The organism is Paractinoplanes brasiliensis (assembly GCF_004362215.1).
In the GTDB taxonomy this organism is placed as follows: Bacteria; Actinomycetota; Actinomycetes; order Mycobacteriales; family Micromonosporaceae; genus Actinoplanes; species Actinoplanes brasiliensis.
This window is the reverse complement of the sequence record NZ_SNWR01000002.1, coordinates 229,424-284,312: the sequence shown is the minus strand read 5'-3', so window position 1 is coordinate 284,312 and position 54,889 is coordinate 229,424. Positions and strand designations below refer to the sequence as shown.

The 54,889-nt window shown below is 70.6% G+C and carries 60 protein-coding genes and 2 pseudogenes (2 of these 62 cut by a window edge); 21 read left to right on the top strand and 41 right to left on the bottom strand.

The features are described 5' to 3' along the window. Positions 1-344 carry the 5' portion of a DEAD/DEAH box helicase gene (locus C8E87_RS33330; RefSeq protein WP_133877427.1) on the bottom strand. Its footprint begins 2,410 nt before the window's first position, so 344 of the gene's 2,754 nt are visible here — the first part of the coding sequence; its start codon is at positions 342-344; its stop codon lies off the left edge, out of view. 87 nt (positions 345-431) lie between these two features. Here C8E87_RS33330 and C8E87_RS33325 point away from each other — a divergent pair, with 87 nt between their 5' ends. Then, the gene (locus C8E87_RS33325; RefSeq protein ID WP_239080147.1) at positions 432-1,172 is read left to right on the top strand and encodes an HAD family hydrolase; all 741 of its coding nucleotides are present in this window, start codon (positions 432-434) and stop codon (positions 1,170-1,172) included. 5 nt (positions 1,173-1,177) lie between these two features. Here C8E87_RS33325 and C8E87_RS33320 read toward each other — a convergent pair whose 3' ends face one another. From C8E87_RS33320 to C8E87_RS33285, 8 genes are all read right to left on the bottom strand, one after another. After that, a complete protein-coding gene (locus C8E87_RS33320) occupies positions 1,178-2,815 on the bottom strand; it encodes an alkaline phosphatase D family protein (RefSeq protein WP_133877425.1) in 1,638 nt (545 codons plus the stop codon). A 69-nt stretch (positions 2,816-2,884) separates the two neighbouring features. After that, positions 2,885-3,094, bottom strand: a complete 210-nt coding sequence (locus C8E87_RS33315; RefSeq protein ID WP_133877424.1) for a hypothetical protein — start codon at positions 3,092-3,094, stop codon at positions 2,885-2,887. Between the two features lie 43 nt (positions 3,095-3,137). Next, a complete protein-coding gene (locus C8E87_RS33310; protein WP_133877423.1) occupies positions 3,138-4,037 on the bottom strand; it encodes a YegS/Rv2252/BmrU family lipid kinase in 900 nt (299 codons plus the stop codon). 30 nt (positions 4,038-4,067) lie between these two features. Continuing rightward, positions 4,068-5,030: a twin-arginine translocase subunit TatC gene (tatC, locus tag C8E87_RS33305; protein WP_133877422.1), complete on the bottom strand. Its 963-nt coding sequence runs from the start codon at positions 5,028-5,030 to the stop codon at positions 4,068-4,070. 14 nt (positions 5,031-5,044) lie between these two features. Beyond that, positions 5,045-5,377: a Sec-independent protein translocase subunit TatA gene (tatA, locus tag C8E87_RS33300; RefSeq protein WP_133877421.1), complete on the bottom strand. Its 333-nt coding sequence runs from the start codon at positions 5,375-5,377 to the stop codon at positions 5,045-5,047. A gap of 135 nt (positions 5,378-5,512) precedes the next feature. Next, a complete protein-coding gene (locus C8E87_RS33295) occupies positions 5,513-5,758 on the bottom strand; it encodes a hypothetical protein (protein ID WP_133879103.1) in 246 nt (81 codons plus the stop codon). Positions 5,759-5,773: 15 nt separating this feature from the next. Continuing rightward, on the bottom strand, positions 5,774-6,736 hold the full coding sequence (locus C8E87_RS33290) for a helix-turn-helix transcriptional regulator (RefSeq protein WP_133877420.1): 963 nt from the start codon (positions 6,734-6,736) through the stop codon (positions 5,774-5,776). Then, positions 6,733-7,713: a helix-turn-helix transcriptional regulator gene (locus C8E87_RS33285; protein WP_133877419.1), complete on the bottom strand. Its 981-nt coding sequence runs from the start codon at positions 7,711-7,713 to the stop codon at positions 6,733-6,735. Before C8E87_RS33285 ends, C8E87_RS33290 begins: the two co-directional genes overlap by 4 nt. 381 nt (positions 7,714-8,094) lie before the next feature. Between C8E87_RS33285 and C8E87_RS33280 the strand changes: the two genes are divergently transcribed. Then, positions 8,095-9,174 carry a DUF3866 family protein gene (locus C8E87_RS33280; RefSeq protein WP_133877418.1) on the top strand — a complete coding sequence of 360 codons (1,080 nt, stop codon included), beginning with the start codon at positions 8,095-8,097 and terminating at the stop codon, positions 9,172-9,174. On the opposite strand, the gene C8E87_RS33275 is transcribed toward C8E87_RS33280, so the two are convergent. After that, positions 9,163-9,825: an O-methyltransferase gene (locus C8E87_RS33275; RefSeq protein ID WP_133877417.1), complete on the bottom strand. Its 663-nt coding sequence runs from the start codon at positions 9,823-9,825 to the stop codon at positions 9,163-9,165. The genes C8E87_RS33280 and C8E87_RS33275 overlap by 12 nt on opposite strands. A 62-nt stretch (positions 9,826-9,887) precedes the next feature. On the opposite strand from C8E87_RS33275, the gene C8E87_RS33270 reads away from it, so the two are divergent. After that, complete coding sequence (locus C8E87_RS33270; RefSeq protein ID WP_239080148.1) at positions 9,888-11,159, top strand: MFS transporter; 1,272 nt, start codon at positions 9,888-9,890, stop codon at positions 11,157-11,159. Between the two features lie 207 nt (positions 11,160-11,366). Here the strand turns inward: C8E87_RS33270 and C8E87_RS43975 are convergent, their stop codons facing one another. From C8E87_RS43975 to C8E87_RS45920, 5 genes are all read right to left on the bottom strand, one after another. Further along, entirely contained in the window at positions 11,367-11,540 is a 174-nt protein-coding gene (locus C8E87_RS43975; RefSeq protein WP_166661369.1) for a hypothetical protein, read from the bottom strand. Between the two features lie 64 nt (positions 11,541-11,604). After that, on the bottom strand, positions 11,605-12,963 hold the full coding sequence (pafA, locus tag C8E87_RS33265; RefSeq protein WP_133877416.1) for a Pup--protein ligase: 1,359 nt from the start codon (positions 12,961-12,963) through the stop codon (positions 11,605-11,607). Between the two features lie 222 nt (positions 12,964-13,185). After that, a complete protein-coding gene (prcA, locus tag C8E87_RS33260) occupies positions 13,186-14,043 on the bottom strand; it encodes a proteasome subunit alpha (protein ID WP_133877415.1) in 858 nt (285 codons plus the stop codon). A gap of 53 nt (positions 14,044-14,096) precedes the next feature. Further along, entirely contained in the window at positions 14,097-14,936 is an 840-nt protein-coding gene (gene prcB, locus C8E87_RS33255) for a proteasome subunit beta (protein ID WP_133877414.1), read from the bottom strand. After that, positions 14,855-15,118, bottom strand: coding sequence for an endonuclease VII domain-containing protein (locus C8E87_RS45920; protein ID WP_239080156.1), 264 nt, complete (start codon positions 15,116-15,118; stop codon positions 14,855-14,857). Before C8E87_RS45920 ends, prcB begins: the two co-directional genes overlap by 82 nt. Here C8E87_RS45920 and C8E87_RS45915 point away from each other — a divergent pair. After that, positions 15,050-15,376, top strand: coding sequence for a hypothetical protein (locus C8E87_RS45915; RefSeq protein WP_239080161.1), 327 nt, complete (start codon positions 15,050-15,052; stop codon positions 15,374-15,376). The genes C8E87_RS45920 and C8E87_RS45915 overlap by 69 nt on opposite strands. Before the next feature lie 186 nt (positions 15,377-15,562). Here the strand turns inward: C8E87_RS45915 and C8E87_RS33245 are convergent, their stop codons facing one another. The 7 genes from C8E87_RS33245 to C8E87_RS33215 form a co-directional block, all read right to left on the bottom strand. Further along, a complete protein-coding gene (locus C8E87_RS33245) occupies positions 15,563-15,778 on the bottom strand; it encodes a ubiquitin-like protein Pup (RefSeq protein ID WP_133877412.1) in 216 nt (71 codons plus the stop codon). A gap of 98 nt (positions 15,779-15,876) precedes the next feature. Beyond that, a complete protein-coding gene (gene dop / locus C8E87_RS33240; protein ID WP_133877411.1) occupies positions 15,877-17,394 on the bottom strand; it encodes a depupylase/deamidase Dop in 1,518 nt (505 codons plus the stop codon). Positions 17,395-17,441: 47 nt separating this feature from the next. After that, the gene (locus C8E87_RS33235) at positions 17,442-18,689 is read right to left on the bottom strand and encodes an acyltransferase family protein (protein ID WP_133877410.1); all 1,248 of its coding nucleotides are present in this window, start codon (positions 18,687-18,689) and stop codon (positions 17,442-17,444) included. A 59-nt stretch (positions 18,690-18,748) separates the two neighbouring features. Further along, positions 18,749-20,530, bottom strand: a complete 1,782-nt coding sequence (gene arc, locus C8E87_RS33230; RefSeq protein ID WP_133877409.1) for a proteasome ATPase — start codon at positions 20,528-20,530, stop codon at positions 18,749-18,751. Positions 20,531-20,890: 360 nt separating this feature from the next. Next, positions 20,891-21,481, bottom strand: a complete 591-nt coding sequence (locus C8E87_RS33225; protein ID WP_166661368.1) for a hypothetical protein — start codon at positions 21,479-21,481, stop codon at positions 20,891-20,893. Positions 21,482-21,574: 93 nt separating this feature from the next. Then, on the bottom strand, positions 21,575-22,537 hold the full coding sequence (locus C8E87_RS33220; protein WP_275409058.1) for a tRNA (adenine-N1)-methyltransferase: 963 nt from the start codon (positions 22,535-22,537) through the stop codon (positions 21,575-21,577). Continuing rightward, complete coding sequence (locus C8E87_RS33215) at positions 22,537-23,613, bottom strand: site-2 protease family protein (protein ID WP_239080157.1); 1,077 nt, start codon at positions 23,611-23,613, stop codon at positions 22,537-22,539. Before C8E87_RS33215 ends, C8E87_RS33220 begins: the two co-directional genes overlap by 1 nt. A 187-nt stretch (positions 23,614-23,800) precedes the next feature. Between C8E87_RS33215 and C8E87_RS33210 the strand changes: the two genes are divergently transcribed. Continuing rightward, positions 23,801-24,850 carry a RecB family exonuclease gene (locus tag C8E87_RS33210; RefSeq protein ID WP_133877408.1) on the top strand — a complete coding sequence of 350 codons (1,050 nt, stop codon included), beginning with the start codon at positions 23,801-23,803 and terminating at the stop codon, positions 24,848-24,850. A 212-nt stretch (positions 24,851-25,062) separates the two neighbouring features. After that, positions 25,063-25,764: a LuxR C-terminal-related transcriptional regulator gene (locus C8E87_RS33205; protein ID WP_275409059.1), complete on the top strand. Its 702-nt coding sequence runs from the start codon at positions 25,063-25,065 to the stop codon at positions 25,762-25,764. Between the two features lie 183 nt (positions 25,765-25,947). Here C8E87_RS33205 and C8E87_RS43970 read toward each other — a convergent pair whose 3' ends face one another. From C8E87_RS43970 to C8E87_RS33195, 3 genes are all read right to left on the bottom strand, one after another. Then, positions 25,948-26,088 carry a hypothetical protein gene (locus tag C8E87_RS43970; RefSeq protein WP_166661366.1) on the bottom strand — a complete coding sequence of 47 codons (141 nt, stop codon included), beginning with the start codon at positions 26,086-26,088 and terminating at the stop codon, positions 25,948-25,950. Continuing rightward, a complete protein-coding gene (locus tag C8E87_RS33200) occupies positions 26,088-26,891 on the bottom strand; it encodes a DUF4097 family beta strand repeat-containing protein (protein ID WP_133877407.1) in 804 nt (267 codons plus the stop codon). The genes C8E87_RS43970 and C8E87_RS33200 overlap by 1 nt, the downstream gene beginning before the upstream one ends. Positions 26,892-26,976: 85 nt before the next feature. After that, positions 26,977-27,504: a hypothetical protein gene (locus C8E87_RS33195; RefSeq protein WP_239080149.1), complete on the bottom strand. Its 528-nt coding sequence runs from the start codon at positions 27,502-27,504 to the stop codon at positions 26,977-26,979. Positions 27,505-27,726: 222 nt separating this feature from the next. Between C8E87_RS33195 and C8E87_RS33190 the strand changes: the two genes are divergently transcribed. Beyond that, on the top strand, positions 27,727-28,479 hold the full coding sequence (locus C8E87_RS33190) for an ABC transporter ATP-binding protein (protein ID WP_133877406.1): 753 nt from the start codon (positions 27,727-27,729) through the stop codon (positions 28,477-28,479). Then, positions 28,479-31,007: an ABC transporter permease gene (locus C8E87_RS33185; RefSeq protein ID WP_133877405.1), complete on the top strand. Its 2,529-nt coding sequence runs from the start codon at positions 28,479-28,481 to the stop codon at positions 31,005-31,007. Before C8E87_RS33190 ends, C8E87_RS33185 begins: the two co-directional genes overlap by 1 nt. 329 nt (positions 31,008-31,336) lie before the next feature. Here the strand turns inward: C8E87_RS33185 and C8E87_RS45910 are convergent, their stop codons facing one another. Beyond that, positions 31,337-31,999 (bottom strand): HAD family hydrolase, encoded by a 663-nt coding sequence (locus tag C8E87_RS45910; protein ID WP_166661479.1) that lies wholly within the window; start codon positions 31,997-31,999, stop codon positions 31,337-31,339. A 255-nt stretch (positions 32,000-32,254) separates the two neighbouring features. Continuing rightward, positions 32,255-33,313: pseudogene (locus C8E87_RS45905) on the bottom strand (RNA-guided endonuclease InsQ/TnpB family protein); the annotation flags it as partial. Positions 33,314-33,437: 124 nt separating this feature from the next. Between C8E87_RS45905 and C8E87_RS33175 the strand changes: the two are divergent. Continuing rightward, positions 33,438-34,196, top strand: a complete 759-nt coding sequence (locus C8E87_RS33175; RefSeq protein WP_133877403.1) for a YqjF family protein — start codon at positions 33,438-33,440, stop codon at positions 34,194-34,196. A 42-nt stretch (positions 34,197-34,238) separates the two neighbouring features. Continuing rightward, positions 34,239-34,508, top strand: a complete 270-nt coding sequence (locus C8E87_RS33170; protein WP_133877402.1) for a YggT family protein — start codon at positions 34,239-34,241, stop codon at positions 34,506-34,508. A 227-nt stretch (positions 34,509-34,735) separates the two neighbouring features. Here C8E87_RS33170 and C8E87_RS33165 read toward each other — a convergent pair whose 3' ends face one another. The 3 genes from C8E87_RS33165 to C8E87_RS33155 form a co-directional block, all read right to left on the bottom strand. Further along, entirely contained in the window at positions 34,736-35,455 is a 720-nt protein-coding gene (locus C8E87_RS33165) for an SDR family oxidoreductase (RefSeq protein ID WP_133877401.1), read from the bottom strand. Positions 35,456-35,471: 16 nt separating this feature from the next. Further along, positions 35,472-36,392, bottom strand: coding sequence for an AraC family transcriptional regulator (locus tag C8E87_RS33160; RefSeq protein ID WP_133877400.1), 921 nt, complete (start codon positions 36,390-36,392; stop codon positions 35,472-35,474). Between the two features lie 150 nt (positions 36,393-36,542). Further along, a complete protein-coding gene (locus C8E87_RS33155; RefSeq protein WP_133877399.1) occupies positions 36,543-37,106 on the bottom strand; it encodes a phosphoribosyltransferase in 564 nt (187 codons plus the stop codon). Positions 37,107-37,267: 161 nt separating this feature from the next. Here C8E87_RS33155 and C8E87_RS33150 point away from each other — a divergent pair, with 161 nt between their 5' ends. Then, the gene (locus C8E87_RS33150) at positions 37,268-38,095 is read left to right on the top strand and encodes a CDP-alcohol phosphatidyltransferase family protein (protein ID WP_133877398.1); all 828 of its coding nucleotides are present in this window, start codon (positions 37,268-37,270) and stop codon (positions 38,093-38,095) included. Between the two features lie 170 nt (positions 38,096-38,265). On the opposite strand, the gene C8E87_RS33145 is transcribed toward C8E87_RS33150, so the two are convergent. Continuing rightward, positions 38,266-38,742 carry a GNAT family N-acetyltransferase gene (locus tag C8E87_RS33145; RefSeq protein WP_166661365.1) on the bottom strand — a complete coding sequence of 159 codons (477 nt, stop codon included), beginning with the start codon at positions 38,740-38,742 and terminating at the stop codon, positions 38,266-38,268. 48 nt (positions 38,743-38,790) lie between these two features. Here C8E87_RS33145 and C8E87_RS33140 point away from each other — a divergent pair, with 48 nt between their 5' ends. The 3 genes from C8E87_RS33140 to C8E87_RS33130 all read left to right on the top strand — a co-directional run bounded on the left by C8E87_RS33140 (position 38,791) and on the right by C8E87_RS33130 (position 41,307). Further along, on the top strand, positions 38,791-39,342 hold the full coding sequence (locus C8E87_RS33140) for a hypothetical protein (RefSeq protein ID WP_133877396.1): 552 nt from the start codon (positions 38,791-38,793) through the stop codon (positions 39,340-39,342). 137 nt (positions 39,343-39,479) lie between these two features. Further along, complete coding sequence (locus C8E87_RS33135) at positions 39,480-40,349, top strand: PAC2 family protein (RefSeq protein WP_133877395.1); 870 nt, start codon at positions 39,480-39,482, stop codon at positions 40,347-40,349. Positions 40,350-40,512: 163 nt separating this feature from the next. After that, the gene (locus C8E87_RS33130; protein ID WP_133877394.1) at positions 40,513-41,307 is read left to right on the top strand and encodes a GntR family transcriptional regulator; all 795 of its coding nucleotides are present in this window, start codon (positions 40,513-40,515) and stop codon (positions 41,305-41,307) included. An 89-nt stretch (positions 41,308-41,396) separates the two neighbouring features. On the opposite strand, the gene C8E87_RS33125 is transcribed toward C8E87_RS33130, so the two are convergent. The 6 genes from C8E87_RS33125 to C8E87_RS33100 all read right to left on the bottom strand — a co-directional run bounded on the left by C8E87_RS33125 (position 41,397) and on the right by C8E87_RS33100 (position 46,381). Continuing rightward, positions 41,397-41,672, bottom strand: a complete 276-nt coding sequence (locus tag C8E87_RS33125) for a hypothetical protein (RefSeq protein ID WP_133877393.1) — start codon at positions 41,670-41,672, stop codon at positions 41,397-41,399. A gap of 161 nt (positions 41,673-41,833) precedes the next feature. Beyond that, positions 41,834-43,072: a cysteine--1-D-myo-inosityl 2-amino-2-deoxy-alpha-D-glucopyranoside ligase gene (gene mshC / locus C8E87_RS33120; RefSeq protein WP_133877392.1), complete on the bottom strand. Its 1,239-nt coding sequence runs from the start codon at positions 43,070-43,072 to the stop codon at positions 41,834-41,836. 58 nt (positions 43,073-43,130) lie between these two features. Beyond that, a complete protein-coding gene (locus C8E87_RS33115) occupies positions 43,131-43,946 on the bottom strand; it encodes an SCO1664 family protein (protein ID WP_133877391.1) in 816 nt (271 codons plus the stop codon). After that, positions 43,943-44,536 carry a DUF3090 domain-containing protein gene (locus C8E87_RS33110; RefSeq protein WP_133877390.1) on the bottom strand — a complete coding sequence of 198 codons (594 nt, stop codon included), beginning with the start codon at positions 44,534-44,536 and terminating at the stop codon, positions 43,943-43,945. The genes C8E87_RS33115 and C8E87_RS33110 overlap by 4 nt, the downstream gene beginning before the upstream one ends. Before the next feature lie 109 nt (positions 44,537-44,645). Beyond that, positions 44,646-45,329, bottom strand: a complete 684-nt coding sequence (locus C8E87_RS33105) for a histidine phosphatase family protein (RefSeq protein ID WP_133877389.1) — start codon at positions 45,327-45,329, stop codon at positions 44,646-44,648. After that, positions 45,329-46,381, bottom strand: a complete 1,053-nt coding sequence (locus C8E87_RS33100) for an LLM class F420-dependent oxidoreductase (protein WP_133877388.1) — start codon at positions 46,379-46,381, stop codon at positions 45,329-45,331. The genes C8E87_RS33105 and C8E87_RS33100 overlap by 1 nt, the downstream gene beginning before the upstream one ends. Positions 46,382-46,511: 130 nt before the next feature. Between C8E87_RS33100 and C8E87_RS33095 the strand changes: the two genes are divergently transcribed. The 3 genes from C8E87_RS33095 to C8E87_RS47020 are packed head-to-tail and all read left to right on the top strand — an operon-like array spanning position 46,512 to position 49,400. Beyond that, positions 46,512-47,507, top strand: coding sequence for an aldo/keto reductase (locus C8E87_RS33095; protein WP_133877387.1), 996 nt, complete (start codon positions 46,512-46,514; stop codon positions 47,505-47,507). Position 47,508: 1 nt separating this feature from the next. Then, complete coding sequence (locus C8E87_RS33090) at positions 47,509-48,594, top strand: sensor histidine kinase (RefSeq protein ID WP_133877386.1); 1,086 nt, start codon at positions 47,509-47,511, stop codon at positions 48,592-48,594. After that, positions 48,531-49,400, top strand: a complete 870-nt coding sequence (locus C8E87_RS47020) for a response regulator (protein ID WP_239080150.1) — start codon at positions 48,531-48,533, stop codon at positions 49,398-49,400. The genes C8E87_RS33090 and C8E87_RS47020 overlap by 64 nt, the downstream gene beginning before the upstream one ends. A gap of 45 nt (positions 49,401-49,445) precedes the next feature. Here C8E87_RS47020 and C8E87_RS33080 read toward each other — a convergent pair whose 3' ends face one another. After that, complete coding sequence (locus tag C8E87_RS33080) at positions 49,446-49,655, bottom strand: DUF397 domain-containing protein (RefSeq protein ID WP_133877385.1); 210 nt, start codon at positions 49,653-49,655, stop codon at positions 49,446-49,448. Further along, complete coding sequence (locus C8E87_RS33075; RefSeq protein WP_133877384.1) at positions 49,648-50,544, bottom strand: helix-turn-helix domain-containing protein; 897 nt, start codon at positions 50,542-50,544, stop codon at positions 49,648-49,650. The genes C8E87_RS33080 and C8E87_RS33075 overlap by 8 nt, the downstream gene beginning before the upstream one ends. Positions 50,545-50,584: 40 nt before the next feature. Between C8E87_RS33075 and C8E87_RS43955 the strand changes: the two genes are divergently transcribed. Both C8E87_RS43955 and C8E87_RS33070 read left to right on the top strand, forming a co-directional pair. Beyond that, a complete protein-coding gene (locus tag C8E87_RS43955) occupies positions 50,585-50,980 on the top strand; it encodes a hypothetical protein (protein ID WP_166661364.1) in 396 nt (131 codons plus the stop codon). 125 nt (positions 50,981-51,105) lie between these two features. Then, entirely contained in the window at positions 51,106-51,297 is a 192-nt protein-coding gene (locus C8E87_RS33070; protein WP_133877383.1) for a DUF5703 family protein, read from the top strand. 36 nt (positions 51,298-51,333) lie between these two features. On the opposite strand, the pseudogene C8E87_RS33065 reads toward C8E87_RS33070, so the two are convergent. Together C8E87_RS33065 and C8E87_RS33060 are read right to left on the bottom strand one after the other, a co-directional pair. Beyond that, a pseudogene (locus tag C8E87_RS33065) lies at positions 51,334-52,013 on the bottom strand (hypothetical protein). 21 nt (positions 52,014-52,034) lie between these two features. Beyond that, entirely contained in the window at positions 52,035-53,342 is a 1,308-nt protein-coding gene (locus tag C8E87_RS33060; RefSeq protein WP_133877382.1) for a M20/M25/M40 family metallo-hydrolase, read from the bottom strand. 64 nt (positions 53,343-53,406) lie between these two features. Between C8E87_RS33060 and C8E87_RS33055 the strand changes: the two genes are divergently transcribed. Continuing rightward, positions 53,407-53,985, top strand: a complete 579-nt coding sequence (locus C8E87_RS33055; protein ID WP_239080160.1) for a hemerythrin domain-containing protein — start codon at positions 53,407-53,409, stop codon at positions 53,983-53,985. 100 nt (positions 53,986-54,085) lie between these two features. Then, positions 54,086-54,889 carry the 5' portion of a LysR family transcriptional regulator gene (locus C8E87_RS33050; RefSeq protein ID WP_133877380.1) on the top strand. 186 nt of this gene lie beyond the right edge of the window, so the window shows 804 of its 990 coding nt (coding positions 1-804); it begins with the start codon at positions 54,086-54,088; its stop codon lies beyond the right edge, outside the window.

The window sequence follows — 54,889 nt, the reverse complement described above, 5'->3', positions numbered from 1 at the left end:
GCGTTGTCGCCGGTCAGCAGGCCGACCTTGTCGGGGCCGTAGCGCTCGACCAGGTCGTGGTATTTCTGGTTGGACAGCGCCTTGATCGGCGTGGTGTAGAAGCACTTGCGCTCGCCGGCGCGCAGCGCGAGATGCACGGCGAACTCGCCGACCACGGTCTTGCCGGCGCCGGTGGGGGCGCACACGAGCACGCCGCTGCCCCGTTCGAGGGATTCGCAGGCGGCGCGCTGGAAGTCGTCGAGGTCGAAGCCGACGTCGAGCATGAAATCCTCGAGCGCCGGAAACTCGGCCACGCGGGTCGCCCGCCGCCTGGACTCCGCATACCGTTCGGCCGGACTCGTCATGAACACCAGGCTAGTTCGTGGGTGTGACAAGACGGAGCACGGGCGGTTGCGTCCCGCCCTGTGTTGCGTGGTGGGTATGGTGCTCCCGTGCCGGATGTCGTATCGACCGATCACCCTCCCCATCGGCCGCGCCGTCAGGTCGACGCCGTGCTGTTCGACTTCCACGGCACGTTGGCGCAGGTGGAAGACCCTGTGACGTGGGTCGTGGCGGCCGCGCTGGCGTGCGGTCGCGAGCTCGACCGGGGCAAGGCGACGGTGCTGGCCGACAGATTGGTCACAGCCGGGCGGGCCGGGGGGCCGCTGCCCCATCGGGTGCCGCCCCACCTGGCCGAGCACTGGGCCGACCGTGATCTTTACGCGCACAGTCACCGCGCCGCGTACACGGGTCTGGCCTCGACCGTCGCGACCGACGTGGAAGGCCTCGCCGACGCCCTCTACGAGCGTCTGACCCACCCGGACGGCTGGCTCCCCTACGCCGACACCGAGTCCACGCTGCGCACGCTGCACGAGGCCGGCATCAAGGTGGCGGTGGTCAGCAACATCGGCTTCGACATCCGGCCCCTGTTCGACACGTGGGGCCTGAGTTCCTTGATCGACGCGTACGCCCTGAGTTACGAGATCGGACGCACCAAGCCCGATCCCGCGATCTTCCTGCGAGCGTGCGGGATGCTGGGCGCCGACCCCGAGCGCACCTTGATGGTCGGCGACACGCCCGCCGACGCCGGGGCCGTGGCCGCCGGGTGTGCCGCGCTGGTCCTGCCCGCGGCGGAGCCGGGCCGCCCCAACGGTCTCGGGGCGACCCTGGCCCTGGTTGGCTGCGCCGTTTAGCCCGTTCAGGGGCGTGACGTCTCCTGCTCGACGGTGTCCGGGACGCCGCCGGCCGACCGGAGCGTGACCGCCGGGTTGTCGGCCGTCTGGTGCAGACCGGGCACGCGGTCCTCGACGACGAACGTGGCGCGCGTGTGCACCGGCGCTCCCGGCCTGGTCACGTACGGCACGACGCGGAAGTCGGCGGTGAGGCTGCCCGGCGTGATCCGGGTACGGACGTAGCCTCTCTGGTTGTTGTAGAAGCGCAGGTGCGGGTTCCAGGCCGCCCACGGGTGCTGCCCCGTGGCGACATCCGCGCCGTCGCCGGTCGAGGTGATCGACGAGCAGACCAGCTCGGCGCCGACGGTCTTGGAGGTCGGGTCGGCGTAGTCGAGCTTGAGCTCGTCGGCCCAGTGGGCGTGCACGTCGCCGGTGAGCACGACCGGGTTGCGTACCCCGGCGTCGACCCAGCCCCGGGTGATCCGGTCCCGTGACGCCGCGTAGCCGTCCCAGGAGTCCATGCTGGTGACGACTTGGGGGCCCGAGTTGTTGTCGCGCTGACCGAAGAACACCTGCTGGCCCAGGATGTCCCAGCGCGCCGACGAGCGCCGGAAGCCGTCGAGCAGCCATTTCTCCTGACGCTCGCCGGTGATCGAGCGGGCCGGGTCGTACGCGTCGGCGCACTCCTTGTAGCCGTCGCCGCAGGCCTGGTCGTCGCGGAACTGACGGGTGTCGAGCATGTGGAAGGTGGCCAGCCGGCCCCAGTGCAGCCGCCGGTACAGCTGCATGCCTGCGCCGAGCGGGACCGAGGTGCGGCGCAGCGGCATGTTCTCGTAGTACGCCTGGAACGCGGCCGCCCGCCGGGCCGCGAAGTCCGGGTCGGGCTGCTCGGGCACGTCGGCGGCCCAGTTGTTCTCGATCTCGTGGTCGTCGAAGACCACTGCCCAGGGCGCGGCGGCGTGGGCGGCCTGCAGGTCGGCGTCGGTCTTGTACTGCGCGTGCCGCTGCCGGTAGTTGGCCAACGTGACCGTTTCGGGGCCGGCGTGGTCGCGGGGGTTGCCGCCGGGGATCGTGTACGTGCCGGGCTGGTACTCGTACTGGTAGTCGCCGAGGTGCAGCACGATGTCGGGCTCGTCGGCGGCCAGGTGGCGATAGGCCGTGAAGTAGCCGTGCTCGTACTGGGAGCAGGACGCGAACGCCATGACGAGGCTGCCGCCGGTGGCCCCCAGCGGCGGGGCGGTGCGGGTGCGGCCGGCCGGGGAGACGTAGCGCTCGGCGCGGAACCGGTAGAAGTACTCGCGCCCGGGCAGCAGGTGGTGCAGTTCCACGTGTACCGCGTGGGCCGACTCGGGCCGGGCAGCGGCAACACCCCGCCGTACGACCTTGCGGAAGCGCTCGTCGGCCGCCAGCTCCCACTCGACGGGCACCACACGGGCCGGCATGCCACCGAGCCCGTCGTCGGCCAAGGGGGTCGGGGCGAGGCGGGTCCACAGCACGAAACCGTCGGGTTCCGGGTCGCCCGAGGCGACGCCGAGCGTGAACGGGTCGGAGCGCAGCGGGCCCCGGTACGGTGCGGCCGCGGCGGCGAGCGGCCAGGTGGTCGCGGCGCCGGCAACACCGGCGGCGGCCGAGCTGAGCAGGAGCGTACGTCGGGAAAGGGCCATGCAGGAAGCCTGATCGGAATAGATGGACCTGGATTTATTGGCGGATTGCGCCGGGGAGAAACGCTGGTGTCAGGCGTACGAGTCGAGGTTGACGCCCTGACGCCGGCCGGGGGCGGGCTCGGCCGCGGCCTTGACCTCGGGCCTGGGGGTCTCGGCCAGGGCCGGCTTGACGGGCTCGGGCCTGCCGGACCCGGCCGCGGCGTCGGCCATGCTCCTGAGGTTGGAGCGGGCCGTGTCGTAGGCGGAGGAGACCATCGAGCCCAGCGAGTTGATCTGCATGTCCTCCACGATCGGCCGGATGCGCGGGAACCGATGGAGATTGTCACCGGAGCAACCGAACCGCACCCGGCACACAGGTCAACTCGAGGTCGAGGGGGCCGAGGCGCTCCCCGTCCGCGTAGGCCACGATGCCGTCGCAGCGCAACCGCACGTGCCGGGCGCGGAAGACGGTGACCCGGGGGTCGGTGACATGGGTGCCGCGCCGCAGCCGCGGTTTGAGCCGGGCCAAAGCCGCCCTTCCGAAGGGCGCCGCGACCACCACGTCGAGCAGCCCGTCGGCGGGGTCGGCGTCGGGCAGGATCCGCATGCCGCCGCCGTAGCTGGCACAGTTGCCGACGGCGACCAGCATGCCCTCGAAGCTGTGGTCCTCGCCGTCGAGCTCCAGCTCGTACTTGCGGGGCTTGAGGCGGGCCAGCTCGAGCAGGATCGCCAGGTCGTACCGCCGCGGCCCGCGCGGCCGGCGCATCAGGTTGGCCCGCTCGTTGACCAGGGCGTCGAACCCCCCGGCAAGCACAGCCCCGAACCACCGCACGGCGCCGTCGCTCCACCCGGCCCGAGCCAGGTCGATCGCCGTGTGCCGGCCCTCGGCCAGCGCACCGGCGACGAGATCGGCTGCCTCGAGCGCACCGGCGGGCATGCCCACGCCGGCGGCGAAGTCGTTGCCCGTGCCGGCCGGAACCACCCCGAAGCCGACGGGGCGCCCCGCCACGGCCTGCAACGCCCGGTGGACGGTCCCGTCGCCGCCGACCGCCACCACAGCGGCCGCTCCCCCGGCCACGGCGGCGTGGCAGGCCGTCTCGGCCTCGGAGCCGCTGTGGGCCTCCAGCAGGCGGACCGGGCGGCCGGTGGCGCTCAGGCGCTGCAGGACCCCGGTCAGCAGATCGCGGTGCCGGCCCCGCCCCGCCGAGGGGTTGGCCAGCACCGCGATGTCGTCGCTCGTCACAGCCGGGCAGCATAGCGCCCGATCAGTGACCTAGGTCATGTCGTCGAAGCGGCCTTCCAGCGGGCGGGGCTTCGCGACGGGGGTGGGCGCGTCGATCGGGGTGGGCGCCTCGATCGGGTCGGAGGCGCCGACCGGCACGCGTTCGTCCTCCAGCGGCGAGATCTCGTCGTCGGAAAGGCCGGCGTAGATCTCTTTGCCACGGCCCTTGCGCTTGTCGTTGATCGCGGCCACGCCGGTGGCGATCAGGTAGAGCACGACCATGCACAGGGCCAGCAGCGTCATGCCGAACGGGCCCGGGTCGGGGGTGGCGATCGCGGCGAACGCGAACGACAGGAACACCACGATCCGCCACCAGCTGAGCAGCCGTTTCGCGCTGACCACGCCGGTGAAGTTGAGCATCAGCAGGATCAGCGGGAACTCGAACGCCGCCCCGAAGATCAGGATCATGTTCGTGACGAACCCGATGTACGACGAGACCTCGAGTTTCGTGGCCTCGCCGAGGACGCCGGACTCCATGATGAACGCCAGGCTGTGCCCGACCACCAGGTAGGCCAGCACGGCGCCGCCGATGAACAGCGGGGACGCGATCGCGACGAAGACGTACGCCCACTTGCGCTCGTGGCGGTGCAGGCCGGGCGCGACGAACGCCCAGAGCTGATAGAGCCAGACCGGCGCGCCGACGATGATGCCGACCCACAGCGCGATCTTGAGGCGGAGGATGAGCTGGTCGGCGACGCCGAGAACGATCCAGTCGCAGTACTGGGTGCCGTCGGCGCGTACGGACTGCGACGACGGCAGCGTGCAGTACGGCTGCTCCAGCAGGTTGAACACCCACTTGGAGAGGATGAAGCCGACGATCAGGCCGGCGACCAGGCCGAGCGACGCGATGAACAGCCGGTTGCGCAGTTCCCGGACGTGGTCGAGCAGGGTCATGGAGCCGTCGGAGGCCTGCTGGAACTTACTGGGCCCCTGACGGCCAAGGGCGAGCTTCATGACCGGCGGTCAGCTCAGCGGTCGTTGGTGCGCTGCTGCACCGGGTCGACGTACGGCTGCTGCTGGTAGCCCTGGGGCGGGGGCGCCTGCTGGTAACCCTGCGGCGGCGGGGCCTGCTGGTAACCGCCGGGCTGCTGCACCTCACCCTGCAGCGGCTGACGCGAGTACTGCGGCTCGGCCTTCTCGGCGACGTCGTTGTTGTCGTCGACCAGACCCTTGGTCTCGGCCTTGATGATCCGCAGCGACCGGCCGAGCGAGCGGGCCGCGTCAGGAAGCCGCTTCGCGCCGAACAGCAGCACGAGGACGACCACAAAAACGATGATGTGCCATGGCTTGAGGGCGCCCATGGGTGAACTCCAGTCGGTCGGATCAGGTGTGCGGGGTCCATCGTACGTGTCAATTCTGGTGATGCGGCCCACGGACCCTCGCGGTTTTGCCGGCACCCCGTGAATCCCTGGACAACGGGGAAGGAACGCCGCAGGTCACCCCTTGTCGCGCGAGGGCGACAGGGCCGCGATGTGCTCCTGCGCCAGCTCGGCGCGCTGCTGCACGGCGAGCACCGTCACCTGCAGCTCCGCCGCGGATTCCTGCAGCTTGGCCGCCTCGGCCTGGCGCTTCCGCAGCCGCAGGGCCGCACGCCCCAGCCCGTCGAGACGGCCGGCCAGCCGTACGCCCACCGCCAGCAGGATGATCAGGGCGACCACGACCACGGCGATCCAGATCCACATCAGCACCGGGCCACCCTACCGGCCGGGGGTGCTGTACTGGTCGAGCGCGGCCGTGGCCTGTTCGCGGATGCGGGTGAGCAGCTCCGGCGGGCCCAGCACGGTGACGTCGGGCCCGAGGCCGAGCAGCAGGCGCTGCGCCCAGCCCAGGTCGGTGACCCGCATGGTCACGATCCACTCGTCGCCGCCGGAGCGGTGCACCTCCTCGACCGGGTAGTACTCGGTGATCCAGCGGCTGCGCCGGCCCACCCGCAGCGTCACCAGCGGCAGGTCGGGGGTGGGGTGGAAGACGCCGCCGGTGAGGTCGTGCGGCTCGGCGCCGGCCGGTGGCCGGGACGGCTCGGCGAGCTCGGTGAAGTCGTCGATCCGGTCGATCCGGAACAGCCGGGTGGCCTCGGCGCGCCGGCACCAGGCCTCCAGGTACGCCTTGCCGCCCACCATCAGCACCCGCATCGGGTCGACCACGCGGTCGGTGGTCTCGTCGCGGGCCGCCGTGTAGTAGGTCATCCGCAGCGCGTGGCCGCTCTCGACCGCGGCCCGTACCTTGTCGACCCGTTTGGCGTTGGCGGGCAGGCGGACGGCCACGGGCGCGTCGGCCAGGTCCCCCGCCGCGTTCTCGATCTTGGCCAGGGCGCGCTCGATGACGTCGCGGTGTCCCGTGCCCGGCGTCTCGGCCAGCATCCGCAACGCCACGACCAGGGCCAGCGCCTCGTCCTGGGTGAGGCGCAGCGGGCGGTCGATGCCGGCGTCGTGGCTGATCGTGACCCGGTCGCCGTCGAGCGCCATGTCGATGAGGTCGCCGGGGCCGTAGCCGGGCAGCCCGCACACCCACAGCAGCTCCAGGTCCTCGCGCAGCTGGCGCTCGCTGACCCCGAGGTCGGCCGCGGCCTCGGCGACCAGGATGCCGGGCCGGGCCAGCAGGTACGGCACCAGGTTGAGCAGCCGGCCCAGGCGGTCGGCGGACTGGCGGGGGCCGGTCATGCCGCCACCTCGTGCCGGGTGACGACCTCTTTGAGCAGCTGGATCACGGCGTCGCGGACCTCGGGCGGGCCGTCGGCGCGCACGTCCGGCCCGTAGCCGACGATCGTGGCGGCCAGCCGCTCGGCGTCGGCGTACGGGATGGTCAGCCGGTCGCCGTCCGGCCCGGCCACGGCCTCGGTGGCCCAGCGGCGCAGCCCGGCGGCCCGCCCCGGCCGCACGGTGACGGTGGCCCGGCCGGTGTGCGGCACCGGCCCCGACCAGCGGGCGACGTGGTTGATCAGGTCCTCGTTGTCGGGCGGCGTGAACGCGTCCGGGCGGCCGATCGGCTTCACGGCGCCGACGATGCGCGACAGCCGGAAGCAGCGGGTGGCGGCCCGGTCACGGTCGTGCCCGACCACATACCACCGGCCCTGCCAGCAGACCACGCCCCACGGCTCGAGCTTGCGGACCGCCGGGTCGTCGACCTCGGGCACGCGGTAGCTGAACGTGACCGCCCGCCGCTCGCGGGCCGCGCTGGTGAGCGGGCCGAACGCGGGGTCGACGGTGACGACCGGCTCGACGCCGAGCGTGGCCTGCGGGTCGACCTCGACCCCGGCCGCGCGCAGCTTGGCCAGCCCGGAGGAGGCGGCCGCGGCCAGCCCGGCGTGCTGCCAGAGGCGGGCGGCGATGCCCACGGCGGCGGCCTCGTCGGGTTCGAGGATGATGGCGGGCAGCGCGTACTCGCGGTGCGCGATGCGGTAGCCCGGCTCCTGGTCGAAGACGCTGGCCGTGCCGGTCTCGAGCGGGACCCCCAGGTCACGCAGCTCGGCCTTGTCGCGTTCGAACTTGCGCTGGAACGCCTCGTGGTCGCGCGGGTCCTCCGGATCGTGCTCGTAACCGGGGACCGTCGCGGCGATCTGCGCGGCGGTCAGGAACCGCCGCGTGGACAGCAGGCAGATTACCAAATTCACCAGGCGCTCGGTGCGGGTCCGCGACACGATTGGCAACGCTAGCAGGGTGGACGCGACAGTGACGTATGCGCTACGCCGGTACGGCTTCCCGGCGGTCCCCGTGCGGGAAGCATGCCGGCGTGACCACCCCGCAGACCCCCGACGACCAGGTCCCGGCCGGGCCGGCCGCCACGTTGCCGCTCGACCTGACCGATTCGCCACAACAGTCCGAACCACCGGAGGACGAGAGTGTCGGCATCGTCGTCGCCGCCGGCCTGGCCAGCCTGGCCACGACCGCCGGTTCCTGCTGCCCCTCCGCGCCCGCGGGCCTGTTTCCCCGCTCTCCGGTACGTCCTCCTCGACCCCGGCCCGCGGACGGGCGGGCCGCAACCACGCCGACGGCGGGGCCGGCCTATAGGGTTGGCGGCCATGGTGCGGTGGCGGTCCGGGACGGTCCAGGCGGTTCGGCGGCGGTGGCACGGCGCGGTCGAGCTCGACGTGGTCACCGGCGACGGCCCGCTGCGCGCGCTGGCGTACCCCGACCAGGTCGGCGACCCGGTCGTCGGCGACCGGGTCCTGCTCAACGTGGGCGCGCTGGTCATGGGGCTCGGCACGGGTGGGTACGCGCTGGTCGTCGCGCTGCCCGACCGGCTGCCGCCCGACCCGCCCGACGACGCCACCACCCGTGACTCGGGGCATCTGGTCAAGGCCCGCTACACGCCGCTGCAGGTCATCCGGCTCGGCGTCGACGAGGAGGCCTCGCTCCACCGGGCGGTGATGGCCGCGGCCGAATCGCTCGACGGCATGCCCGTGGTCACCGCCGACCTGCACTCCGCGCTGCCCGCCGTCCTCGCGGGCATCCACGCCGACAGGTCACGGGCCCGGGTCGCGTACGTGATGACGGACGGCGGGGCGCTGCCCGCATGGTTCTCGCGCACCCTCGACGGCCTGCGCCCCCACCTGGCGGGCACGGTCACGACCGGCCAGGCGTACGGGGGTGACCTGGAGGCGAGCACCGTGCACACCGGCCTGCTCGCCGCGCGGCACGTGCTGCACGCCGACGTCACGATCGTCGCGCAGGGCCCGGGCAACCTGGGCACCGGCACCATCTGGGGGTTCTCCGGGGTGGCGCTGGGCGAGGCGGTGAACGCGATCGGCGTCCTGGGCGGGCGGCCGGTGGGCTCGCTGCGCATCTCCACCGGTGACGGGCGGCCGCGGCACCGTGGCGTGTCGCATCACAGCCTCACCGCGTACGGGAAGGTGGCCCTGACTCCCGCCGACCTGCCGGTGCCGGACGGCCTGGAGCCCGCCCTGGCAGCGGAGATCGACGCCGCGCTGGCGCCGCTGGCCGCACGGCATCGCCTCCCCCGCGTCAGCATCGGCGGGCTCGACGCGGCGCTGCGGTCGAGCCCGGTGCCCCTGTCGACGATGGGCCGCAAACTCGACGAGGACTACGCCTACTTCCTCGCTGCCGCGGCGGCGGGCCGGTTCGCGGCCTCACTGATCTGAGGTCAACCCCTTCTTGCGTACGAGGGTCACGCCGTCGCGTACGGGCAGCATCACCGACTCGACGCGGTCGTCGCGCACGATGCGGTCGTTGAGGCCGGCCACCGCCCGGTCGCTGTCGTCGGACGGGTCGAGGACACGCCCGTCGCGCAGCACGTTGTCGATCACGATCAGGCCGCCCGGGCGCATCCGCGGGACCAGTTCCTCGTAGTAGGCCGGGTAGCCGGTCTTGTCGGCGTCGACGAACGCGAAGTCGATCACGGGTTCGGGACCGAACGCGCGGACCGTGTCGATGGCCGGGCCGAGCGTGAGGTCGATGAGCGCGTCGACACCCGCCCGGGCCCAGTAGCGGCGGGCCACGGCGGTGAACTCCTCGGACACGTCGCAGGCGAGCAGGCGGCCGTCCTTGGGCAGGCCCCGCGCGATGCAGATCGACGAGTACCCGGTGAAGACGCCGATCTCGACGGCCAGCCGGGCCCCGGTGAGCCGCACCAGCATGGTGAGCAGCTCGCCCTCGTCGTGCGAGATCTGCATGCCGGCCTGCGCGGGCAGCGTGGACCGGGTCTCGGCGGCCAGGTCCCGCAGCACCTCGTCGGCCGGGGTGCAGTGCCCGAGCAGGTAGTCGCTGACGGCCGGATTGATGATGTCGGTCATGCCGACCACCGTCACACCCCGGACCCCTCGCAAGCAATATATAAGCAGATTATGCTTCTCGGGTGCGATCCACTCTCCTGAAGCAGCCCAAGGCGGTCTTCGCGGTCGCCTTCGCCTGCGTCGTCAGCTTCATGGGCATCGGCCTGGTCGACCCGATCCTGCCCGCCCTCTCCGAACAGCTGCACGCCTCCCCGAGCCAGGTCAGCCTGCTGTTCACCAGCTACCTGGTGGTCACCGCGATCGCGATGCTCGGCGTCAACTGGGTGTCCAGCCGCATCGGCCCCAAACGCACCCTCATCACCGGTCTCGCCGTCATCGTCGTGTTCAGCGCGCTGGCCGGGCTGTCCGGCTCGATCGGCGGCATCGTCGGCTTCCGCGCCGGCTGGGGTCTGGGCAACGCCATGTTCATCGCCACCTCCCTGGCCGTCATCGTGGCCTCCGCCTCCGGCGGCTTCGCGGGCGCGATCGTGCTCTACGAAGCCGCCCTGGGCCTGGGCATCGCGGCCGGCCCGCTGATCGGCGGCCTGCTCGGCGACATCAGCTGGCGGGGCCCGTTCTTCGGGGTCGCGGCCCTGATGTCCATCGCGCTCGTCGCCACGGTCGTCCTGCTCGACAAGACACCCCCGCCACCGCGCAAGGTCGCCCTGCCGGAGCCGCTGCTCGCCCTGCGGCACCGCCCGCTGCTCACCATGTGCGTCGCGGCGCTGTTCTACAACTGGGGCTTCTTCACGATGCTGGGCTACGCGCCCTACCCGATGGAACTGTCCGCCATCCAGCTCGGCTTCGTGTTCTTCGGGTGGGGCCTGCTCGTCGCCGTCTTCTCCATCGTGGGAGCGCCGTGGCTGCAGTCCCGCTTCGGCACCGCCCCTTCCCTGTACGGCGCCCTCGGCTCGTTCGCCGTGCTGCTGCTCCTGATCGGCGTGTTCACCGACGTACGGTGGGCCCTGATCGCCTGCGTCGTGCTCAGCGGCGTCACGGTCGGCATCAACAACACGCTGACCACGCAGGCGGTCATGCTGGTGTCCCCGGTCGAACGGCCGATCGCCTCAGCCACGTACGGCTTCGTCCGCTTCATCGGCGGCGGCCTGGCCCCGTTCGTGGCGGGCAAAATGGTCGACCACGGGAACATCCACGTCCCGTTCCTCGCGGGCGCCGTGGCCGTGCTGCTCGGCGTGCTGGTGCTGGCGAGCGGACACCGGATGCTGGCCGCCGCCGACGCCCGCCTGGCCGCCCCGGCCGCACCCCAGGTCGCGGGGGAAGTGGCAGACGAATTCGGCGGCGCGCCGGACGCCATCGACGCCGAGCTGCAACACGAGCGGGCCGGCCGCCCCTGAACACCCGTTCGACCGCCTCCGTTCGAACAGGCCCGCCAGTAACAACTGGCGGGCGGGTTGTGGGTCAGCACGAACTCGGGACCCGCTTCGACGCGGGCCCGCCGACAAGGGTTTTCGGGCGCAACCACTCACGCACATCGGAGCGAAGCGACCCTCGGCGGGAGCGACGGTCCGTCACCCACCACCCCGCTACGACATCGATCCTCTTCACGAAGTGACGATCAGCAGAACCCATCCCACCAGGAAAGCCCCGAGAATCACCGCCAGCACCCACGTCGGCACGCGGTGGCCGCCCTCACGATTGCGGCGAATCTCGGCACGGATGCGCTCACGCCGCCGTTCGAAACGGCTGAGCTCACGAGGCTGGTCGGGTCCGTTCATGACCCGACCAGCCTAAACGCTCACAACTCGGCCGGTCCGGACGCTCACGGCCCCGGCCGCACCCTCACATGCTGGCGATCAGCCGCTCCACCCGCTCGTCGTACGCGCGGAACGGGTCCTTGCACAGCACCGTCCGCTGCGCCTGGTCGTTCAGCTTCAGATGCACCCAGTCGACGGTGAAGTCGCGGCGTTTCTCCTGCGCGTGGCGGATGAACTCGCCGCGCAGCCGGGCCCGGGTCGTCTGCGGCGGCGTCTCCTTGGCCTCGAAAATGTCCAGGTCGTTGGAGATACGGTCGACCTGCTTCCGCTTCTCCATCAACGCGTACAGGCCGCGGCCCCGGCGCACGTCGTGGTACGCCAGGTCGAGCTGCGCGATCCGCGGGTGCGACATCGGGATCTCGTGCTTGGCCTGGTACCGCTCGATCAGCTTGTACTTCGACACCCAGTCGATCTCGCGGGACACCGGGTCGAGGTCGCCGCTCTCGATCGCGTTGAGCACCCGGCCCCACAGCTCCACCACCCGCTTCGCGGTCTGGTCGCCGCCGCGGCGCTCGACGAACTCGGTCGCCTTCGCCAGGTACTCCTGCTGGATCTCGAGCGCGCTGACCTCCTTGTTGTTGGCCAGGCGGATCTTGCGGCGGCCGGTGATGTCGTGGCTGACCTCGCGGATCGCCCGGATCGGGTTCTCCAGCGACAGGTCACGCATCACCACCCCGGCCTCGATCATGCGCAGGACGATGTCGGCGCTGCCCACCTTGAGCAGCGTCGTCACCTCGTTCATGTTCGAGTCCCCGACGATCACGTGCAGGCGGCGGTACCGCTCCGCATCCGCGTGCGGCTCGTCGCGGGTGTTGATGATCGGGCGGGAACGCGTCGTCGCGCTGGACACACCCTCCCAGATGTGCTCGGCGCGCTGCGACAGGCAGAACACCGCCCCGCGCGGCGTCTGCAGGACCTTGCCGGCGCCGCAGATCAGCTGACGGGTCACGAGGAACGGGATCAGGACGTCGGCGAGCCGGCCGAACTCGCCGTGCCGGGACACAAGATAGTTCTCGTGGCACCCGTACGAGTTGCCGGCCGAGTCGGTGTTGTTCTTGAACAGGTAGATCTCGCCCGCGATGCCCTCGTCGTGCAGCCGTTTCTCGGCGTCGACGAGCAGGCCCTCGAGGATGCGCTCGCCGGCCCGGTCATGAGCGACCAGGTCGGTGACGGAGTCGCACTCGGGGGTCGCATACTCCGGGTGGGATCCGACGTCGAGATAGAGGCGGGCACCGTTACGAAGGAAGACGTTGCTGCTGCGTCCCCAGGACACCACTCGGCGGAACAGGTAGCGAGCCACCTCGTCCGGCGACAGCCGCCGCTGCCCCCGGTAAGTACACGTGACTCCGTACTCGGTCTCGAGGCCGAAAATTCGCCGTTCCATGACGAAACACTAGCCGCATAAGCCACCCATTGGCAGTCACCCAACGCCCGGAGAGTCGTTACAGACGAACGTTTCCACGTCACCAGGGCAGGTGGCGGCCCCACCGCCCGATCAAAACCGTTTCCCCGTACGCCGTGACAACCCCGACGCCGTGCCAACCGCACCCGGAACCCGGGCCGGCGCCCGGGGCACGGCCCGCGCCGCACCCCGGGAACACCGAAATCAGGAACCGTCGCCGTTGACCCCGTCGGACGGCTCGGCCGGATCACCCTCCGGCGCCTTCGCCGGCTGCTCCTCTGCCGCGGCCGAAACCGTGGGCTTCTCGGTGGCCTGCTGCGGCGGAGCGGCGTCCACGTCGCCCAGATCCCCCTCCGGCACGTCCTGCTCGCCCTTGAGCAACGTCACCAGCGACGCGCCGTGAATACGCCGGAACGCCCGGCCCTTGCGCCGGCGGTCGAGCACCGCCACCTCGAGCTGCTTGGAGTCGAGACTGCGGGTCTGGCCGTTCTCGCCGCCCACACTGCCCAGCGCCTCGGCCGCCAGGTGCAGCGCGGTCTTCAGGTCGGCGGTCGCGTCATGACGCTCCCGCAGCACATTCGAGATCGCCTCGGCCTGACCGCCCATCGCCATGAAACCCGGCTCGTCCATGACCGAACCGTCGTACGTGATCCGGTACAACTCGTCGGTCTCCGGCGACGAGCCCACCTGGGCGATGCAGATCTCCACCTCGTACGGCTTCTGCGTCTCGGTGAAGATCGCACCCAACGTCTGCGTGAACGCGTTGGCCAGGAACCGGCCCGTCACATCGCGCCGGTCATAGCTGTAGCCGTTCACATCGGCCATCCGGATCCCGGCCCGGCGCAGCGACTCGAACTCGTTGTACCGCCCCACCGCCGCGAACCCGATCTTGTCGTAGATCTCGCTGATCTTGCGCAGGGTGGTGATGTTCTCGGCGACCAGCAGAATGCCGCCCTCATACGTGAGCACCACGGCGGAACGGCCGCGGGCAATGCCCTTGCGGGCGTACTCCGAGCGGTCACGCTGGACCTGCTCGGGCGAAGCGTAGAACTGCATGGCCACGGGTGGCTACTCCCTCTCGTCCTGGTGAATTCGGCTGCGAACTACAACCGGACTCAGCCGCCCGGATTTTCCATGCGCCCGGCGACGACCTGCTCGGCCACCGCGGTGATCTCGGCATCCGACAGGCGGTGCACCCCGCTCGCCGTCGCCGTCATCACCACCGGGAAAATCTTGCGGGTCAGGTCGGGACCACCGGTCGCCGTGTCGTCGTCGGCCGCGTCGTACAGCGCCTCCACCGCGAACCGGATCGCCTCGCCGGTGCTCAGACCCGCCCGGTACTTCTTCTTCAACGCCGACTTCGCGAACAACGAACCCGAACCGATCGCGTCGTAGCCCGTCTCCTCGTACAGACCGCCTGCCACGTCGAAACTGAAGATCCGGCCCACCTTCGACGGGTCGGCCGGCGACACGTCGAAACCCGCGAACAACGGCACCACGGCCAAACCCTGCATCGCCGCGCCCAGATTGCCGCGCACCATGCCCGCCAGACGGTTCGCCTTACCGTCCAGCGAGAGCATCGTGCCCTCGATCTTTTCGTAGTGCTCCAGCTCCACCTGGAACAGGCGCATCAACTCGATGCCGATGCCCGCCGTGCCCGCGATGCCGATCAACGAGTACGAATCGGCCGGGTGCACCTTCTCGATGTCACGGCTGGCGATGAGATTGCCCATCGTCGCCCGCCGGTCGCCGCCCATCACCACGCCCTCGGCCGTGGCGATCGCCACGATCGTCGTGCCGTGCGGCGCGATGTCCGCGGACAGGCCCGGCGGCAGCGGCCGGCGGCCCGGAAGCAGCTCAGGAGACACGTGGGTCAGGAACTGCGTGAAGGACGACGTTCCCGCGTTGACGAAGAAATCCGGTAGACGCCCGGATGGATCAAAGTCCTTTGGCACGTGGTCCCCTTCAGGTATTCGATCGCGCCGGCCAGGTACTCCAGGTTGTCCCTGAACTGCCCCAGACCGCCGTTGCAGTTGAAGCACAATATCCCGCGCACCTCACCGGTGCGATGATCGTGATCGACGTGTTGAGGGTCGGGAGCGCGGCAGATCGCGCACACCCCGAACTGCCGCCACAACAGCTCGTCGAAGTCAGCCTGCCCGATCCCATAGCGCGCCCGCAGGTGGTATTCGCGAGAGCCGCCATAAAGGCGCTGCCTCGTCTCCTGCCCACGCGCGTTGTGGCACGGCTTGCAGTAGCGCCCGCGGCCGCCGCTGTCATTACGACTGCGAGGGAAGTCGTCAAGCGGCTTGGTCTCGCCGCAGTCAGGACAGTAACGGTGGCCTTCGGGCACCTCTCGGCGAGGCTGGACTTCTCGGCCCTGCTTCTCGCGTAGCCGCTTCGCATAGCTTGCTTTGGACCTGACGTTGAAGCAGTCCCTGCAATAACTCCCACGGCCGTCAGGCCGCTTGCTGTTGGAGCAGAAGAGATCGAGCGGCTTCCACTCGCCGCAATCGCGACAGCGTCGCCGCCCGTTCTCGTCGTCGTTCGGGAGAGGCATGTCCGTTTTGCCTCTTATGCCCTACTCTCCGCCTTTTTGTACATATCCGCGGACAAATTCTTCTGCATTTTCCTCAAGGACGCTGTCGATTTCGTCCAAAAGGTCGTCGACGTCCTCGGTGATTTCGGCGTGCCGCTCGGCTACCTCAGGGTTGGCTTCAGTAGTGGTCTCGTCGACTTGCTCGTCCTGCCGGCCCTTGCCCGACTGCGACTGCCCGCCGGTGTCCCGAGTTGCCATCGGATTCCCCCTTCTGCGCCACCCGAAGCCCACGGCTACGGGTCGATCAAAATCTACCTCGCCCCTGTGACAGAACGACTCGCCGGATCCGGTGTTTCTCAGCGACTGGTGATCACTTCGAGCAGGTCCTTGGCGCTCTCGCACTTGTCGAACAGGGCTCCCACGTGCTTCTTGGTGCCGCGCTCGGGCTCCATCATCGGCACCCGCACCAGCGACTCGCGCCCGACGTCGAAGATGACCGAGTCCCAGCTGGCGGCGACCACTTCGGACGCGTACTGCGCGAGGCACCGGCCCCGGAAGTAGGCCCGGGTGTCCTCGGGCGGTTCGGCCATGGCGCGCTGCGTCTCGGCCGGGTCGAGCAGCGTCTTCATCGAGCCGCGCGCGACCAGCCGGTGGTAGAGGCCTTTTTCGGGCCGCACGTCGGCGTACTGCAGGTCGACCAGCTGGAGCTTCGGCGACGACCAGGCGAGGTTCTCCCGTTCGCGGTAGCCCTCGAGGAGCCGCAGTTTGGCGACCCAGTCGAGGGTGTCGGCGCATTCGAAGGGGTCGCGGCCGAGTTTGTCGAGGGTGTCTTCCCACCGGTCGAGCACGTCGCGGGTCTGTTCGTCGGCGTCGTCGCCTTCGCGCTGGTCGACGAATTCGCGGGCGCGTTCGTAGTAGGCCCATTGCAGGTCGAGCGCGGTGAGTTTGCGGCCGTCGCGCAGCCGGATGAGGTGCTGGAGGGCGGGGTCGTGGCTGACGGCTTTGAGTTCGCTGACCGGGTCGGCGATGCCGAGGTCGCCGCTGAACACCTTTTCCTCGATCATGTTGAGCACCAGCGAGGTGGTGCCCATTTTGAGGTAGGTGGCGATCTCGGAGAGGTTGGCGTCGCCGATGATGACGTGCAGCCGGCGGTATTTGTCGGCGTCGGCGTGGGGTTCGTCGCGGGTGTTGATGATGGGCCGTTTGAGGGTGGTTTCGAGGCCGACCTCGACTTCGAAGAAGTCGGCGCGGGAGGAGATCTGGAAGCCGGCGCCGCTGCCGTCCTGTCCGAGGCCGACGCGGCCCACGCCGGTGAAGATCTGCCGGGTGACGAAGAACGGGGTGAGGTGGGCGACGATGTCGGCGAACGGTGTCTGCCGGCGCATCAGGTAGTTCTCGTGGGACCCGTACGAGGCGCCTTTGTTGTCGGTGTTGTTCTTGTAGAGCTGGATGCGGTGGGTGCCGGGGATGGTGGCGGCGCGCCGGGAGGCTTCGGCCATGACGCGTTCACCGGCTTTGTCCCATTTGACGACGTCGAGGGGGTTGGTGCATTCGGGGGTGCTGTATTCGGGGTGGGCGTGGTCGACGTAGAGGCGGGCGCCGTTGGTCAGTATGACGTTGGCCAGGCCGAGGTCTTCGTCGGCGAGGGCGTCGGCCGGGTCGTAGGCGGCTCCGGAGTAGGTGAATCCCCGTGCGTCGCGCAGCGGTGATTCTTCTTCGTAGTCCCATCGGGCGCGTCCGCCGCGGTTGAGCTCGGGCCGGGCTCCGTACGCGTTGACCACCTGCGAGGAGGTGACCATCGGGTTGGCGCCGGGTTGCCCGGGGACGCTGATGCCGTACTCGACCTCGGTGCCCATTATCCGTCGAACGCTCATGCGACCACCCCGCCCGCCATGTTGCCCCTGCTGCTCATGCATCGAGCCTAGACGCTCTCGCGCGTGTTCTCGCCCCGCCCCGTGCCGGGCGCGGCACGCTGGGTTGACGGTTGCGGGTGGGGCCGTCCACGGGTGTCGATCTTGGCGGCGAGGCGCCGGCCGAGTCGCTGCGCTGGTTGTTCCACGATGCGGTATGAGAGCCAGGCGAGGGCGAGGACCGTGGCGAGGTACGTCAGCCCGGTAATCACGCGTACGGGGAGGGGTTGTGTCCCGACATCCGGGATGATGTGGGGCAACAGGAACAGGACGATCACGTGTTGCAGGTACAGCGAGTAGCTGATCCGGCCGAGCCAGGTGAGCGTCTGTGGCATCGAGCGCCGCCGAAATGCGTACGCGATGAGGGAAATCGTCGCAACCGCGAACACATTGGCCGGCCAGGCGCGCTGTGTCCATTGCGCCCCGATGAGGCCGGCGGCGACCACGGCGAGCGCCACCGATCCGGCTGCCGGTCCGATCTGCCCGTGTTGCCAGCGGTAGATCACGGTGCCGGCGAACATGACGGCGAGCAGCAGCAGCGCCTGTTGTGATGATCGGACGGTGCCGGCCACGGTGGGGTGCCCGTTGATCGCCGGCACGAGCACGAACGCCATCGCCACCACACCGGCCGCCTTCGCCCGTCCGGCGAAGATCAAGGTCAGGGTCAGGAGCAGACCGAGCACCAGTACGCCGGCAAGGGCGCGCCGGCTCGCCGGGGTGCTCCCGAGCAGGTCGTCGGGCAGCGGCAGCCACGCGATCAGGGCGAGTGCCGCCGCGTACCAGGCGCTGTGCCGGTGCAGCCGCCAGGCGAACAGTCCCGTGACGACGAGGTAGAACACCATCTCGTACGTGAGGGTCCAGAAGACCCGGACGACGCCGCGCACCCCGACGAGGTCGGTCATCATCGTGACGTGGGCGAGCAGCCCGGCGCCGGTCTCGGCGCGCAGCGACCCTTGCCAGTGCAGCAGCCCGGCCGCGGCGAGCAGGGCGAACAGGGCGATCGTGGCCAGGTAGGCGGGGTAGATCCGCAGCAGCCGCCCGATCCAGAACCGGCGCAGCGACCCGTGCCGTTCCAGCGACATCGGGATGACGTATCCACTGACCAGGAAGAACAGCAGCACGGCGGTCTTGCCGAGGTCGATGTGGCGCATCACCGCCAGGTGCGCCTCGTTGCCGATCATCTGCGGGCTGAGGTGGAACAGCACGACGGTGATCGCGGCGAGCCCGCGCAAGGCATCGAGCCAGTCCAGGCGTCTCATGCCGGGTGCAACGACAACGCGGGCCGGGGGAAACCCCCAGCCCGCGCCGCCGGGAAAACCTACAGGTACTGACCGGTGTTGCTGGCCGTCTCGATGGAGCGGCCGGCTTCGGCGCCCTTGCCGCCGGAGACGAGCGTGCGGATGTAGACGATCCGTTCGCCCTTCTTGCCGGAGATGCGGGCCCAGTCGTCGGGGTTGGTGGTGTTGGGCAGGTCCTCGTTCTCGCGGAACTCGTCGACGCAGGAGTCGAGCAGGTGCTGCAGGCGCAGCCCCTTCTTGCCGCTGGTGAGGAATTCCTTGATGGCCATCTTCTTGCCGCGGTCCACGATGTTCTGGATCATGGCGCCGGAGTTGAAGTCCTTGAAGTAGAGGACTTCCTTGTCACCGTTGGCGTAGGTGACCTCGAGGAAGCGGTTCTCCTCGGACTCCGTGTACATCCGCATGACCACGGCGTCGATCATCGCCGCCACGGTGACGTCGGGGTCGTTGCCGTGCTCGGCCAGGTCGTCCGTGCTCAGCGGCAGGCCGGGCAGGATGTACTTGCCGAAGATGTCCTTGGCCGCCTCGGCGTCCGGACGCTCGATCTTGATCTTCACGTCGAGCCGGCCGGGGCGCAGGATGGCCGGGTCGATCATGTCCTCGCGGTTGGAGGCGCCGATCACGATCACGTTTTCCAGGCCCTCGACGCCGTCGATCTCGCTGAGGAGCTGGGGAACGATCGTGTTCTCCACGTCGCTGGAGACGCCGGAGCCACGGGTCCGGAAGATCGAGTCCATCTCGTCGAAGAACACGATCACCGGGGTGCCCTCGCCGGCCTTCTCACGGGCCCGCTGGAAGACCAGGCGGATGTGCCGCTCGGTCTCACCCACGTACTTGTTGAGCAGTTCCGGACCCTTGATGTTGAGGAAGTAGCTGGTGTGCTTCTCCTCGCCGCGCCGCTCGGCGATCTTTTTCGCCAGCGAGTTGGCGACCGCCTTGGCGATCAGGGTCTTGCCGCAGCCGGGCGGGCCGTAGAGCAGGATGCCCTTGGGCGGGCGCAGCTGGTGCTCCCGGAACAGGTCGGCGTGCAGGAACGGCAGCTCCACCGCGTCGCGGATCTGCTCGATCTGCGAGTGCAGGCCGCCGATGTCGGTGTAGTCGACGTCGGGGACCTCCTCGAGGACGAGTTCCTCGACCTCGCTCTTGGGGATCCGCTCGTACGCGTACGCCGACCGCGGCTCGATCATGAGCGAGTCGCCCGCGCGGAGTTTCCCGATCTCGAGCGAGTCGGCGAGCGAGACGATCCGCTCCTCGTCGGCGTGCGAGACGACCAGGGCACGGTCGCCGCGTTTGCCGTCGGGGCCCGCGAGGACCTCTTTGAGCGTGACCACCTCACCGGTGCGCTCGAAGCCGAACGCGTCGACAACGTTGAGCGCGTCGTTGAGCAGGACTTCCTGCCCGCGCTGCAGGTCGTCGACCTCGAGGGACGGCGAGACCGCCACGCGGAGCTTGCGGCCGCCGGTGAAGACATCCACCGTGCCGTCCTCGTGGGCCGACAGGAAAACGCCGTAACCGCTGGGCGGCTGGGCGAGCCGGTCAATCTCTTCCTTGAGAGTGACGATCTGGGCCCGGGCTTCCTTGAGGGTCGCCACGAGCCGGTCGTTGTTCTCGGTCAGTCGGGCCAGCTGCGCCTGCGTTGCCGCGAGCCGTTCCTCGAGCTGCCGGACGTGTCGTGGGCTTTCGGTCAACTTCCGCCGAACAAGGGCGAGTTCCTCTTGCAGGAACGCAACCTGGCTGGAGAGATCGTTGGCCTCTTTCTCCCAACGTGCGGCGCGTGAATCCGCCTCGTCGCTACGTGCCACGTCCCACCTCCCCGGGGGCTCGAACGTCTTGGGTTAACACTAGCCGCTGCGGGCCGGATTTCGACCCGTGCAACACCCTCGTCACCGAGTCTTGATCCATTCGGCCGGTGCCCGCAAGGCCTTTCCCGGCCCCGTTCCGCACCATCGGCCGGGCCCGCGCCCGCCGACGGCCCGGTTGACGCCGGGCCGGGGGCATGACGGGGTCTACCTGCTGCGCAGCGGCGAAACGGCCCATTTGCGGCAGGAGGCGCACGGGCGTACGGCAGGGGGTTGTCACCGTCGGGACGGGGCGGCGCCGCCTCGGGAAACATAGAAAAAAGTCACACGGCGGAAACGTGTGTCGACGGTGCCGGATCACCCCTAAAGGGTCGGACGGCCCACCAGGGACGCGACCACCCGCGAGAACTCCTCCAGCCGGGCGATCTGGCCGGGGCCGCCGTCGTCGAGCGTCTTGCCGAAGCGCAGCGCGTCGTGGCGGATGGTGGCGCGTGATTCACCTTCATCCATGCCGGGCGGCGGCACGGCGTCGTCGACCGAGCTGAGCAGCAGGTAGACGTCGATGCTGTCGACCCGGGCCTGGCCGTTGGAGGTGCGGGTGAGCCGGCGCCGGCAGCCGACCTCGGTGACCGTGGACAGCGGCACCACCCGCAGCGACGAGGTCATCGAGCCGACCGGGCCGTCACCGGGCGCGACGTCCTCGCCGTGCCACAGCACCAGGCGGCTGCCGTCGCAGATGACGACCTCCTGCCAGACGCCGTTGACCTCGTTGACGAAGCGTTCGAGGGTGAAGCTGAGCACCGAGGCGCCGCGCAGCACGCCGAACAGCGCGTCCAGCGCCACCTCGGGGTCGCGCAGGTAGGCGCGGGCGGCCGAGTCGAGGTCCTGGTAGGGCGACCAGTCGGGGAAGACCGCCGGCATCTCGTTGCTGCCGCCGAACGGCGGAGAACTCATCGCGCCCACCCGATCCTCCCCGAGCCGTGCCACTGCCGAACTGGAAGCTACCCGAACCCTGAGCGCGCCGTCACATCCGCGAGCCAGGAGGCGTCATTCGATCGGTGAGCGGTCGCCGGGGGCCTCGTCGGCGGGTTCCTGCTGGGCGGCCGGCGCTGCCTGGGCGGCCCGTTTGAGCGCGTACGCCTCGGCGCCCTTGCTCGGCTTGCGGCGGCGGGGCGGGGCGGTCACGCCGGGCGCGAGCTTGCGGGCCGAGACCAGGAACGCCGTGTGCGCGATCATGCGGTGGTCGGGGCGGACGGCCAGGCCCTCGGCGTGCCAGTCGCGAACCAGCGACTCCCAGGCCCGCGGCTCGGTCCAGCCGCCCCGCTCCCGCAGGGCCTCCACCAGCTCGGACAGCTGCGGCGTGGTCGCCACGTACCCGATGAACACCCCGCCCGGCACGAGCGCCTTCTCGACCATGTCGAGGGCCTCCCACGGGGTCAGCATGTCGAGGACGATCCGGTCGAAACCGGTCTCCGGGTTGGTCGCCACGTCGCCGGAGTGCAGGTGCCAGGCCGGGTGCGGGCCGCCGAAGAACGACTCGACGTTCTTGCGCGCGATCGCGGCGAAGTCGTCCCGCACCTCGTACGAGTGAAGCTCCCCGCTGGTGCCCACGGCGCGCAGCAGCGAACAGGTCAGCGCGCCCGAGCCGACACCGGCCTCGAGCACCTTGGCGCCGGGGAAGATGTCGCCCATCGCCACGATCTGGGCGGCGTCCTTCGGATAGATCACCTGGGCGCCGCGCGGCATCGACAGCACGTAGTCGCTGAGCAGGGGACGCAACGCGAGGTAGGCCGTGCTGCCGGAGGAGGTGACGACGCTGCCGTCGGGCAGGCCGATCAGCGCGTCGTGCTCCAGCGCGCCGCGGTGGGTGTGGAACGACTTGCCCGGCTCCAGCACGATCGTGTGCATCCGGCCCTTGGGGTCGGTGAGCTGGACGCGGTCACCCGCCCGGAACGGCCCGCGGTGCGCGGGCTGCGAGTCGTCGACGACGGTGGCAGGCGAAATGGTCACTACTTCTCTCTCTGCTTCACGGGGCGTGCGGCACGGCGGGGCTCCAGCACCTGGGCGACGTCACCCACCCGCAGGACCCCCACCACATCCTCGCCCGAGGTGACGACGTATTGCGCGGCAGGGTGGGCCTGCAGCGCGCGGACCACCTGCTCGCCGCTGAGCCCGAGCGGGAGCGCGGGCACCGCGTCACGCGAGCGGGCCACGGTGTCGACGGCCACCCACGGGCGCCGGTCGACCGGCACGCGCTCGGCGGCGACCGGATCGACCAACGCGGTGAGATTACCGGCCGAGTCCGACACGGCCAGCACCACGCCCGGCCGGGGGTCCTGCGAGCGGCGCCGCTGGGCCTCGCCGAGCGGCGTGCCGGCGGGCACGGTGAGCAGCGGGCGGGCCAGCTGGTTGAGGTCGACCAGCGGGAACCGGCGGGTCATCCGGGCCAGGCGGATCGACTGCCCGGCGCCCTGCCACAAGGTGAACACCACCAGCAGCACGAACAGCAGCCCGAGCAGGGTGAGCGTGCCGAGGCGGTAGAACCAGAACGCGGTCATGCCGGTGCCGAAGGCGATCAGCCAGCCCGCCCAGCCGGCCAGCTCGGTGGCGCGGTTACGGTCCTTGAGGACCGCCCACAGGCCGGCCCGCAGCGCGCGGCCGCCGTCGAGCGGCAGCCCCGGCAGCACGTTGAAGACGGCCACCAGGATGTTGCTGGCGGCCAGCTGGAAAGCGATCTGCCCGGCCATGGTGCGGTCGGGCAGCGCGAGGAAGGCGCCCGTGGCCACCCCGCCGAGAACCAGCGAGACGGCCGGGCCGGCCAGGCTGACCAGCGCGTCGACCCGCGGGGAAGGCGCTTCCCGGTCCATCTCCGTCCAGCCGCCGAGCAGTTCCAGCGTGATGCCGCGCACGCCGATGGAGAACCGGCGGGCGGTCAGGGCGTGGCCCAGCTCGTGCAGCAGCACCGAGCCGAGCAGGCACAGCACAAAACCGAAACCCACCACGTACGCCAGCACGCCGGGCAGGTCGAGCTGACCCCGTACGTAATTGCCGTAGACGAGCGTGACCAGCGCGGCCAGCAGCACCATGGACCCGTTCACAAAGATCGGGATGCCCAGCACGTGCCCCACGGGACGGCCGGAGCGCCGTGCCTGCCGCCGCTGCCGGGCCCCGTTGCTGCTCGCCGTGCTGTCGTCCACGACGTCGATGCTACGGAAGCGACCTGGGAGCCCCCTCTCGGCGTTTTTGTCACACCTCTGCCCTAGCCTCTTTGCCATGACGGCCTCCCCCGCTGAAGTCCAGGCGCCGCACACCGGCCCCTCGTTGTCGCCGTCCCGGGCGGCCGACTTCAAGACGTGCCCGCTGCTGTTCCGCTTCCGCACGATCGACCGTCTGCCCGAGCAGCCCACCGCCGACCAGGTACGCGGCACTCTGGTGCACGCCGTGCTCGAGGCCCTGTTCGACCTGCCCGCCGCCGAGCGCACCCCCGAGACCGCCGCCGCCCTGGTCGCTCCCACGTGGCGGCGCCTGCTCGAACGCGAACCCGGACTGGGCGAGATCTTCGCCGCGGCCACCAGTTCCGAGGTGCCGGGTCAGACCGTCCTGGATCTCTCCGGCTCGCCGGCCGCTGTCACCGCCTCCCCCGGTCCTGTCGGTGTCGCCGCCTCGGCCTTCCCGACCGTCGACCCCGCCGCTGTCGCCGCTGAGATCGACGCGACCGGTGGGCCGGCCCTGGCGGCAGCCGACGAGAACACCCGGCTGGCCGCGTTCCTGTCCGGCGCCCAGGCGCTGCTCCCCGGCTACTTCGCCGTCGAGGACCCGCGCCGCCTCGAACCGGCCGAACGCGAGACCCTGGTGTCCACGCTGGTCGACGACGAGCTGCTGATCCGCGGCTACATCGACCGCCTCGACGTCGCCCCCGGCGGCGACCTGCGGGTGGTCGACTACAAGACGGGCGGCGCCCCCCGCGAGGCGTTCGAGGGCCGGGCCCTGTTCCAGCTGAAGTTCTACGCCCTGGTGCTGTGGCGCACCCGCGGCGTCGTCCCCCGCGTGCTGCGCCTGCTCTACCTGAAGGACGCCGAGGTCTGCGACTACAGCCCCGACGCCGAGGAACTGGAACGGTTCGAGCGCACCCTGGTCGCCCTCTCCGAGGCGATCGAACGGGCCAAACGCGAACGCAACTTCCTGCCCAAGCCGAGCCGCCTCTGCGGGTGGTGCAGCCATCAGGCCCTGTGCCCGGCCAAGGGCGGCACCCCGCCGCCGTACCCGTCCGCCCCCGCCGTGCCCCTGCAGGTGGGCCCAGCCGACGACGATCGCTTGGCGTGAACCAGGCCGCCGGGCCGCCGCGCGTGAGCCCTCACGACGACTGCTTGGCTTGAGCCTTAGGGTGGCGCCATGCACTCGTGCGCTCCCGGCGGCCCTGTGGACAACCCCGCACCGGCTCATCCGACGACCGGCGCCGCTGTGGACAACTCCCGCTCCCGGCTTGACAGCGTGCTAGCTTTGCCGGCCCTCCCAGAGGTGGGGTGGGGGAGGCGGTGGCTGCTCCGGAGCACCTGTTGATCATCCAACGGCCGATACGTGTGCTCGTGGCCGATGCGGCGCCGATGCAGCGCTCCGGGCTCCGCGCGATCCTGACGGCCGGCGGCGCGCCCGAGATCGTGATCGCGGGTGAGACCGGGGACGGCGGCGAGGCGGTCGTGCTGGCCCGGCGGCTGCTGCCCGACGTGCTGATCGCCGACCTTGCTCTGCCCCGCGTCGACGGCCTGGGCGTGGCCCGCGCCGTGGCGGCGTCCGGCCTGCCCGTGCGGGTGCTGCTGCTGACCGAGCACGGCTCCGACGAGGACGTGCTGGCCGCCATCGCCGCCGGCGCCTCGGGTTACCTGCTCAAGAACGCCCCCGCCGAGGAACTGGTGGCCGCGGTACGGGCCGTGGCCGCAGGCGGTGCCGTCATCACGCCCGCGGTGCTGGCCCACATCCTGGTCCGGGTGGCCGAGGCCCTGCCCGCCCCCGAGACCACGGCCGCCGGCAAGCTCGACACCCTGACCGAGCGGGAACGCGAGGTGCTGGTCCACGTGGCGCGCGGTCACTCCAACGCCGAGATCGCCGCCGCGCTCCAGGTGAGCGAGACGACGATCAAGACCCATGTCGGGCACGTGCTGACCAAGCTGCGCCTGCGCGACCGTACCCAGGCCGTGGTCCTGGCCTACGAGACAGGCCTGGTCAAGCCCGGCGCCTGAGCAGCCGCGCACGATGCGCTCCCCGCCCGGCCGATCCGCCTGGTGGATCAAGAGGCTGTAGGAGTTCCGCCACCCCCTCCCCCACCCCCGTTCTGGGCGGGAGGGGCACGGTACCGCGGTGTCAAGGCCGGCGTCCGGGGTTGTCCACAGGCCCGTCCGGGCCGTCCGGAGTTGTCCACAGCCTCAGGCCTCACGGCGCGGGTTCGGGGTCGGCCCGCGGCTCACCGGCCAGTCCGGCGGGGTGAACCGGCCGGCGCGCTTGCGGCGGTTCCCGATGAGGCGGCGGGCGTTGTTCTCGATGCCGAAACGGTTGTCGGGCAGCATCAGACGGTTTTCCCTTCGGACGAGCGGTGGATGTGGATGTCGCCGCTGGCCGTACGGACCCGCAGCTCGATGGTGGCGCCGGTGGGCGGGGTGTCGCCGGTCGGCGTGAGGTCGCTGGTGGTGCGGCCGGAAGCGGTGTTCAGGTCGAGCCACACCCCGGCGCCGGCGGTGATGCCGACCCGGACGTCGCCGGACGCGGTGCTGATCTCGCTCCGTCCGGTGCTCAGCCGGCCGACGCTGAGGTCGCCCGAGGCGGTGGACGCGCGCAGGGAACCCCCGACGGCGCCGACCCGCACGTCGCCGCTCGCCGACTTCACCTTGACGTCACCGGTGACGTCATCGAGGCGCACGTCGCCGGAGGCCGTGCCGAGCTTGGCGGAGCCACCGATCCGGCCCACGCCGAGGTCGCCGCTGGCCGAGTCCAGCGCGACGTCGCCGGTGGCCTCGGCGAGCTCCACGTCGGCGGAGGCGACATCCAGCTTGACGTCGGACCACGTGCCGGCGGCCTGGATGCCGGCCGAGGCGCTTTTGCCGTGCAGCGTGCTGCCGGCCGGCACGCGGGCGGTGATGGCGAGCTTGGGCGCGCGCCGCCAGATCTTGGCGTCGTGCGGGACCTCGATGAGCAGCGTGTCGCCGTCGAGGACGACGCGGGTCTTGTCGGCGGCCTCGCGGGACGTGTCCCGGTCGTCCATGGCCTCGACCGTGACCTGCACGGTGTCGCGCTGCTCGGCGTGCAGGCCGACGAGGCCGGCGTTGGTGCGCAGGCTGACCGTGACCGGCGCCGGGTGGTCGAACTCGAACATGAGGGGTCTCCAGACGGTGAAATGGGCATGCGGACACGCTCGACCCTCACCCAGGGGAAGAGTCAAGTGGCGGAACGGGAAGGGGTCAGGCCTGGAAGAAGCCGGTGACCCGCTTGGGCGTACGGCCGCCACCGGGCACTCCGGGCGGGAAAGCGCCAGGCGCCCCGGGCGGGAAGGGCGGCGGCACGTTGTTGACGGCCATGGTCACCGCGCGGACCAGCCACGCGTTGACGGAGATGCCCTCGGCCGCGGCCGTCTGCTCGACGTGGGTCTTGAGCGACTCGGGCATCCGCAGCGTGAGCCGGGTCAGGTCGCCGCTGTCGGGCGGGACCGGGGCGGCCGGCGGCGCGGGCGGCTCGGGCGGCTCGGGCGCCCGGTGGTTGACCACGAGGTCGGCGTCACGGCCGCGCAGCCGCACCTCGACGCTCGCCTCGGGCAGCCTCGTGGTGATCTCGGCCGCCGCGTCGGAGAGGGCCTCGAGGAGCGCGAGCCGGGCCGACGCCTCGAGCGAGTGGCCGAGCAGCTCGGCGGCGCGGATCGTTTCCGGCCCGGCCGGAGCCGCGGCGGCCGCCAGGTCGGCCCGCAGGGTTTCCAGATACGGCGTCAGGTCCATGACACCACTATGACGTCAGGGATGACGTCAGTCAAGCGTCACGATGACATCTCAGGGTCGACCCTGAGTGCCCCCTGGGTGTTTCCCGTATGGAATCTCCGCCTGAGATTCCACCCGTGGGTTGACGTCTTCATGCCGTCATCCGAGAAAACTGCTCTCCACAAGTGACGCACGGGCCGGCCGACGGGGGCGGCCCGCACGATTCCAGGGGGCTGGCAGACGATGATCGGGACCAGGGCGCAGGAGCCTGTCGCGGCACGCGCCGACGACGTGTGGAAGGTGTACGGCTCCGAGGAGGCGCGCGTGGTCGCCCTGCGCGGGGTGAGCGCGAGCTTCGCGCGCGGCAAGTTCACGGCCATCATGGGCCCGTCCGGCAGCGGCAAGTCGACGCTCATGCACTGCCTGGCGGGGCTCGACACGGTCACCCGCGGCTCGGTGCACATCGGCGGCACCGAGGTCACCGGCCTGAGCGACAAGGCGCTGACCCGCCTGCGCCGCGACCGCGTCGGTTTCATCTTCCAGCAGTTCAACCTGCTGCCGACGCTGACCGCGGCGGAGAACATCCGGCTGCCGCTCGACATCGCCGGCCGCAAACCCGACCCGCAGTGGTGGGACACGGTGATCGGCACGGTCGGCCTCGGTGACCGGCTCGGTCACCGGCCCAGCCAGCTCTCCGGCGGCCAGCAGCAGCGGGTGGCGTGCGCGCGGGCGTTGATGAGCCGGCCCGACGTCATCTTCGCCGACGAGCCGACCGGCAACCTCGACTCCAAGGCGGGCGCCGAAATCCTGTCGTTCCTGCGCAGCAGCGTGATGGAGCACGGGCAGACCATCGTCATGGTCACCCACGACCCGGTCGCCGCCGGCTACACCGACCGTGTCGTGTTCCTGGCCGACGGCGCGATCGTCTCCGAGCTGGACAACCCCACCCCCGAGACGGTGCTGGAGGCCATGAAGGCCGGAGAGGTGCTGGTCTGATGCTGCGCGCGACGCTGAAGAGCCTGCTCAGCCGCAAACTCCGGCTGGTGCTCTCGGGCCTGGCGGTCGTGCTCGGCGTCATGTTCGTCGCCGGCGCGTTCGTCACGACCGACACGCTCGGGCGCACCTTCGACAACCTCTTCGCCGAGGGCTACTCGCAGGTCGACGTGGCGGTCACCGCCAAGCCCAAGGTGGCGGTGGACGAACTGGAGGGCGAGCAGATCCTGACCCCGCTCCCGGCCGCGCTTGTCGACCGGGTGGCGAAGGTCGACGGGGTTGCCAAGGCCACCGGGGTGATCTCCGACGACGGCGCCCGCGTGATCGGCTCCGACGGCAAGGTGGTCACCAGCTACGGCCCGCCCCGCATCGGCATGAACTGGGTCGGCACCGACGACCTGATGGAGCTGCGCGAGGGCCGCGGCCCCGCCAAGGACGACGAGATCGCCGTCAACGCGGCAGTGGCCAAGGCCGCCGGCATCAAGGTCGGCGACCGGGTGGGTGTGCTCACCCAGCTCCCCAAGCAGACGTTCACGCTGGTCGGCGTCTGGGGCTACACCAACGACCGGGACAGCATCGGCGGCGTGCAGGAAGTCGCCTTCACCACCGCCCAGGCGCAACGCTCGATGCTCGGCGCGCCCGGCATGTTCACCCAGATCGTCGTCGACGCCGGCAAAGGTCAAGACCCTTCCCACGTACGGGATCGGGTGGCGACGGCTCTGGGCGCGGACTACGAGGTCAAGACCGGTGAGCAGCTCGCCGAGGACAGCTCCGCGCAGTTCAAGGAGGCGCTCGGCTTCTTCAACAACATCCTGCTCGGGTTCGCCGGCGTGGCGCTGTTCGTCGGCACGTTCCTCATCCTCAACACGTTCTCGATCATTGTGGCCCAGCGGACCCGGGAGCTGGCGCTGATGCGTGCGCTCGGCGCGGGCCGCCGCCAGGTGATCAGCTCGGTGCTGGTCGAGGCGCTGACGATCGGCCTGGTCGCCGCCGTGCTCGGGCTCGCCGCCGGGGTGGGCGTGGGCTGGCTGCTGGTGACGCTGTTCGGATCGATGAGCGACGGCCTCGAACCGGCCGCGGTCGCCGTGCCGATGGCCGCGGTCGTCAGCTCGCTGATCATCGGGGTCGTGGTCACCGTGGTCGCCGCGGTGCTGCCGGCGATCCGGGCCTCACGCATCTCCCCCATCGCGGCGATGCAGGACGTCGCCACCCCCGACCGGCCGCTGACCCGGGTCACCGTCGCCGGGGCTGTCATCGGCGCGGTCGGCGCGGCCATGCTCGGCGTCGGCCTCTACGGCGCCGACTCGCTGTGGCTGATCCTCGGCGGCGTGCTGGTCACGTTCATCGGGGTCGCCCTGCTCACGCCGCTGATCTCCAAGCCGGTCGTGGCGGGGCTGGGCCGGCTGTTCTCATGGTCGGTGCCCGGGCGGCTGGGCCGGCTCAACTCGGGCCGCAACCCGCGCCGCACGGCCATCACCGCGGCCGCCCTGATGGTCGGCATCGCGCTGGTCACCGGGGTGACGGTGGTGATCGGCTCGGCCAAGCAGAGCCTGGCCGCGCAGGCCGAGACCACGATGAAGGCCGAGATCGTCATCGGCGGCGACCAGAACGGTCCGCGGCCGCCGGTGTTCGACCAGGCCGTCCTCGCCGAGACGGCGAAGATTCCCGGCGTACGGGCGGTGGCCGGCGTCTGGAACGAGCAGGTGCTGATCGACGGTGAGCGCGAGTACGTCACCGCCACCGACAACCTGGCCACGCTGGCCGAGGCGTACGGGGCGCCGGCGCTTCCCGCACTCAAGCCCGACCAGATCGCGGTGGGCACGGAACAGGCCACCGAGCACGGCTGGGCGGTCGGCACGGCCGTACGGGTGCAGATGCCACGCGGCGAGGAGCACCGCTACACGATCGCGGCCACCTACGACGAGGACAGGGTCCCGGGCAGCATCATGCTCCCGCTCGCCGCGACCAAGGAGTTCGGGCTCACGCAGCCGATCTTCGGGTATGTCCGGCTGGCCGACGGGGCCACCGTCGATCAGGTGCTGCCGCAGGTCAAGGCCCTGGTGGCGGACAGCCCCGAGGTGACGGCGACCGACCGCAGCAGCTTCATCAACCAGCAGGTCGGCGACTTCGACACCCTCATCACGATGGTGCAGGTGCTGCTCGGCCTGGCGATCCTCATCGCCGTCCTCGGGGTGATCAACACGCTGGCCCTGTCGGTGCTGGAACGCACGCGGGAACTGGGCCTGCTGCGCGCCGTCGGACTCGGCCGGGCCCAGACGATGCGGATGGTCACCGTCGAGGCCGTGGTGATCTCGGTCTTCGGCGCGCTGCTGGGCGTCGTCGTCGGCGCGGGCATGGGCGCCGCGGTGGTGCAGGCCCTCAAGAACGACGGCATCACCGACCTGGTGCTGCCGTGGGGACAGATGGGCCTCTACCTGGGGCTGGCCGCCGTCGTCGGGGTGCTGGCCGCGGTGCTGCCGTCGATCAAAGCCGCCCGGCTCAACGTCCTCGCGGCAATCGCCCACGACTGACGCGCCGGCACGGCAACAGCCGGCTCGACGGCCTGATGGCAACAGCGCCGGGTCAGCGGGGGTCTGGCCGCGCGACCAGCGCGGCGGGGAAGAGCCGGCCGCCCGGCACCGGGCACATGTCCGGTGCCGGGCGGCGACGGGCGGCCCGGCACCGCCGTACAGCTCGCGGGAGCCTTCCTGCAGGATGCGGACCAGATGACCGGTGGCGGGCGCGGGCCGCCTACGCGATCAGTGCCGGGCGCGGGCCGCCCACACAACCAGCACCCAACGCGGGCGGGGCCGGACGGTGATGATGCGGGTCCGGTGCTGTCCCCGGCGGTGGGGCGCTGTCAGTGGTCGGTGGGGAGCAGGCCGCGGTTGACGAGCAGGGCTGCCAGGTAGTCGGGGTCGACGCCGACCAGGGAGGTGCGCAGGTGCACTCCGTCGGTCGGTGGGAGCTCCAGTTCGGCCGGCACGGCCAGCACGGTTGCCCCCGAGGCGAGCGCGCTGGCCACGCCGGTCGGGGAGTCCTCGATGGCTACGCACTCGGAGATGGGCACGCCGAGCAGGGTCGCGGCGGTGCGGTAGGGCTCCGGGTCGGGCTTGGGCATCACCACTTCGTCGCCGCAGACCACGACGTCGAAGTTGTCGCGGCCCAGCGTGTCGAGCGCGGCCTCGACCAGTTCGCGCCCCGTCGAGGTGACCAGCGCGGTGGGCAGACCGGCGAAACGGACGCCGTGCAGCAGGTCGAGCGCCCCGGGCCGCCACACCAGCCCCTCGCTGAACAGCTCCAGCACCCGGTTGGTCAGCCACTCGACGTCGGGCGCTTCCGGCCGTTCGGGCTGGCCGAGGTCGTCGCGCAGGATCTGCATGCTGACGCTCATGCTGCCGCCGATCATGGCCTGCCGGGCCGCCGGGGACAGCGTGCCGCCGGCCCTCCCGGCCAGCTCGTGCAGGGCGATGTCCCACACTTTCTCGCTGTCGACCAGCGTGCCGTCCATGTCGAAGAGCACCGCAGCGGGCTGTCGCGCGTTCAGGATGAGCCTCCATGATCGTGATGAGCGTCCGGGGCCATTCTCCCCCGGAGGAGGTGTACCCGGCGCGTACCTTCGCTCACTTGACATCCTCCCCGCCTGAAGGACCGGGAGTTCCCTTGGTCGCCCTGGGGTTTCCTGCTTCACCGTCGGCTGCCCCGCACGAGAGGACTCTCGTTGAGGTCTTACACCTCCTCCACAGGCTGTGACCGAGAGCCCCTCGGCCAGAATGTTGCGGGCCGCGTTGACGTCGCGGTCGTGGACGGTGCCGCACGGGCACGTCCACGACCGCACGTTCAGCGGCATCCGCTGAGCGAGCGCACCACATGTCGAGCACAGTTTCGAGCTGGGGAACCAGCGGTCCACGACGACAAGGTTGCGGCCGTGCCAGTCGGTTTTGTATTCGAGCAGAGTGCGGAATTGTCGCCAGGCCGCGTCGCTGATGGACCGGGCCAGGCTGTGGTTTTTGACCATGTTGCGCACGGTCAGGTCCTCGATCACGATCGTTTGGTTTTCACGAACGAGCCGAGTGGTCAGTTTGTGCAGGTAATCCCGCCTGCGGTCGGTGATCCGGGCGTGGACGCGGGCGACTTTGAGCCGAGCCTTGGCCCGATTCTTCGAGCCCTTCTCCTTACGCGCCATCGCGCGTTGGGCGCGGGCCAGCCGCTTACGGTCGGCCCGTTCATGCCTCGGGTTGACGACCTTTTCCCCGGTGGACAGGGTGAGCAGGGAGTCCAGGCCGGCGTCGACACCGACCGCGCCATCGGCCGGGGTCTGCTCGATCCGGTCGTCGCAGAGCAGTGACACGAACCAGCGACCAGCGGCGTCCTGCGAGACGGTCACGGTCGATGGCGAGGCGCCCTCCGGGAGCGGCCGGGACCACATAATGTCCAGCGGTGCAGGCATCTTCGCGAGGGTGAGCCTGCCGTCGCGCCAGCGGAACGCGCTGGTGGTGTACTCCGCCGACTGACGCGACCGCTTCTTGCTCTTGAACGTCGGGTACTTGACGCGTTTCGCCCAGAAGTTGGTGAACGCCACCTGCAAATGGCGCAGGGCCTGCTGCAACGGTACGGACGACACCTCGTTGAGGAACGCCAGATCGCCGGTCTTCTTCCACGCGGTGAGCAACGCCGAGGTGGCGTTGTAGTTGACCCGTTCCTGACGCAACGTCCACGCCTCGGTACGCGCCGCGAGGGCCTTGTTGTAGACCAGCCGGACACACCCGAACGTCCGAACAAGCTCAGACGCCTGCTCCGGACTCGGGTAGAAACGGAACTTGAACGCCCGCTTCACGACCCTCGCCGTCACAGCTCACAATTAGCAAACCATCTCGGGAACACCGAGGCGACGCGCCGCAAGGCCGTAGCCACCGTTACCTCCCGGCCCTGCACGGCCGGGTTACCACGGAGGAAATCCGATGAACCCGGAAGTCGTCACTCTCAGCACTCCCCGGCCGGTGCGGCGGTCCCTGCTCGTGCAGCGCTGGACCGACCTGGCGTTCCTGCACTGGCCGGTCGACCCCGCGCTGGTGGCGCCGCTGCTACCCGCCGGCACGGTCCCGGACACGCTCGACGGCGTCACGTACGTGGGTCTGATCGGCTTCCGGATGGAGGGCGTCGGTTTCCTGTCCGGCCCCGGAGTTCCGTACCTGGGCTCGTTCGCCGAGACCAACGTGCGCCTCTACAGCGTGGACGCGCAGGGCCGCCGGGGTGTCGTCTTCCGATCGCTGGAGGCCGAACGCCTCATCCCCGTGCTGGTCGCGCGGGCCACACTGAACCTGCCGTACATGTGGTCGCGGATGCGCCTGACCCGCGACGGCGACGTCCTGACGTACACGACCCGCCGCCGCTGGCCGGGCCCCCGCGGCGCCGCCGGCGAGATGACCGTACGCGTCGGCGCCGCCCTCACCGAGCCGACGCCGCTGGAGCAGTTCCTCACCGCCCGCTGGGGCCTGCACACCGCCGCGTGGGGCCGCACGGTCCACCTGGCCAACGAGCACCCGCCGTGGCCCCTGCACCGCGCCGAACTGCTCTCCCTGTCCGACACCCTGATCGGCGCGGCCGGGCTCCCCCAGCCGGCCGGACCGCCGGTGAGTGTCCTCTACTCCCCCGGCGTGCCCGTCACGTTCGGCGCGGTGAGCCGGCCCGCAGGGGACGTACAGCAACCCCACAGCTGAGCGACGCACAGTAGGGGGGTCGCTTCTGCCCTGGAGGTATCTGTGGTCCTGGCCCTCGTGGACTTCCTGCTGCTGCTCGTGCAGCTGCTGCTCGTGGCTCGGGCCCTGCTCGACTGGAGCACGGTTCTGGCCGGGCCGGCCGCTCCCGGCGGTTTCCGTTCCCGGCTCATGTCGGGGGTCTACACCGTGACCGAGCCCATTCTCGCCCCGGTACGGCGAGTCGTGCCCCCGCTGCGTCTCGGCGGCGCCGCCATCGACGTCGCTTTCCTCATCGTCTTCTTCGGCATCGTCATCATCCGCGCCATCATCTGACCGCCTGCCGCGGGAGCAGCCGTGCCACCGCGGGAAGCGGCCGGATCTCAGCGAAACGGCCCGGCCAAGACCGGAAAGCGGCCGGGCCAAGCGAAACGGCCAAGACCGGACAACGGCCGGGCCAAGCGAAACGGCCAAGACCGGAAAGCGGCCCCAGCGAAAACGGCCCGGCCAAGGCCGGAAACAACCGGGTCTCGACGGGAAACGCGGCAGCAGGAAGCTTCCGGTCACACCGAGAGGCCGCCGGTCGCGCGGACGTTCTGTCCCGTGATCCAGCGGCCCTCGTCGGAGGCGAGGAACGTGACCACCGCGGCCACGTCGTCCGGACGGCCGAGGCGGCCCAACGCGGTCATCCCGGCGGCGGCCTCGAGCGCCGCGGGCGGGTTGGCGGCGCGCAGCGTGTCGGTGTCGGTGGCGCCGGGCGAGACCGTGTTGACGGTGATGCCGCGCGGGCCCAGCTCCTTCGCGGCCACCACGGTTATCTGTTCGAGGGCGGCCTTGCCCGCGCAGTAGAGCGCCAGACCGGCCGCCGGGTACAGCGTGTTCAGCGTGGAGATGTTCACGATCCGGCCGCCGTCGCGCAGCAGCGGGGCGGCGCGCTGAATGGCGAACAGCGGGAACTTGGTGTTGACCGCGAACACCCGGTCGAAGTCCGGCGGCGTCAGCTCGGCGATCGGCGCCGCCGTGACCAGGCCCACGTTGTTCACCAGGATGTCCAGACCACCCCGTACGGCGTCGAAAGCCGCGTCGAGACTGTCGAGGCTTTCCTGGTCGGCGCGCACGGCTGTGGTTCCCGGGTTTGTGGCGGCGACCTCGTCGGCGGCCGCCTTGTCCTGGCGGTAGGTGAACACGACGGCCGCGCCCCGGGCTGCCAGCTGTTCGACGACGGCCCGGCCTATCCCCTTCGAGCCGCCGGTGACCAGCGCGGTCTTCCCCTCAAACGTCATGGGGGCACGCTAGGTCTCAGCGGCGCCGGGCGTCTTGGACGTTTGCGACGACCACCGGCGGGGTGCTGAGGTAGGCGGCCAGCCGGGTCGGGGTGAGCCCGGCCATCGCCCGGGTCTCGCGTGCCAGGTGCGGATGGTCGGCGTACCCGCTGTCGGCCGCCGCCTCCGACGGGCCGGCGCCGGAGACGAGCCGGCCCACGACCCGCTGGAACCGCGCGATCCGCGCCACGGTCGCCGGGGTCAGGCCCACATGCTGCCGGAACCCGCGTTCGAGGCGGCGGCGGGTGACGTTCAGTTCGGCGGCGAGCACGTCCACCTTCGGCGGACCGGGCCGCTGCAGCCGTTGCCACGCGGCCAGCACCGCCCGGTCGGGAAAACACGCCACCCGGTCGGGAGAACACGCGGCCGGCACCGCCCGGTCAGGAAACCACGCCGCCGGGTCGGGAGAACACGCCACCCGGTCGGGAGAAGCGGTCCGGGCCGTACGAAGGTGGAGCAGCACCCGCTCGATCAGGTCGAACCGTTCGGCCCAGCTCGGCGCGGCGGCCAGCCGGCCCGGAAGCTCGGTCACCCCTGGGCCCAGCAGCTCGTCGAGGCGCACGGCGGGGCCACCGAGCTCGCTCATCGGCACCCCGAGCAGCGCCGCCGCGCCCAGCGGGGTGAGGCCGATGCTGATCCCGTGCCCCCAGGTGGTCTCGCCACGGGCGGTGGCGGCGGCCCGCGCGCCGAGCACGAGACCCGAACGCGCGCCGAAATCGACGATCACGGTCGGATGGGCCAGCGGCAGCAGCAGGTGCGCGATCGGCCGCCCGTGACCGGACCGGAAACCCGAGAGCCCCAGCACGTACGGGCGCAGGGCGGGACACACGGCCCGCAGCGCGACCTCACAGGGCTCGTCGGAGAGGACCGCCGGCACGGAGTGGATCTGCACCGCCATGAGCCCCACGGTCACCCGGGCTGCGGCCGCCGGTCAAGCCATGACTTAACGGCTCTTGCCAGCCGTGCCGGCGTGGCGCGGCAGCTCGGCCGCGCCCGTGCCGGGCCGATGCCGGGCGATGCACCCCGCCCGATCGGCTGAGCGCGAAGATCAGGCCGGCGTGACCTCGTACGCGCTGGGCGACAGCACCGCGGCGCAGCGCAGATTCCGGTAGCGCCCCTGGTGGTCGAGCCCGTAGCCGACGATCAGCCCGGGGCCGACATCGAAACCCACGTACGTCGGGGTGTCGGCGAACCGGGCCGTCTCGGGCTTGCGCAGCAACGCGCACACGGCGATCGAGGCCGGGCCGCGCTGCGCCAGGTTCGCGATCAGCCACGACATCGTCAACCCGGTGTCGATCACGCCGTCGACGATCACGACGTCCCGCCCCGAGATGTCCACGTCAAGGTCCTTGAGCAGCCGTACGGACCCCGACGCGCGGTTGTGCGTGCTGTACGACTTGATCGCCATCCAGCCGATCTCGACCTGTCCCGGGTACGCGCGAGCCAGGTCGACGGTGAAGGTGGCCGCGCCGCCCAACACGCCCACCAGCACGGGCGTACGGGGCTCATGGACCCCGTGCAACTCGGACGCCAGATCCTGGACCCGAGCCAGAATCCGCTCCTCGGACAAGATCACCTCTTCCAGATCGTCCGCAACGTGCTCCGCGTCCACAAGGTCCCCCGATCGGGTTGATCACCGGCGAATTAACGGCGTGTGACCGGAAAGTTCCTCGATTTCCGACACGCCCCAGGTCCTCTTCCAGCACTGTTCATCATCTAGTAAGGTCCGCGCGGTCGATCATTCACGTTTCGGGCAACACCAGGAGTGGTGGCATGGCGCAGCGGTATCCCCTCGAAGTGATCCGCGACCGCACGTACAAACAGCGTGACGCGTGGTGGACCGTCGGCCTGGTCGACCCTCTCGCCTCCCGCCTGGTCTGGCTCGTGCAGCCGTGGCGCTCGGTGACCCCGAACCGCCTGACGACACTGGCCTTCGGAGTCGGCATCGTCTCGGCGTACTGCTTCTGGCAGGCCGACTACGGCTGGCTGCTGCTCGGCGCGCTGCTGTTCCACCTCAGCTTCGTCCTGGACTGCATGGACGGCAAGATCGCGCGGCTGAACGGGACAGGTTCGGCCTTCGGGTCCTGGCTCGACTACGTGCTCGACCGCCTGCGCGTGGCGGTCTGCGCCGTCGGCCTGTTCGGCGGGCAGTGGGCGGCCACCGACAACATGGCCTACCTCTGGCTCGGCGGCGTGGTCGTCTTCCTCGACATGTTCCGCTACCTCAACGCGCTGCAGATGGGCAAGGTCCGCGCCGAGCTCAACCAGGACGCGGTCGTCATGACCGATGAGGACGCCGAGGCCGGCCCCGTCACCGCCCCCCTGCCCACCGGCAACGAGTCGGCCGTCTGGCGGCTGCGCAACTTCCTCGTCCGCCACCGGATCCGCCCCCACCTGTTCAGCGGCATCGAGTTCATGATGTTCGTCTTCATCCTCGGCCCGGTCACCAAGCAGATCATCCTGGTCGGCGTGGGGTCCTCGGCCCTGATGGTCGCCTTCGAGCTGCTGCTGATCTACCGCCTGTACGCCTACGCGAAGCGCAAGCAGGCCGCCAAGCCCACGGTCGAGCCGGTCGACAACCCCGTTCCGGCTGCCGCCTGACCACAGTTGATCGCCGCGGGCGCGGGTTTCCCGTACGGGGGCCCGCGCTCTCGCGTCAGCACGGCGAGAGCCTCAACCGAGCTCGCCCGGCTCCGCGCCTCTCACTCACGTCCGCGGGCGAATGGGCACGTCGGCGGGGAGCGCTCGCTTGCAGATCAGTGGCGGGGCGTTCAGAGGATGTTGTCCATGACGGTCACCCCGGGCAGGGGCTCGAAACCGATCCTCGAGTAGAGCTCCAGCGCCCGCGCGTTGTCCGACTCGGTCTGCAGGGAGAGCCGGTGGGCGCCGTTCGCCGCGGCGTCGTCGACGACGGCTTCGAGCAGGGACCGGGCCACCCCGCGGCGGCGGGCCGCCGGACGCACGTACAGGTCGCGGACCAACCACGCGGAACGCAGCGTCAGCGCCGCCGGCACCACCGTGACCGTGCAGATGCCGTCGACCGTGCCGTCTTCGCCGGTGGGTCGACGGTCGGCGCTGACGGCCAGGTAGACGCGGGCTCGGGCGGCGTCGATCTGTTCGCGCAGCCAGGTCGCCGCCGCCTCGGGGGCCGGGTTGGCGCCGTAGTGCTGGCGGTACTCGTCGAGGAGCAGGCTCGCAGCCTCCCACGTCGCGGGGATGTCGTCCTCGGCCAGCCGCGTCACGGTCACCTCCCCATAATCGCCTCTATCCCCCGACAAAGCGGGCATAATTCGATCGTGGCGCACATCGACGAGGTCCTCGGGCCGGAGGACGACACGATCCTCTTCCTGCAGTCACGGGCGATGGTCTACGTCACGATGCTCTGGGTGGTCGCCGCCGTCTGGGTCACCACGCTGGCGCTGTTCGTCCTGCTGAGAACGGCCCTGGGCGACACCCCGGACACGGGCGACATCGTCCTCTACGTCGAGCTGGCCCTGATCGTGCCGCCGGTGACGGCCGCGGTGATCCTGCTCACCGCTTGGAACAGGCTGGGCTGGCTGCACAGCTCGATGCGCGGGCTCGACTTCGCCGCCACCGGGCGCCGGCCCGTGCACATCCCGTGGGCGGGCATCCGGGAGGTGGCGCTGCGCTACCGGGGGCCGTTCACCGAACTCCTCATCACCCCGGTCGACGACGACTTCGTGGAGCCGGGCGACGGACCGGGCCGGGCCCCGCGCACCCGGCGGCGCGGCGGGCAGCACGCGTACCTGGTCGACGTCGGCCTGATGTCCCCGGAACCAGCCGTCCTGCTGGCCGAGCTGCACCGACGGCTGCCGACAAAGGTCTGAGACCGGTTCCTCGGGGGTTCGAGGGAGTCGGCGAGGCGTACGGTATCGGCGGTTTTCAGGGGTTTCCCGAGCGTGGGCGCCGTCCGGCGCGGCGCGGCCGCCGGGTGGCGTGCGCGGGGTGAACGTAGGCTGTCTCCATGACTGAGTTCGACGGCCTCCCGCTACTCCGATCCCCCGTGGCCATCGCCGCCTTCGAGGGCTGGAACGATGCGGCCGACGCATCGACCGCGGCCGTGGAACACCTCGAGCAGGTGTGGCAGGCCCGCGAGATCACCACCATCGACCCGGAGGACTTCTACGACTTCCAGGTCAGCCGGCCGACGATCACGATGGCCGAGGGCGAGACTCGCAAGATCGAGTGGCCGACCACCCGCTTCACGGTGGCGAGCCCGCCCGGCGCCGACCGCGACGTGGTGCTGATCCGCGGCATCGAGCCGAGCATGCGCTGGCGCACCTTCTGCGAGCAGGTGCTCGAGCTGTGCCACAGCCTCGAGGTCGAGCGGATCGTGCTGCTGGGCGCGCTGCTGGCCGACGTGCCCTACACGCGACCGCTGCCGATCAGCGGCTCGGCCTCCGACCGCGACGCCGGCGAGAAGTACAACGTGGTGCCCACCCGCTACGACGGCCCGACCGGCATCGTCGGCGTGCTGCACGAGGCGGCCGGCCGCGCCGAGCTGGACGCGTTGTCGTTCTGGGTGCACGTGCCGCATTACGCGAACAACCCGCCCTGCCCCAAGGCCACCCTCGCGCTGCTGAGCCGCCTCGAGGACGTGCTCGACCTGCCCGTGCCGCTGGCCGACCTGGCCGAGGAGGCCGACGAGTGGGAGAAGCGCGTACGGGCCGCGGCCGAGCAGGACGCCGAGCTGGGTGAGTACGTACGCGAGCTGGAAGAACGCGTGGGCGACGAGGGCATCCAGCCCCTGACCGGCGACGAGATCGCCAGCGAGTTCGAGAAGTACCTGCGCCGCCGTGGCGGATCGGCCGGCCCCACCGCAGGCTCCTGGTAACGCGTCGAAGCCCGGCCCGGCAGTCGACTGCCGGGCCGGCTTTCTCGTGCACGGGTCACGGCGTAACGCGTGTCGCTGCCGGACGCGTCACAACCCGTGAGGCATCCTAGGAACCTAGGCGTATCGGGCAAGGCGCGTGCCGGCGAGGCGAGGAGGCCTTCACATGACGATCAACCCCGGGGCGGCGGAGTTCCCGCATCGGCAGATCGCGGCTCAGCTGCGGGAGCGCATCCGCCGCGGCGAGTGGCAGCCCGGTGAGCGCCTGCCGTCGATCCCCGCGATGGCCGAGATGTTCGGCGTCGCCAAGCAGACCGTGCAGCGCACCATCGACCAGCTCCGCGTCGAAGGCATCCTGATCACGAAACCCGGTTCGGGCACGTACGTGCGGGGCACCCGCCGCCGCCTGAATCGGCTGAGCCGGGGCCGGTACGGCGCACACCGCGGCTACCACGCCGACCTGGCCGCCCGCTATCGGCAGCAGTTGGTCTCCGTACGCCGTGAGCCGGCCCCGCCCGAGGTGGCCGACGCCTTCGGGGTGCGCGACGGCACCGAGATGCTGGCGCGGCGGCATCTGGTCAAGACCGACGACGCCACGGTCGAGCTGGGCGCGTCCTGGTTCCGGGTGACCGACGTCAGCGGCACGTCCCTGGAGCGGGCCGAGGCGTTCGGCCGGCCGCTCTATCAGGAGGCCGAGGAGGTGCTGGGCAAAAGGTACGCCTCGGCGACCGACACGATCAGCGCCCGCCAGCCCAGCCGGGACGAGGCCGAGATCCTGCAGATCCGCCCGGACACGCCGGTGCTGCACCTGCTTCATGTGGCGTTCGACGAGACCCGCAAGCCGATCGAGGTGGCCCAGGCGACCTGGCCGGGCCCCATGACGACGCTCACCGAGGAGTACAAGATCCCGGCGCCCACGCCGTCGGCTCCCGACACCGATCCGGGGCTCGCGCTCGCGTAGCAGAAAGGCGAAGACCCGAGGGGCCGATGGCTCCTCGGGTCGACTTGTTCACGAGGGAGGGCTGGGGACAGCCCTCCCGGCAGTGCCGATCAGAAGTCGAGAACGCTGATGCTGTTGCCGTTCAGGATCCCGTTGTAGCTGCCGTAGACGCCGCCGCCCTGACCGTAGTGGCCGTGGTGGTGGAAGTGACGACGGTGACCGTAGAAGGAATAGTGGTCATCGTCGTCGCACCAGTCGTGCGAGGCGGCCGACTGGCCGGAGGCGGCGGAGCCGTGCGAAACGGCAGCCTGGGCGGGTCCCGCGAGGGCGAGGCTCGCGCCGGTGGCCAGGAGCAGGCCAGCGAGGTACATAACCGGACGACGCATGATGTTTCCTTTCGGACGAAAGTAGGACGACCGAAAGTCTCGTCCTTTCGTCACGGAAATGCGTCGGTTTGCCGATAAGTACGACCATTCCGGGCTTAAACTCTAAAACCGGTCCGTAACCCTCGCGCAACGCATTAGGGTCGCCCGTGGCAACCGTCTGCTCAGAGCTTGACGCCGAGCAGAGCGTCGACCGTACGGGCCATCAGCGCCGGCGCCTGGTCGTCCTCCCCCGCGTGCGACAGGGCGGCGTCGGCCCACGCGTCCACCACGGCCAACGCGGCAGGCGAGTCGAGGTCGTTACGCAGAGCCTCCCGTACGGCGGAGAGCAGCCCCTCGCCCGACGGACCAGCCGGAGCCGCCGCAGCCGAACGCCAGCGGCTCAGACGTTCCTGGCCGGCCTTCAGCACGTCGTCGGTCCACTCCCGGTCGCTGCGGTAGTGCCCCGCCAGCAACCCGAGGCGTACGGCCATCGGGTCGACGCCGTCGGCGCGCAACCGGGACACGAAGACCAGGTTGCCCTTCGACTTCGACATCTTTTCGCCCTCGAGCCCGATCATGCCGGCGTGCACGTAGTGCGTGGCGAACGGCGCCCGGCCGGTCAGGGTCTCGGCGTGCGCGGCCGAGCACTCGTGGTGCGGGTAGAGCAGGTCGTTGCCGCCGCCCTGCACGTCGATCGTGTCGCCCAGACGGCTCAGCGCGATGGTCGCGCACTCGATGTGCCAGCCGGGGCGTCCGGGGCCGAGGTCGCCGCCGTCCCACGCGGGCTCGCCGTCGCGGGCGCCGCGCCACAGCAGCGGGTCGAGCGGGTCGCGCTTGCCCTCGCGGTCGGGGTCGCCGCCACGCTCGGCCGAGAGCACCCGCATCTCGTCGCGCGACAGGTTCGACTCGTAGCCGAAGCGGGGCGCGGCGGCGATCGAGTAGTACACGTCGCCGGTGCCGTCGTCGAGCGGGTACGCCGCGCCGCAGGCGAGCAGCTCACGCACGTGCTCGACGATGGCCGGGATCGACTCGACCGCGCCGACGTAGTGGGCCGGCGGCAGGATCCGCAGCGCCTCCATGTCCTCGCGGAACAGGGCGGTCTCACGCATGCCGAGGACAACCCAGTCCTCACCGTCACGCGCGGCCCGCTCGAGCAGCGGGTCGTCGATGTCGGTCACGTTCTGCACGTAGTTCACGTCGTGCCCGGCGTCGCGCCACAGCCGGTTGACCAGATCGAACGTGATCATGGTGGCGGCGTGGCCGAGGTGGGTGGCGTCGTAGGGCGTGATGCCGCAGACGTACATCGTCGCGGTGGAACCGGGAACGGTGGAGGCGGTCTCGCGGCGGGCCGAGTCGAAGAGGCGCAGCGCCGGCGCCTCGCCGGGCAGGGTCGGCACGTCGTGCCCGGTCCAAGTATCCATGGTCAGGAGCCTATCCAGGGCACCCGGAGGACGCTCCTGAGCGTGGGGAAAACTACAGCTACACCGGCGGCCAGGGGATGGCCGGCCAGTCCTGCGGCGGGTCGGGGAACCGCCCCGCCCGCAGCAGGCGCCTGGCCCGCTGCCGGACGTGCCGCACCTCGGTGAGCGTCAGGTGCTCCTCCAGCGACTCGCCGAGCGCGCCGTCGAGCTGGGCGGCCAGGGCGGTCAGCACCTCGGTGGCCTCCGGGATCAGCTGCTTGCCGGTCCACCCCCACAGGACCGTGCGCAGCTTGTTCTCCACGTGGAAGCTGACTCCGTGGTCGACGCCGTGGACCGAGCCGGTCGCCGGGTAGAGCACGTGCCCGCCCTTGCGGTCGGCGTTGTTGATGACCGCGTCGAAGACGGCCAGCCGGGCCAGCCGCGGGTCGTCGGCGTGGGCCAGCGCGTAGGCGTCGCCGTCCTCGTCGCGGGCGTTGGCCACCGGCAGCCAGCCGTCGGGCACGTCCCACGCCGGGACGAAGCCGATCAGCGACTCGGCCGTTTCCGGCTCGTCGATCCACAGCTGCAGCGCGCCCGGCCCGAGCGGGCCGTCGCGCAGGATCGTCGGAGGCACCAGGTCCCACCCCGTGGCCCGCGAGACCAGATAGGCCGAGACCTCACGGCCGGCCAGCGTGCCGTCCGGGAAGTCCCACAGCGGGCGTTCGCCCTGCACGGGCTTGTAGACGCAGCGGCGGGTCAGGCCGTCGAGCGTGATCTCGGCCCGCAACGTGGTGTTGGAGGCGTCGACCAGCCGGCCCTCGATCTCGAGCCGGCCGCGGGCGAGCAGGTCGAGGGCGTCGGCCTCGGCCAGGGCCGCGGCGGGCTCCGTGGTCACCGGTGGTAGCCGTTGTGCCGGGGGCACAGGTGGCCCGCCGGGTCGAGCGGCTGGCCGCAGAGCGGGCACGGGGGCCGGCCGGCGGCCACGACCCGGCGCGCGCGGTCGATGAACGCCCGGGTCGCCTCGGGGGTCAGCCGCACCCGCAAACGGTCGAGGTCGTCGTCGGGCTCGTCGTCGTCATCGTCATCGTCGTCGGTGACCGCGGGCTCGTCCTCGCCCAGCTCGATCTCGACCTCGGCCTCGCCGGCCTCGATCGCCTCGATGACAACGGTGCTCGTGTCGACGTCGAAGGCGAGGCCCAGCGTGCCGACCCGGAACTCCTCGTCGACAGGGGTGTCGAGCGGCTCGTTGTCGTGGGGGGCGGCAACCGGCGCGTCGGGCAGCGAGACACCGAAGCGTTTGTTCGCCTCGACGAGCAACTCCTCGAGTTTCTCGGCGAGCAGCGACACCTGGACCTTTTCCAGCGCGACGCTGACGACCCGGCCGCCGCCGCGGGCCTGCAGGAAGAACGTCCGGTCGCCGGGCTCGCCCACCGTCCCGGCGACGAACCGCTCCGGCGGCTCGAACGAGTGCACCTGGTGGGTCATGCCGACAACCCTATCCACGACCGGACCACCCTGCGCATCCCCACCGGCCGGGTTCGCTGAGGGCTCAACAAGCATCATCCTGCGGTAACACGCCCGTCACACAGAGCACTCAGACCCCGCCGCCGGCGCCCCCGCCCACTGCCGCGTCGGACCGGGCGCCGTCCTGCGACGGCGGCGGGATCAGCGACGCGAGGTCGGACGTGTCGTTCAACCGGACGAGGAAGGGCCTGGCCGGCGTGTATCGAATCACGCTGATCGAGGCCGGGTCGGCCACGATGCGCTGGAACTGGTCGAGGTGCAGGCCCATCGCGTCGGCCACGATGGCCTTGATCACATCGCCGTGGCTGCAGGCCAGCCAGAGCGCGTCGGGCCCGTGCGAGGCCGTGATCTGCTCGTCCCAGCGCCGGATGGTGGCGACCGCACGCGCCGACATCGCGGCCATCGCCTCGCCGTTCGGGAAGACGGCGGCGCTGGGGTGCTGCTGCACGACCGGCCAGAGCGGCTCCTTGGCCAGTTCCTTGAGCGGGCGGCCCTCCCAGTCGCCGTACCCGCACTCGGTCAGGCCCTCGTCGATCACCGGTTCGCAGCCGGGCAGCGCCAGGTCGACTGTCGTGCGGCAGCGGATCAGCGGGCTGGTCACCACCGCGGCCAGCGGCAACGGGCGCAGTCGCTCACCGGCCCGCGCCGCCTGGGCCCGGCCGGTGTCGTCCAGCTCCACGGGACGCCGGCCGGCCAGCTCGCCGGTGGCGTTGGCCGTCGTACGCCCGTGCCGGAGCAGCAGGACGGTGGCCACTACTCGGCCACGCCGGACTCTTCGAACGCCTCGGCGACGATCCGCAGGGTGTCGAGGCCGCTCTTCAGGTCGCCGACGTACGGGCTGATCGACAGCGTGCCGGCACCCGCCGCCGCGTACTGCTTGATCCGCTCCTTGATCTGGATCTTGTTGCCGAGGATCGAGGTCCGCTCGATGAACTCCTGCGGCACGGCCTCGGCCGCCTCCGCCTTCTGCCCGCTGAGGTAGAGGTCCTGCACCTTGGCCGCGGCGTCGGCGTAACCCATGCGCACGGCCAGTTGGTTGTAGAAGTTCTGCTCACGGCTGCCCATGCCGCCGACGTAGAGCGCCGCGTAGGGCCGGATGACGTCGGCGCACCAGGCCACGTTGTCGCCCACCACGACCGGCACGCTGGGCGCCACGTCGAAACCGGTCAGCCCCAGCCCCTTCTTGGCCCGGCCCCGCTCGATGTGCTGCAGGTACTCCCCCGCGGCGTCGGGCGCGAAGAAGATGGCGAGCCACCCGTCGGCGATCTCGCCGGCGAGCTCCAGGTTCTTGGGGCCGACGGCGGCCAGGTAGATCGGGACGGCCTCGCGCGGCGGGTGGAAGCCGAGCCGCAACGCCTTGCCGGGGCCCCCGGGCAACGGCAGCGTGTGATGTTCGCCCTGATACGACACGGGCTGCCGGGCGATCGCCATCTTCACGATCTCGACGTACTCCCGCGTACGGGAAAGGGGTTTGGCGAAGCGCACGCCGTGCCACCCCTCGGAGACCTGAGGACCCGAGACGCCCAGGCCCAGCCGGAACCGGCCGCCGGACAGCGCGTCGATCGTGGCCGCGGTCATGGCTGTCATCGCGGGGGTGCGGGCGGGGATCTGCATCACCGCGGCGCCGAGGTCGATCTGAGACGTCTGCCCGGCGATCCAGGCCAGCATGCTGACCGTGTCCGACCCGTACGCCTCGGCCGACCACACGACGGCGTAACCGAGCCGATCCGCCTCCTGGGCCATCGCCAAGTGGTCCGCGGGCGTGGTCCACGCCGCCTGATAGCCGAGGTTGAGTCCGAGCCGCACGATCTGCCTCCCAGGTACGCCGTCCCCCGCAGCCTACTGACCCGCTTTCCGCGATCTCGGTCAGGTAACCGACGGGGTTGACGTGGGCAGCGGCATTTCGCTGTTGAGCGTTGCTGAATAAGGTTCACTCATGCTGCAACGACCGCTCGGCCGAAGCGGGCTGGCGGTCTCCCGGCTCGCGCTCGGCACCATGACCTGGGGCCGCGACACCGACCCGGACGACGCGGCCGCGCAGCTCAAGCTCTTTCTCGAGGCCGGCGGCACCCTGCTCGACACGGCCGACGTCTACGGCGACGGCGACGCCGAGTCGGTGATCGGCTCGCTGCTCGACCACCTGGTGCCGCGCGACGAGGTGGTGATCGCGACCAAGGCCGGGCTCACCCCGCGCGGTTACCGCCGCCGCGACGGCTCCCGCGGCAACCTGCTGCGCTCGCTCGACGCCTCGCTCCACCGGCTCGGCACCGACTACGTCGACCTGTGGCAGGTGCACGGCAACGACCCGATGACCCCACTGGAAGAGACGCTGGGCGCGCTCGACCATGCGGTGACAAGCGGCCGCGTACGGTATGTCGGCGTCTCCAACTTCGCGGCGTGGCAGACCGCCCGCGCCGCCACGTGGCAGTCGGCCTATCCCGGGCGCGCCCCGATCGTCGCCGCCCAGATGGAGTACTCCCTGCTCGAACGCGGCATCGAACGCGAGCTGCTGCCCGCCGCGCAGGCCCTGGGCCTCGGCGTGCTGGCCTGGTCGCCGCTGGGCCGGGGTGTGCTCACCGGCAAGTACCGCAACGGCCGCCCGCTCGACTCGCGCGCCGCCACCGAGCATCTCGCCCCGTTCGTGCAGACCTATCTCGAGCCGCGCAGCTCCAGCATCGTGCAGGCGGTCGTCACCGCGGCCTCCGGGCTCGGCGTCTCGCCCGTCGAGGTCGCGCTGGCCTGGATCCGTGACCGCCCCGGTGTGGCCGCTCCCATCCTCGGCGCGCGTACGGCCGCGCAGTTGCAGGGCGCGTTGCTGAGCGAGGAACTGACCCTGCCGGCCGAGATCGCGGGCGCGCTCGACGACGTGTCCGCGATCGACGTGGGCTACCCCGAGCGCGAAGGGGTCGGTTACCCGGACGGCGAGGGCTGAGTTGTTCCGCGCGACCACCTACCGCCGCGGGGTCTTCCTGCTGCTGGGGGCGGTCGTCCTTCTCCCGTACACCCTGGTCGCCGTGCTCCTGGCGCAGGCCTACCAGGCGAGCGGGGAGAACGTGGCCGGCGCCTTCTCGGCCGGGGCCGTCGCGCTGGTCGTGGCGGCGATCCCGCCGTTCCTGGGCGGCACCCGCGAACTGGAGATCACCGCCGCCCGGGCCCTGCTCGGCGCCGACCTGCCCGCGCACGACCGCGACCACCCCCTGACCCGCGAGGCCCGGCTTCGTTCGGCCCTGTGGTTCGGGCTGCACCTGCTCGGCGGTGGTGTGGTGGCCCTGCTGCTGATGATCGCGGTCCCGTTGGCCCTGCTGGCGTTCGTCGAACGGCTCGGCCTGACCAACGGCGCGCTGGCCGGCACCGACATCGGCCCGCTGCGGTCCGACAACCGCTGGGGCTGGACAGCGGTGGGGGTGGTGCTGCTGGTCGTCTCGGTCTGCATGACGGCCGGGCTCGGTTCGCTCGCCGCGACCATGGCGCCGGTGCTGCTCGGCCCGTCGGCGGCCGAGCGGGTGGCCGCGCTCGAGGCCCGCGAGCGGCAACTGGCCGAACGCAACCGGCTGGCCCGCGAACTGCACGACTCGGTCGGTCACGCCTTGACCGCGGTGACCCTGCAGGCAGGAGCGGCCCGTACGGTGTTCGACAGCGACCCGGCCTTCGCCCGGCGCGCTCTGGGGTCGATCGAAGACCTCGGCCGTACGGCGTTGGAGGAGCTGGACGCCGTGCTCGGGCTGCTGCGCGACGACGCGTCCGGGCCGACGCTGGCCGATGTGGGACGGCTGCTCACCGGCGAGGTCGACGCCGAGGTGGACGACGTGGACGTGCCCGCGCCCATCTCCCGCGAGGCGTACCGGATCGTGCAGGAGTGCCTGACCAACGCCGCTAAGCACGGGTCGGGCCGGGTCACGCTGCGGATCACCGCCCCGGACGACCTGGTCGTGGAGGTCGCCAACGCCGTCGGGGAGTGGCCACGGACGGCGACCAGGTCGTGCCCTCGGCCACCGGTTGCCGGCCCGACGTGGTGCTGATGGACGTGCGCATGCCCCGCATCGACGGCATCCAGGCCACCCGCCTGCTGCTGGAACACCTCGCAGACCCGCCGCGGGTGCTCGTGCTGACGACTTTCGAGAACGACGAGTACGTGTACGAGGCCTTGGCCGCCGGGGCGAGCGGCTTCCTGCTCAAACGGGCCCGCCCCGAACGGATCGCCGAGGCGGTGCGGATGGTGGCCCGCGCCGCCCTACGCGGGCGCTTCGCCGTCACCGGCACACGTCGCGCCCGCTGGACGTCCCCCGAGTCGGCCGCCACCTGGGGCCGCCGGGCGACGTACGTGGCCGCCGCCATCCCCGTGCTCTACGCCTTGACCCGTTTCGCCTGGGCCCTCGGCATCCCGCTCGGCCTGCCCGCCGAGGCAGTCGACGACCTGCACGACACCGGCGCCGCCTGGGCGGGCGTGGGCCTCGCCACCTTCGCGGTGGTCGGCGCCATCCTCACGCTGGGTCTGGTGCAGCGCTGGGGCGAGGTCTTCCCCCGCTGGGTGCCCGCCCTGGCCGGCCGCAAGGTCCCGATCCGCCTGGCCACCGTCCCGGCGACCTTGGTAGCCATCTTCGTCATGTCAGCGTCGGTCGGCTTCCTCACCGACCCCATCTTCTGGGACAAGCTCACCACCGACACAGCAGCCGTGGCCCCCATGCTGACCTGGCCGGTGTGGTCCGTGGCCCTGGCCGCCGCCACGCTCGCCTACCACCTGCGCCGCAGCCCCACGTCCGGCCGCGGCACGCCGGACTCCAGGCCAATGTCCGCTGAAGCGCAAGGTCCCGGCGGCATCAGCTGAAGCACAAGGTCCCGGCGGCATGATGCAGCCGGGACCTTGACGCGGTCAGATGTCGAATTCGCCGACCTTCACACCGGCAATGAACTCCGCCCAGGCCTGCGGCGTGAACATCAGAGTCCCGCCGTCTCTGTCCTTGGTGTCCCGCACGGGAACAACATCAGAAAGATTCGTGGCGACTTCGACGCAGTCACCCCCATTGCTTCCGCTGCGTGTGCTCTTGCGCCAGACAGCGCTGGACAGATCGCGACTACTCACGACTGCTCATCTCCCCTGTCGTCATGATCTTCTTGATCATGTCGTCTGAGTCTCCCTCTGGCAGGGCCAGCGCGACCAGCGCGTTCCAGGCCTGCTCGTACACGGCGAGCTCTCGTGGACGGTCCAGATAGAGCGCTCCGGTGAGGCTTTCCGAGTAGACCGTAGGAGGCTCCCCGACCTCCCCGTTCATGGACGGGAATTCCAGAATCGAGAACGCCCCGGACACGGAAGCCCGATGCGGCCCGGCCGAGGTCGGCAACACCCGCACGGAGATGTGTGGTTGCTCATTGGCCTTCAAGAGGTGGAAGAGTTGTTGCTGCATGGCGCCAGGAATGTCGATCCGGGCGTGCAATGCCGACTCGGCAACAACCACTTCCAGGCGGGGAGGGGCCGGAAAGTGGCGTGACAGCAGGCCTTGGCGCTCCTGACGGATCTTGATCCGGCTCTCGAGCTCGGTGTCAGTAAGATCCGGGCCATCGGCTCGGAGGACAGCCTCCATGTAAGCGTGAGCCTGGAGCAGACCGGGAATGATCGTCGGCTCGTACTTGCGGATGTGGGAGGCCGCGGACTCGAGACCGATGTACAGATCGAACCAATCCGGGACAGCATCGCCGTGGGCGGCCCACCATCCTTTGGCGCGCGTCTCCTTGGCCAGCCCGATCAACGCTTCCGTGATCTCGTTCGGGGTTTGGTAGAACAGGCAGAGGGTCCGCACATCGGCGCCGCGGACGGGTACAGCGCCCTTCTCGATCCGCCAGAGCTTCTGCGTCGAGCACTCGAGATGATCGGAAGCGGCTTTGACCGTGACCCCAGCCTTCTCCCGTTGCTGCCTGAGGAATCGGCCGAGCTGACGTCTCGGAACCGTGCTGTTCGGCTCGGGCTCCCCCATTCGACGTCCCCTTCCGTCTTGACCCGGTACTGCACGCGTCGTGGAACGGCTGATCCACCCTCATGGAAGCCTTCCGCAGGAACTTTCCCCGAGCAAGGGGTCCACGGTGGATTCGCCCTGGCGCAATATTGCACGGCGACAGGGAGCCGGACAGCCTGTTCCTACGGCGTGGCGGCCGTTTGGATCTCCCCTGGCGGCCGTCATGCCCCTCAACTTCGAAGGGGGTGGCAGCGTGCAAAGGGATGATCTCGTAAGAGCGCTGGAGGTTCAGCCGCACAACTCAGATGTCCGCGTACGGCTCGGAGGCATCGACGTAGACCTGATCCGCACCGATTACGACACCGAGCGCGACGCCATCGTCCTGGACATCCATCCGGATGACCTTGAGGATGCGCTCAGGGTCGCGATCGCCGGGCCGTGGTGGAGACGTCGGTAGCCGACGAGGGCGCGCTGTGATCGCCGCCGCAGGTCTGAAGGCTGACCAGCTCAGAGGCTCACGCGCCGGGATACGCGCTGGTCAGTGCTTGTCGACGGCCGCGTAAGGAGTGCACTCTAGCTGGCATGGACTACGAATACGCGCCGCTGCGGTTGCCCTCGAATGTCGATCGGTTGACCGCGGCGGCGCAGCTTGCCATTCAGGCGGAGTTCTCGGGGTGGGAGCTGGCCCGGGTCCAGCTTTTCGCCGACGGCAGCCGCAAGGTGATGCTCCGCCGCCGTATTCAGCCGGGCCCGCAGCCGGGGCTGAGTTACTGAGAGGGCCCGTCCGGCTGGACGGGCCCTCTCAGTGCGTCAGTGCTGGTGACCGGCGTGGTCGTGTTCGTCGGAGTCCTCGTCCGGCAGGAACGGGTGCTCGTCGAGGCGGCCGACCAGCAGGTCACCCTCCCTGGGGGCGAACGGGCCGTCGCCGTCGGAGTCCTCGAACTCGTCGAGGTCGAGCGGCGTGGTGATCTCGCTGACGGTCAGCAGGCCGTCGAGCGGCTCCAGCTCGGGCACGTCGAGCGACGAGAGCGACCCGTCGCCGGCCTGCAGCAGCTCCAGCACGGCCTCGCCGACGCTCTCGACCGGGCCGGCGTCCTCGTCCTCGGGACGGACTGCCGGCGTGCGTCCTCGGCGCGGCGCAGCAGGGCCGACACGCTGGGCACGCGGTAGTCGCGCCGCTGCCGCACGGAGAGCACCTGCGGGTACGGGTCCGTCGAGTCGCCCGCCTCGAAGCCGTTGACACCCAGGCCGAACCGCTGGTCGGCCTCGTCCGGGTCGATCGATTCGACGTCCCACGGCGTCACTTCCCCGTACGCGTCGAGCAGCTTCTCGTCGTAGGCGAAAGAAGCGTTGTTCAGGTCGACGTACGCCTGCCACACGCCGTCGTCGTCGACACGGCCCTCGGCCGCCTTGACCGCCGCGAGATGCGCCCGGGAGGCCTCGATCACTCGCTCAAGGGCGGCATCGAGTTCCGCGTTCTGGTCGGTCATCGGTTTGGATCCTTCCGCAGGTCAGCTGTTCCGGAGCAGACGGTCGAGCACACGCACGCCGAACTTTAGTCCCTCCACCGGGACGCGCTCGTCGATGCCGTGGAACAGGGACGCGAAGTTCAGGTCGGCGGGCAGCCGCAGCGGGGCGAACCCGAAGCAGCGGATGCCGAGCGTCGAGAAGGCCTTCGCGTCGGTGCCCCCGGACATCAGGTACGGCACAGTACGCGCCCCCGGATCCTCCGCGCGCAGCGCCGCCCCCATCGCCTCGACGAGCTCGCCGCCGAACTCGGTCTCGACGGCCGGCTGCTGGTGCACGTGCTCGATCTCGACGTCGGGCCCGATCAGCTCGCGCAGCTCGGCCAGGAACCGGTCGGCCTCGCCCGGCAGGGTGCGGCAGTCGATGGTCGCCGACGCCCGGCCGGGGATGACGTTGTCCTTGTAGCCGGCCTCGAGGCGGGTGGGGTTGGCGGTGTTGCGGATGGTGGCGCCGATCAGGTTGGCGATCGGGCCGAGTTTGGCGATCGCCACCTCGGGGTTCTCGGGGTCGATGTCGATCTGCAGCGCGTCGCCGACCTGCTCGAGGAACGCGCGTACGGTCGGGGTGACAACCGTCGGGAACCTGTGCCGCCCGACCCGGGCGACTGCCTCGGCCAGGGTGGTGACCGCGTTGTCGTCGTGGATGAAGGAGCCGTGCCCGGGGCGGCCGGTGGCGTGCACGCGCAGCCAGTCCAGCCCCTTCTCGGCGGTCTGCACCAGATAGAGCCGCAGGTCGTCGTTGACCGTGTACGAATACCCGCCGACCTCGCCGATCGCCTCGGTGCACCCGTCGAACAGGTCGCGGTGGTTCTGCGCCAGCCACTGCGAGCCGTATTCCATGCCGGCTTCCTCGTCGGCCGTGTAGGCCAGCACGATGTCACGCGGCGGCACATACCCCGTACGGGCCCAGTCGCGGACCACGGCGAGCATCATCGCGTCGAAGTCCTTCATGTCGATCGCGCCGCGGCCCCACAGGTAGCCGTCTTTCTCCTCGCCCGAGAAGGGGTCGACGGACCACTCGCGCGGGTCGGCCGGGACGACGTCGAGGTGGCCGTGCACGAGCAGCGCCCCGCGGCTGCGGTCGGCGCCGGGGATGCGGGCGACCAGGTTGGCCCGCTTGGGGGCGGACTCGCGCAGCTCGACCTCGATGCCCGCCTCGCCCAGCTTGGCCGCGACGTACTCGGCGGCGACGCGCTCACCGGCCGTCGTACGCGGGTCGCCGGTGTTGGTGGTGTCGATGCGCAGCAGGTCGCGGCAGATGCCTACGACCTCGTCGGCTCCGGTGGTCTCCATCCGCCCTTCTTACCAGGGGTTTGTGACAGTGACCGCCTGGGGTAAAGCCCCGGCCGTGTCTTCCTTGAATCTCCCCCCGCTGCCGCCGCTGGGCGGCGAGACCACCGGGCGCAACGTCGTCGACGTGGTCACCGCCGAGCACCGTGAGCTGCTCGAGCTGTGTGACCGGCTGATCGCCGCGCCCGACGACAAGCGCCTGGCCGGCGTCGTGATCGCCGAGCTGTCCCGGCACCTGAGCGCCGAGGAGCAGTACCTTTACCCCGCCGTTCGCCGCACTGTGCCGGGCGGCGACGAGCTGGCCGACCGTGAGCTGGCCGAGGACCGCCAGTTGCTGATCACTCTGCAGCATTTGCAGAAGGAGTTGTCGGCCTCCAAGATCAAGGACGTTGCGGACGCCGTACGCCGCCATGTGGACGCCGACGCCGAGGAGCTGCTGCCCGTCCTGTCGCAGATGGTGCCGATCGAGGACCTGATCCGGGTGGGCAACCGGTTCGAGACCGCCGAGGAGGCCGCGCCGACCCGTCCGCACCCCGGCACGCCGTCGACGCCGCCGTGGAACAAGGTGGTGGACCCGGCCGTCGCCGTCGTGGACAAACTGCGCGACGTCGTCACCGGTCGAACCACCTACGCCAAGGATTTGTAGGTAAATCACCGGATTCGTTAACCCATTTGTCACATACGGGGGATCTTTCGATCGTCCATAGGTCTAGCCTTCGAAGTCACCTTGGTCCTAACGTCACGTTATGAACCTGGAGCTGCGTCATCTCAAGGTGGTCTGCGCCATCGCAGAGACAGGCAGCGTGACCAAGGCGGCCTCACAATTGGGGCTGGCCCAGCCGGCTCTGACAGCGCAGCTGCAACGCATCGAACGCACCCTGGGCGGCCCGTTGTTCGAGCGGGACCGTCGTGGCGCCCGGCCCACCGCGCTCGGCGAGCTGGTGCTCGCCCGTGCCCGGGTGCTGCTCCCTGCGATGAAGGGCCTGCAGGACGAGGCCGCCCGGCTGGCCGGCGCGACCGGGATCGACACGATGAGCCGCTACCGGATCGGAGCGCTGGGCGGCCCGATCATCGGCGGCATGGTGTCGCGGCTCGCCCAGGCCCAGCCCGACGCACAGATCACCACTCACGCCTCGTACTACGTCGATGACCTGGCCAACATGGTGCTGGCCGGCAAGCTCGACTACGCGCAGGTCGGCGTGTGCGGCGACGCGTTCCCGTCGGCCGATTACGGCCTGGTCTGGCAGACGATCGCCATCGACGGCATCTGCGCGCTGATGCCCGAGGACCATCCCGGCAGCAAGGACGTCGACGTCGACCTGGCCGAGCTGGCCTCGGAGTCGTGGGTGGCGGCCACCGGCGACGGCTGCTTCGGCGACTGTTTCGCGGCCGCGTGCGCCCGTGCCGGGTTCACGCCGCGGCGCATGCTCGAGAGCGACGTCCGCGGGTGCATCGACATGGTCGAGTCGGGCATGGCGCTCGCCCTCTGCCAGGGCACCTTCCGCCCGCCGGCCGGGCTGACCTCGCGGCCGCTGCGCGGAGCCCCGCTG

What these genes read in the sequence shown, in the direction of transcription:
- C8E87_RS43975 (WP_166661369.1), bottom strand. Translation starts at nt 11,540, where the DNA reads ATGAACGGACCCGACCAGCCTCGTGAGCTCAGCCGTTTCGAACGGCGG.
- C8E87_RS33070 (WP_133877383.1), top strand. Translation starts at nt 51,106, where the DNA reads ATGGACTACGAATACGCGCCGCTGCGGTTGCCCTCGAATGTCGATCGG.
- C8E87_RS33215 (WP_239080157.1), bottom strand. Translation starts at nt 23,613, where the DNA reads ATGGTGCTGCTGGCCGCGCTGGTCACGCTCGTCTACGGCAATTACGTA.
- C8E87_RS33060 (WP_133877382.1), bottom strand. Translation starts at nt 53,342, where the DNA reads ATGGAGACCACCGGAGCCGACGAGGTCGTAGGCATCTGCCGCGACCTG.
- C8E87_RS33125 (WP_133877393.1), bottom strand. Translation starts at nt 41,672, where the DNA reads ATGCGTCGTCCGGTTATGTACCTCGCTGGCCTGCTCCTGGCCACCGGC.
- C8E87_RS33190 (WP_133877406.1), top strand. Translation starts at nt 27,727, where the DNA reads ATGATCGGGACCAGGGCGCAGGAGCCTGTCGCGGCACGCGCCGACGAC.
- tatA (WP_133877421.1), bottom strand. Translation starts at nt 5,377, where the DNA reads ATGGGCGCCCTCAAGCCATGGCACATCATCGTTTTTGTGGTCGTCCTC.
- dop (WP_133877411.1), bottom strand. Translation starts at nt 17,394, where the DNA reads ATGAGCGTTCGACGGATAATGGGCACCGAGGTCGAGTACGGCATCAGC.
- C8E87_RS33315 (WP_133877424.1), bottom strand. Translation starts at nt 3,094, where the DNA reads ATGCAGATCAACTCGCTGGGCTCGATGGTCTCCTCCGCCTACGACACG.
- mshC (WP_133877392.1), bottom strand. Translation starts at nt 43,072, where the DNA reads ATGGATACTTGGACCGGGCACGACGTGCCGACCCTGCCCGGCGAGGCG.
- C8E87_RS33095 (WP_133877387.1), top strand. Translation starts at nt 46,512, where the DNA reads ATGCTGCAACGACCGCTCGGCCGAAGCGGGCTGGCGGTCTCCCGGCTC.
- C8E87_RS33320 (WP_133877425.1), bottom strand. Translation starts at nt 2,815, where the DNA reads ATGGCCCTTTCCCGACGTACGCTCCTGCTCAGCTCGGCCGCCGCCGGT.
- C8E87_RS33235 (WP_133877410.1), bottom strand. Translation starts at nt 18,689, where the DNA reads ATGAGACGCCTGGACTGGCTCGATGCCTTGCGCGGGCTCGCCGCGATC.
- C8E87_RS33075 (WP_133877384.1), bottom strand. Translation starts at nt 50,544, where the DNA reads ATGGGGGAGCCCGAGCCGAACAGCACGGTTCCGAGACGTCAGCTCGGC.
- C8E87_RS33200 (WP_133877407.1), bottom strand. Translation starts at nt 26,891, where the DNA reads ATGTTCGAGTTCGACCACCCGGCGCCGGTCACGGTCAGCCTGCGCACC.
- C8E87_RS33165 (WP_133877401.1), bottom strand. Translation starts at nt 35,455, where the DNA reads ATGACGTTTGAGGGGAAGACCGCGCTGGTCACCGGCGGCTCGAAGGGG.
- C8E87_RS33150 (WP_133877398.1), top strand. Translation starts at nt 37,268, where the DNA reads ATGGCGCAGCGGTATCCCCTCGAAGTGATCCGCGACCGCACGTACAAA.
- C8E87_RS33210 (WP_133877408.1), top strand. Translation starts at nt 23,801, where the DNA reads ATGACGGCCTCCCCCGCTGAAGTCCAGGCGCCGCACACCGGCCCCTCG.
- C8E87_RS33135 (WP_133877395.1), top strand. Translation starts at nt 39,480, where the DNA reads ATGACTGAGTTCGACGGCCTCCCGCTACTCCGATCCCCCGTGGCCATC.
- C8E87_RS33110 (WP_133877390.1), bottom strand. Translation starts at nt 44,536, where the DNA reads ATGACCCACCAGGTGCACTCGTTCGAGCCGCCGGAGCGGTTCGTCGCC.
- C8E87_RS33175 (WP_133877403.1), top strand. Translation starts at nt 33,438, where the DNA reads ATGAACCCGGAAGTCGTCACTCTCAGCACTCCCCGGCCGGTGCGGCGG.
- C8E87_RS33275 (WP_133877417.1), bottom strand. Translation starts at nt 9,825, where the DNA reads ATGACCGACATCATCAATCCGGCCGTCAGCGACTACCTGCTCGGGCAC.
- C8E87_RS33130 (WP_133877394.1), top strand. Translation starts at nt 40,513, where the DNA reads ATGACGATCAACCCCGGGGCGGCGGAGTTCCCGCATCGGCAGATCGCG.
- tatC (WP_133877422.1), bottom strand. Translation starts at nt 5,030, where the DNA reads ATGAAGCTCGCCCTTGGCCGTCAGGGGCCCAGTAAGTTCCAGCAGGCC.
- C8E87_RS33160 (WP_133877400.1), bottom strand. Translation starts at nt 36,392, where the DNA reads ATGGCGGTGCAGATCCACTCCGTGCCGGCGGTCCTCTCCGACGAGCCC.
- C8E87_RS33185 (WP_133877405.1), top strand. Translation starts at nt 28,479, where the DNA reads ATGCTGCGCGCGACGCTGAAGAGCCTGCTCAGCCGCAAACTCCGGCTG.
- C8E87_RS33290 (WP_133877420.1), bottom strand. Translation starts at nt 6,736, where the DNA reads ATGACCGGCCCCCGCCAGTCCGCCGACCGCCTGGGCCGGCTGCTCAAC.
- C8E87_RS45915 (WP_239080161.1), top strand. Translation starts at nt 15,050, where the DNA reads ATGATCGTGATCGACGTGTTGAGGGTCGGGAGCGCGGCAGATCGCGCA.
- C8E87_RS33280 (WP_133877418.1), top strand. Translation starts at nt 8,095, where the DNA reads ATGGTGCGGTGGCGGTCCGGGACGGTCCAGGCGGTTCGGCGGCGGTGG.
- C8E87_RS33295 (WP_133879103.1), bottom strand. Translation starts at nt 5,758, where the DNA reads ATGTGGATCTGGATCGCCGTGGTCGTGGTCGCCCTGATCATCCTGCTG.
- C8E87_RS43970 (WP_166661366.1), bottom strand. Translation starts at nt 26,088, where the DNA reads ATGCTGCCCGACAACCGTTTCGGCATCGAGAACAACGCCCGCCGCCTC.
- pafA (WP_133877416.1), bottom strand. Translation starts at nt 12,963, where the DNA reads ATGGAACGGCGAATTTTCGGCCTCGAGACCGAGTACGGAGTCACGTGT.
- C8E87_RS33245 (WP_133877412.1), bottom strand. Translation starts at nt 15,778, where the DNA reads ATGGCAACTCGGGACACCGGCGGGCAGTCGCAGTCGGGCAAGGGCCGG.
- C8E87_RS33195 (WP_239080149.1), bottom strand. Translation starts at nt 27,504, where the DNA reads ATGGACCTGACGCCGTATCTGGAAACCCTGCGGGCCGACCTGGCGGCC.
- C8E87_RS33225 (WP_166661368.1), bottom strand. Translation starts at nt 21,481, where the DNA reads ATGAGTTCTCCGCCGTTCGGCGGCAGCAACGAGATGCCGGCGGTCTTC.